The sequence below is a fragment of the Microbacterium sp. NPDC079176 genome, assembly GCF_040686675.1.
Lineage (GTDB): Bacteria > Actinomycetota > Actinomycetes > Actinomycetales > Microbacteriaceae > Microbacterium.
This window is the reverse complement of the sequence record NZ_JBFBLM010000002.1, coordinates 310,674-366,078: the sequence shown is the minus strand read 5'-3', so window position 1 is coordinate 366,078 and position 55,405 is coordinate 310,674. Positions and strand designations below refer to the sequence as shown.

The window sequence follows — 55,405 nt, the reverse complement described above, 5'->3', positions numbered from 1 at the left end:
CGCATGAGGTTACCGGAGTCAGCGTGACGAGACGTGGCGATTCTCGTGCCGATCTCTCCGCTCTCGGATCGTCATCAGGATGCGGCGCCGCCCGTAAGCACGCCCCGTTTTCACACCGAGGATCGCGGCAGCTGGCGGCTACAGGTCGGCGGGCACTCCGAGCTTCTCCCCCGATGACAGCTCATCCGGCTCTGCGACCAGGTACAGCCCGGTCGGGGCATTCGCGGTGAATGCGAGCGCATCGACCCACCGCCGGTTGATCGATGGCTGCCTGCTGCCGAGGAACCGATAGACCAGCGCACTCCCCGGGTGCAGCCAGACGGTGGTGCGGCCTCCCCCGATGCTCTGATCCTCGCGCGAGCTGAAGTTGAAGGGCTCGGCTCGTCGGAGCTTCGCGGTGATAACGAGCTGCAGGTGACTGAGCGCGCGATCCTCGATCTCGATCCTGATCGAGCCCTCATAGATGAATCTGCCCATCATGCACCTCCCTGCGGCGCGTGCATGGTGAGTCGCGACGGCGACGATGTATCGGATTCGTGCGGCCACGTGAGCGTCAGTGGCGCGCCGGTGAGGTCGGACATGGTGCCAGGTTAGGAAGACAGCGGGCGCTATCGCAGGGTATTGACAAGTTCGCCCTCACCCTGCGCGGTGCCCGCGGGTCAGTCAGGCGCCATCGAGCGTCTTCAGCACCTCGGCGACTCCGTGATAGTCGCGGGCGGACAGCTCGTGGATGGCGTCGATGGTCGCGACCTCGAGATGATCGACGACGGCGATCCGCAGCAGATCGTCCTTGGTCGCGGGGTAGTCGATGCTCCGGAGGGTCCGTGCGAGTCTCATGTCGGAGGAGGGGTGGGCGGCAAGCGCATGGGGCGATGGGTTCATGCGGTTCATTCTTCGGACCGCGCGGCCCGAACTTCGCCTCTCTTGACAGCCGACGGGATCCCGATGTAAGTGGTGTGAGCGGCCTACATATCCTCGATCAACAGTTCTCCGTGAGCGTTGAGGCTGTTCATCATCCGTGACACGCGCTCGGCATCCACGTGAATCGGCTCGACGCTGTCGAACGCCAGGACGAGCGGAATGCTCGGATGAATCCATGCGGTCAGTCGGCCGTCGCGGGAATCGTCTCCCGGGATCCAGGACATCATGAAGCTCTCCTGCCGCCTGAGCTTCGTGCCGACGACGATCTTCATGTGCGCGAGCGTCACATCGTCGATGACGATCGGGTCGAGTGTGCTGTCATACCTGAGGCGTCCCATCCGGCGATGCTAGGTGAGCGCCCGCCCGGGTGAAGGGGCGTTGACAACCGGAGGATCGTCGGGTGCTGTCTCAGGCCCGCGGAAGCGCACAGGCGGCCGTGCCGCCGGGAAGACGGTGTCGGAAGCGCGCGATCAGCGAATAGCCCAGCGCAGCGACCCAGGAGAACGGGGGCGTGACGAGGAGCACGCCGGCGAAGCGCAGCAGCCGGGATCGCTGCATGCGGAGCAATCCTGCGAAGGCAGCATGTCCGCGCATCCGACGCGCGCCGACCAGCAGCCACGCGTAGCGGGTGACATCCGCGGAACTCAGTCCGATTTCATCGAGGTCGAGCCATTGCCACGGCTGAGCCTCGGGAAACCTGCCGAGCCAGCGTTCGAGTCGTTGCACCCACGTGGTGCAGAACGCGCAATCGCCGTCATAGACGAGAAGTGGCCGGGCGTGCATGGAATCGACCCTACGCCTCACCGGAGAGCAGTCGCCCACCACATCATCCTTTCGATGACAAGCCCCTGGTCGCCCACGTCACCGGTGGCGGAGCCTGTAGGCATGAGCCACCCAGACGACATCAAGCAACCGCTCGACCATCTGCCTCCTCTCGACGAGCGAGACAAGGCCGTCGAGATCGACGAGCCGCACTATCCGACGTCCGAAGCGGGGCCGACCGGACCCGCACACGTGTCTCCCGATACCGCCGCGGAGCCCGACAAGCCGAACCGGCACGGCGTGGACAAGCTTCCGCCGACCGCACGCTGATCGGTCATCGACGGTCGGACCCGTCGGATTCGCGGTGCCCCGATTCTGCATCGGCATGCTCGCGGATGCGGCGGGCCTCGTCGATGTCCTGCCGCTCCTTCTCTGCGGCCTTGTCGCTCTTGCGTGTGTCCCTCGGAGGAAGGCGGATCTCCCGCTCTGCGGCGATGCCCGCCTGCAGTTGGCGACCTCGCTCGAGTTCGAGGCCAGCGCTCGGGTGAGCCTGCCGACAGCGACGCCGACGATCGCCGCCCCGAGGATGAAGGTTCCGGGCTTGCGTCTCGCATACCGCTTCACCTCCGTGAGCACGGAGGCCGGATCCCGGTCCCCGAGCCAGCTCGCCGCGCCCGACAGTCGCCCGGCGACCTGCTGCACCAGATCGCTCGCGACACCGCTGCCCTCCGAGTTCGCAGCCATCGAACCGAGTTCGTCGCTGACCGACCGAAGCCCACCGGCGAGGCGCTGCTGCTGCGTGTGCGCCTGCTCCTTCAGCTCACGGGTGGTCTGCGCGTACAGGTCCTTCGCCTGCGTCTTGGCCTCGCCGACGACGCTCGCCGCCTCTTCCTTGGCGGTGCCCATCAGGTCCTTCGCCTGAGCGCCGGCCGTGTCGGCAAGACCGGCCGCCTCGTTCTTGGCAGCCTCCGCCTTCCCTGAATCCTGCTCGTGATGCGCGTCCGAGCCGCTCAGGCTCGTCGTGCCATAAGTGTCCGACATCAGTGCTCCTTCGTGCGGGGTCGTCTCGGATCGAACGACTTCGTCGACCGATCCTCTGGATTGGTGAGCACTGGTCTAACGGGGTGAGAAAGCCGTTCCAGCACCCTTGCCGAAATCGAGGTCTCGGGTGTAAAAGGCGTCCGACCGAGACGCCTGCGAACGGCGCAGGAACACTCTCGATCGGTCTGCAAGGGCCTTGCGGGGGGCACCCCACCCCTGTAGGTCTGGGCACAGAAGGAGATCTACGAAGGGACGTCCCATCATGGGCAAGTTCGTCTACGAGGGAAATCAGAAGGTGGAGATCGACGACCGCGCGCTCCATCATCTGCAGGTCGTGATGACGACGAAGCTGCGCCGCGGCGAGCCGTTCCTCTTCACCTGGAGGGAGGACGCCAGCATCGGCGGCGGTCGGAGCTCGGTCTGGATGCACCCCGGCTGCAACCTCGTCTTCAAGTACAGCGGGGGCAAAGTCCCCGAGCTCAATCGGCACTGGATCGAGGCGCTCGCATTCACCGCGAATGCGCCGTCCGGACTGTATCTGGTTCACGAACCCGAGAACGTGGGCGCAGAGCAGGGCCATGCCGTGGGCGTGAGTTGAGGATCGCATCCGAATGCCGTTCGAGGTGATCCGCGACCCGCACTCGCCGAACGACCTGACCGCTGTCTTCCGCCGCCTGGCTGACGCTCTGGATCCGGACTATGACGTCATCGACACCGTGGACCTTCTCGTCGAGGCCGCGACGCACTTCACCCCTGCGGTCGACGCCGGCATCGTCCTGGCCGATGCCGGAGGACAACTCCACGTGCTGGGCTCGACGAGTGAGCGCGCGAGCGATGTGGAGGAGGCAGAGCTCGGCATCGAGCAGGGCCCCTGCCTCGACAGCTTCCGGTCCGGGCGCGTGGTGGAGACACCCGATCTGCGGGCGAGCGCCGATCGCTGGCCCGAGTTCGCTCCTCTCGCGGTGCGACGCGGCCTTCGCGCTGGCTACGCGGTGCCGCTCTCGCTTCGCGATCGGCATCTCGGTGCGCTGAACCTCTTCTTCGACAGGGTCGGCGTGCTCACCGACCAGGATGCGGCCGTCGCTCAGGCACTCGGCGAGTTCGCCACGATCGGTCTGTGCAGCATCGCACGCTCCGCGCGCACGCCGACCGCACCGCGCAGCTTCAGCACGCGCTCGACAGCAGGATCGTGATCGAGCAGGCGAAGGGCGCGCTGTCGTTTCAGCGCAGCGTCTCCATCGACGATGCCTTCACCATCCTTCGACGACACGCGCGCTCTGTCGGTGGGCGACTGCACGATGTCGCGCAGCAGATCGTCGACCGCCGCCTCACCCTGTGAGCGAGTCGGTCACCGCCCTCCGCCTGCGCGTTCCGATTCCCCGCCTTCGGTGGGATCGATGATCTCCGCAGTCAGGCAGACGCCGCCCGTGCTGCTGAGTGTCTGAGAGAGCTCCTCGATCCACCGACGGTTCAGCGTCGGCGCCTCCGTCTCGTCGAACACGAAGCGTAGCGGGATCGATGGATGCAGCCAGATGGTCGATCGACCGGGGGCCTCGCCGTCCTTGTGGATCCACGACAGGGTGAAGCTCTCGTTGCGGCGCAACTTCGTCGTGACGACGATCTTGAGGTGAGCCAACGCTCGGTCCTCGATGAGGATCGGCGGCTGAGCGGCTCCGTAGAAGAGTCTTCCCTCATATCAACGCTACGCGCGTGCGGCGCGAGATGGGAGGTGACTCTTGTCCGCTCGTCTGCCCTCAGATGCGCTGCACGGGCATCGGCTCGTCGGCGAGCCCGCTGAGGAAGTCCGCGGACGGCGCGAAGAAGGTGCTGCCGGTCGTGGCGCGGGAGAAGTCCAGGAGTCGGTCGTAGGCGCCGGGCGGGTCACCGATGAACATGTTCTCGAGCATCTTCTCGATGACCCACAGGTAGCGCGAGTATCCGATGAAGTAGGTGCCGAAGGACGACGAGCCCGGGCTGCCGAAAGGCATGTTGTCACGAAGGATGTCGTGCTCGACACCGTCGACCACGATCGTGGCGAGGGTCTTGTGGGACTTCTGCCCGACGGCCGCATCGTCGAGCTCGACATTGTCGGCCTTCTTGCGGCCGATCACGGCCTCCTGCTGCTCGGTCGTCAGCGCCTGCCACTGACCGAGGTCGTGCAGATATCGCTGGACGACGACGTAGCTGCCCCCGACGTGATCACCGTCCTCTGCGCCCACCAGCGTCGACTCGGCGACGGCGTTCCCCACCGGGTTCGCGGTCCCGTCGACGAAGCCGAGCAGGTCGCGCACGTCGAAATACCGGAATCCCGAGGTCTCGTCGACCACGGTCACGGCGTCGCCCAGCACGTCGAGCAACTGGCGCTCGAACTCGAACACGAGATCCTGGCGGTTCGCACGGATATGGAAGAGGAGATCCCCGGGCGTGCCCGGCGCGGTGTGCACCGGGCCGACGACCGGTGCGAAGGGGTGCAGCTCCGCCGGAACCCGGCGCGCGGTGAGGCGCGGCCACGCCGCGGCTCCGATGCCGACCGTGCACGACAGCATCGCGTCGAGATCACGGAATCCGACGTTCTTCACGAGGTCGTCGATACCGGCGATCGCGTCGCGCGCGGTCGACGCGGCATCCGCTCCGTCAGCGATCTGCAACACGAGGAACGTCGCGCTGGACGTCAGCGGCGCATCGACCTTCTGCGATTCGATCGGGACCCGGCGGGAGGAAGAGGTGCTCACCTCCCCGAACCTAGAGGATGTCGACGAGCACGGCTTCGACGGGTGTCGAAGGAACATGAGGACTCCCGCGGGCACCCTTGAGTACGACACGGAATCCCGACATCATGACCCCGACGGCATACCGACGACAGGAGATGCACCCATGAGCGACGTCAGCGACTTCATCCGGGCGGACGTTCCCCCCTCCGGCCCGGGGTGTCTGGACTGCGAGGCGATCGGCTCGTGGTGGCTACATCTGCGCCGGTGCGCCTACTGCGGGCACATCGGATGCTGCGACGACTCCTTGCACAAGCATGCGACGAACCACGCGCACACGAGCGGCCATCGAGTGATCCAGAGCTTCGAGCCCGGTGAGGACTGGTTCTGGGACTTCGGCACCGAGAGACCCTTCGACGGTCCCGTCCTCGCTCCCCCGCACAGCCATCCGCGGTCGCAGACCACCCCCGGCCCGGCTGAGCGCGTGCCTGCGGACTGGCAGGAGCAGCTCGCAGGCGACGCGTGACCGAGGCACCCGACCAGCGGTCGCCCCTGCGTCTCATCGCCGACGCCGACGGGCCGCAGGCTTTCGCGTTGCGCGACTATCTGACCCGCAGCGAGGTTCCGTTCCTGCCGATCATGGTTCCCCGAGGTGCCGCCGCGGCGGCAGGAATCGACCTGACCGGCAGGCGGCTACCGCTGGTCGTCCTTCCCGAAGGCGCCGTGTTGGAGGACCCGAATCCCGAGCAGGTCGCTGCGGCTCTCGGCTGGGTGAAGCCTCCGGCGCAGTCGACGTACGACCTCATCATCTACGGAGCAGGACCCGCCGGACTCTCGGCCGCCGTCTACGCGGCATCCGAGGGTCTCAGCGTCGCCGTCGTAGAGCGCGACGCCGTCGGCGGGCAGGCCGGTTTCAGCAGCCTCATCGAGAACTACCTCGGTTTCCCCGGGGGGATCTCCGGGGCGGAGCTCGCCGAGCGCGCCCGCCGGCAGGCGCTCTCCTTCGGCGCCGAACTCATCGTCATGAGGTACGGCATCGCCCGCACGTTCAGGGACCACGACGTGCGGGCTCGGCTCGCCGACGGGTCGGAGATCCATGCACGCGCGGCGCTCTGCGCCACCGGCGTGCAGTGGCGCAGACTCGGCCTCGACGGCGAGCAGGGCTTCCGCGGTGCCGGCATCTACTACGGCGCGGGCACCAGCGAAGCCTCCGCCTGCATCGGTCAGCACGTGTACGTCGTCGGCGGCGCCAACTCCGCAGGACAGGCGGCCATGAACCTCGCGGCCCACGCGGCGCACGTCACTGTCGTCGTCCGCGGCCCCTCGCTCTCGTCGACCATGTCGGCCTATCTGCTCGACCGGCTCGCCGCGCAGAGCAACGTCACCATCCTCGTCCACTCCCGCGTCGTCGCGGTCGACGGAGACGAGCATCTGCGAGAGATCACCCTCGACCAGGCTGGCAGGACCACACGCGTGCCCGCGACCCACCTGTTCGTCTGCATCGGCGGGGCTCCCAACACCGAGTGGGCGGCGACGACGGATGTGCAGCTCGACAGTCGCGGGTTCCTGCTCACCGGCGTGGACCTCTCCTCCGACGACCTGCAGAAGTGGCCGCTGGATCGCTCGCCCTACTACCTCGAGACATCCGTGCCCGGGATCTTCGCGGCCGGCGACGTCCGTGCGAACTCCGTCAAGCGCGTCGCATCCGCCGTCGGCGAGGGCGCGATGGCCGTCACCCTCATCCACCGATACCTCGCCGAAGGCGCTCAACGCTGATCGCGCTCGGAGGGCGCTGATCAGCGCAGTGGTGTGATGCCCTGTGCTCCGCGGGGGAACGTCGCCAGCACCGCGGGGTCGATGTTCAGATGGGCGGAGACGAGCTGCGGGGGCACGTGGGAGAGCCAGTTCGCGAGCGAGATCTCCTCGTACTTGTCGGTGCGGAACACCTCGAGGAACTGCAGCACGTCGTCACCGGTGTTCTCGATGTAATGGCCGAGATTCTTCCTGACCACGCCCACGTCGCCGGCGCGGAAGTCGGTCGTGTTCGCGTGCGGGCCGGTGTTGAAGACGGTCATGCGTGCGGAGCCGCGCAGGTAGTACTGCCATTCGTCGGCGTTCGGGTGCCAATGCAGTTCGCGCATCGACCCCGGCTCCACGGTCACCAGCGCGGCGGCGACCGTGTTCGAGTATGCGTAGTTGGTCGAGTCGGCGATCTGGATGGATCCGCCGGTGTTCTCATACAGCGGCTTCGACCGTGACAGCCGGAAGATGACCGGCTCCATGCCCCACTCGACGCCGGCGGCGGCCTGGTCGATGTCGAGCGCGGGTGGTTCTTCGCCGGGGAAGATCCAGAGGTTGTGCAGCGGGATGTCGGAGAAGACCGACTGCGCGACGCCGAAGTTCTTCGCGAGGACCTCGGGCGGGGTGTGTGCGAACCAGTCGGTCAGCAGCAGTGTGTTCGACTCGGACTGGTCGCCGTCATCGAACGCCAGCACGAACTCCGCCCCGTCCGGCCCGAGACCCTGCAGGGAGTGCGGGGTGCCCGCCGGGAAGAACCACAGGTCGCCCTCTTCGACATCCTCCACCGCGGGCAGACCCGACCGGCTGAGAGTCGTCACGCGCGCCTTGCCGCGGGTCATGACCGCCCATTCGGCGGTCTGGTGCCAGTGCAGTTCGCGGATGCCGCCGGGCTCGAGGTACATGTTGACCCCGGCGATCTCGTCGGAGATGTGGAAGTCCTGCTTCGTGAGCTCCCGCGCCCAGCCGCCGCGCTGCACCCGGCGGGGTGAGATGTTGAACGAGGACCAGAAGAACGGCTGCGTGCTGATGTCCGTCGCCGGCGCGTGCATCTGGTTCGGGAACTGCGACTCGATGACCTCGTTCTGCGGACCGGTCATCGTGTTGCTCTGCGGGCGGTCGGCGATGTTCACCTCCCCCTCCTGCGGCAGATCGGGGTCGCCCAGCGACGGGATCTCGGGGTGAGTGGTGGGGTTGTCGTCACGTTCCATGCGGGATGCTCCGTCTCTTGTCGCGGGTGCGGCGCTTCTCGACGCCGCGGTGGTGAGGCAGGGGGATGGCGAGCAGGTGCGTCACCTCGAGCTCCTGGGTGCTCATCGCGCGCGCACGGGCGATCTGCTGGGCGTCGAACTCGGTGGTGCGACCTTCGTGTTGACTCACGTGCTCGCGCCACGAGCCGACGGAGTACGCCTCGATGACCGACCCCGGGTCGTCGGCGTCGACGTACACCTGCCACCCCCGCGCCCCCGTCCGCAGACGGGTCTGCTGCACGCCGGTCATCGTGTCGAGGAACTCCTGTCTCCGCTCGACCGGAATGCGATACCGGATGACCACCAGAACGGGCGCGTCGTCAGCACCGTCCGGGCGGGGCCGGTCCTCGACCCCCGGCACCTCCACGATGCCGCGGCCGATGCCGCTCGTCGCCGGCATGGGCCACACGAGCAGGGAGAGTCCGCCCAGGCCGCAGAGGATCCCGGCCCCGATGACCACGAGCCCGGGATCCCACACGGACGCGAGCACGCCCGCGCCCGCAGACCCGGCGGCCGTGCAGCCGAAGAGGACGAGCTGGTAGAACGACAGGCCGCGCGTACGCACCCAGACGGGCAGGAACGCCTGCACCGTGCCGTTGATGGTCGCGATCACCCCGATCCAGGCGAGACCGGTCGCCACGAGCGCCGGAAAGGTGATCCACAGGGTCGGCGAGGTCACGAGGACCACGAGTCCCGCCCCGAAGACCACGGACGAGGTCAGCACCACACCGTTGACCGCTGCGACGCGCCGCGCCCACGGAAGCACGAACGCACCGACGATCGATCCTGCTCCCAGCGCTGCCAGCAGAAGGCCGTAGCCACTCGCAGAGAACCCGAGCGAGTTCTTGGCGATGGTCGGCAGCAGCGCCCAGAGCGCGTTCGCCGGTATCAGGAAGACGGCGAGCCGCAGCAGGATGCGGCGGACGATCCGCGAGTGGCGGATGTAGCGGATGCCGGCCCGCGTCGCATCGACGAAGGGCTCGGGCCGAGCCACCGGCGGACTGTAGGTCTTCCAGAAGAGCAGCACGCCCAGGAACACCAGGAAGGAGAGCGCATTGAGCAGGAAGACCGCCGCGACGCCGAACTGGGCGACCACGAGGCCGGCGATCGCCGGTCCCACCGCGCGGGCGATGTTCACGCCGATCGAGGAGAGGCTCGCCGCATCGATCAGGAGCTTCGGTGGCACGATGTCCGGCACGAGTGCCTGGAATGCCGGCAGCTGGATGGCCGAGACCGTCCCCAGCACGAACGTCGACGCCAGCAGGATGGTCGTGGTCGTCTGGCCGACCGCGGTCAGATACGTGAGACCCAGCACGACGGCGAGTTGGACCGTCTGCGACCAGAGAAGGACGCGCCGACGGTTGAGGAACTCGCCGATGACGCCGGCCGGGATCGCGAACAGGAGCACGGGCGCTGCCGATGCCGTCTGCACGAGCGCGACGAGCAGCGGCGAGCTGTCGTCCTGCACCAGGAGCCATTGAGCGCCGACGGTCTGCATCCAGCTGCCGATGTTGCTGACGATCGATGCCAGCCACACCAGGCGGAAGATCGGGACGGCGAGCGGCGCGAACCCCGCCGTCCAACCGGGGCGGGGGTCGACAGCATTCCCCTGCTGCTCAGCCACGGGTCTCGATCTCGTCGAGGATGCTGTCGATGAACCGCACGATCTCCGCGGCGTGCGTCTGCGTGACCAGGTGCGGTGCGTCCAGCTCCCTCACCGCTCGACATCCCGCTCGCCGATATCCGAAGCGCTGGAGGTGCGGGCTGATGAGACGGTCGTGAGTCGCCACGACGCCCCAGCTCGGCGTCACGCTCCAGCCCGCGCCGGACGCCCGCTCGGCGAACACGGAGTCGGAGATCGGGCGCTGTGAGACCGCGAGGACTCCCGATTCGTCGGCGGGAAGGCCCTGCGCGAGAAGGCGCGCGAACTGCTCGGGTGCGACGGTCAGCTCCGTTCGCCGTGCGCCGTCTTCACCCGGGAACACGGTGGCCACGAGATGCGCGGATGCCTCTGCCGGCGCGAAGAGGTCTCGCATCTCGGCGATGCTCTCGCCCCGTTCCAGCGCATAGCCCGCGATGAAGAGCAGCCCTGAGACGTTCGCCGCCTCGCCGACGACCGTGATGACGGCCGCGCCATACCCGTGTCCGACGAGCAGCACCTCTCCGTCGACGTGCTCGACGATCGTGCGGATGTAGTCGCAGTCGCCGCGGAAGCTGCGGCCGGTCACCGGAGGAGCGAGCACCCGGTGTCCGCCGTCTAGCAGGCGGAGCACGACCGGCCACCAACCGGATGCGTCGAGGAAGGCTCCGTGCACGAGGACGACCGTGCTGCTGCTCATCATCGTGTCACCTCGTGTCCCTTCGTCCGCTGAATACGAATCTATGAACCGTCAGACTCACGACCATGCGACAGGAGTCGAAGACGGTCGTTCCTCACTTCTGCCTGCTTTCCGCCTGGTGCGGCTGCTCGGAAGACGCTTCTATGGGGCGTACTCGAGTTCGGTGGATGTGACGTCCGCATCCATCGACGCAGAGCGACACGGTGAGCCCATCCCCCGCACAGGAGCGACCCATGACGATCAGCGATACGACGACCCCCGCAGCCTCGACGGCGCTGTCGGAGATCGCCCTCCAACTCGCAGCATCCCTGCACCGCCGAGTGGTCGTGCACGAGTTCGGTCCGGCGGCGTCCGACGGCGGGCTGTCCGCATCACCTCAGGCATCCGCCTCGCTCCTCTCCGTTCCGGTGCATGACGACGGTGTCCCGGTCGCCGTCATCGAGATCGACCTCGGAGATGGGCCGCAGCTCACGGCGAGCGAGTTCGAGGCGATCGATGCGGCCGTCGCCCTCACCCGTATCGCCCTGCGCAGGGCCCCTGGCTCGTCGCGTGTCGATCGAGAGTCGATCCTGGTCGATCTGCTGCACGCCGACGAGTCCGTGCGTCGCGGCGCCTTCGCGCACGCCGCCCAGCAGCGGTGGCTCCGGCCGGGCCCCGGCACGGTCGCTCGAGCCGTCCTCATCGATGCGACGGTGAGCGATGTCGACCGCATCGCCTTCGGACGCCACCTGACGCACCTCCGGCCCGTGCCGGCTCATTTCATCGGGCTGGAGCGCGGTGTCGTCCTGCTCGTGGGACAGCCGTCCGACAACGGCCTCACCGACCTCCTCCTCGACGAGGCGGCGAGACGCGGCATCCGCATTCTCGGAATCGGCACCGCGTCCCCTGCGCAGGGCGCGTCGGACCTGCGCAGCGCCGCCGATGAGGCCGTCATCGCCGCCTCTCTCGCGGCCGCCCTCCCGCAGTTCCACCCCTCGGTCGACTCGAGCGCTCTCGGCGGATGGCGGCTGCTCGCCTCGGCGTCAGCCGATCCGGCAGCACTCCGGATCATCTCGCCCGCCGCGCATGCGCTCTACTCCCAACGAGACGACAGCCAGCGGGTGACCGTCGAGACGTATCTCGACGTGGGTGCGAACGTCGTCGCGGCATGCCGCATCCTGTTCGTCCATCGGACTACGCTCTACTACCGGCTCGAGCGTCTGCCCGAGGTGGTCAGAGAGGCGCTCGACGACGGCGTCGCGCGCAGCACTCTCCATCTTGCGTTGAAGCTCATCAGGCTCTGGGAGTCGACCGGCCGCCTGTGACCGCGGGACCCCGCCGGACGATCACGCTGCATCGCCCTCTGAACCGGGTGCGCGAGACGTGCCGATGAGCGACACCTCCCGGCGCACTCTGTCGAAGATGAACGCCTCGCTGCTCCCCGGCCCCAGCATGGCCAGAGCCTCATCCGCCTCGGCGATCGCAGCCTCGCCGTCGCCCGCGTGGATCAGCGCACGGATGTGTCGGCGCATCATCAGCAGCACACGGGTGTCGTCCTTGAGCGATCGTGCGATCTCGATGCCCAGCGCGCCGACTCGGACCGCGTCCTCGTGTCGTCCGACGGCGACATAGGCGTCGACGAGGTCGAGGCACGCCGCGAACTGCGTGACGATGCTGGTCAGACTGTCCGTGGTCTCGGCGGATCGGACGCGCGCGAGCGTCGCCTCCGTCTCGGGGATCGACTCGAGGTACTTGCCGCGTCGGGCCTTGACCATCGACGAGAGCACCTGCGCGTTCTCCGCCCCTGTCGTCTCCTGAGCCGCGCGAAAGGCGACCATGGCGGCCGCGGCCGCCGCGTCGGCCTCGACGAGACGATCCAGCGTCCAGCTCGCCCACCCGATGTAGTAGTGCGCCCAGCCCTGCTGCGCGGCATCACCCGCGCGGGTGGCCGCCTCCAGCGCGGCATGCCCGGTGAGCACCGCGTGCGCCCGGTCACCGACCTCGACGATCTCCGCCCACGCGACGTACCCCAGCTGCGCGGCTTCTGCTCTCGGGTCGCCCAGCCTCTTCGCCGCCGCAGCCGCGAGAGAGAAGAATCGATGCCAGTGTCCCCACGTGATCCAGATGTCGGAGTACCAGTGCAGCGCATCCGCGACGTCGCAGACCATCGCGTCCTCGCCGAGCTCCGCTGCCTCCGCATACGCCGGCCACCAGTGCTCGACCTCCTCGCGGATCCACACCGCGGCGGCCTCGGCATCGATGAAGCTGCGGCCGTTGCGTGAGACTGCGCTCGCATCCCTTCCCGGTTCGTACCACGCGCCGGCGCGCTCCAGACTCCCCAGCAGCCACGCGCGGATATGGGCGTGGCGCCGTGCGATCTCATCGGATCCGACAGCATCGCGCAGCTTGCCCAGCCCGAAGAGACGCATCAGGTCGTGCAGACGGTAGCGGTCGCCACCACGCGCCTCGAGCATTCCCAGGTCCGTGAGGTCGTCCAGCCGTCGCTCCACCTCGGACACATCTGACGATCGCACGGCAGCCGCGGCGAGATGGGCCCCGAAGGTGCGACCGTCGATGAGCGAGATCCACCGGAACAGCGCGGCAGTGCGCGGGTCCAGCTCCTCGTAGGAGAGAGAGATGGCCGCTTCCACGGCCAGGTCACCGGCGACGAGCATGCGCAGCCTGTCCTCCGACGTGCGCAGGCGGCTCAGGAGATCGGCGACCGTCCATGAGGGGCGACTGGCGATGCGGTTGCCGACCACTCGAAGCGCGAGGGGCACGTCGTCGCACAGGGCCGCGATCTCACTCAGCGCATCCAGATCGGAGGCATCGTCATGCGGGATGAGACGACCGAGAAACGCGATGCTCTCGTCCCGCTGCAGGGGCCCGAGCCGCAGGCGCCGCACCCCTTCGAGGCCTGCGAGACTGCGGCGCGACGTCACGACCACGACATCCCCCGCGCAGATCGACAGGATCGGACGGACTTGCGCCTCGTTCGCGACGTTGTCGAGCAGCACCTGGACGGGAGCCTCTGCGACCGCTGCCCGCCATTCCGTTCGCGCCGTCGCCAGATCAGCAGGCGGCTTCTGCTCCGCTCCGGGGAGCTGCCGCAGCATGGCGGTGACCACCTGGAGCGGTGTCAGCGGAGACGAGCTGAAGCCGTCCAGCCCCACGAAGACCAGCGGACGGCGGTCGGCCTCTCCTCCACGCGACAGGATCTCGACGGCGCCGGTCGTCTTGCCGATTCCCGGCGCGCCGCTGATGACCAGCGCCGGTCGCTGCCGATCTGCGGGCGGAGGGCCGTGCAGGATGCGAAGTGCTTCATCGATCTCGGCCTGCCGGCCCGAGAAGTCGAACACCCGGTGCGGGGCTATGGCCCCCGCGGGCTCTGTCGCGACGGCGGCACGGGGCCGGGCACGCGCAGCGCGGAGGAACGCATGCTGATCGGCCACATCGAGTCCGAGTCCGTCGGCGAGCGCATCGACGGTGCGCCTTTGCGGCGAGACGCTCGCTCCGCGTTCGAGGTCGCCGATCGTGCGCACGCTCACCCCGGATCGAGACGCGAGCGCTTCGAGAGTCAGGTTCTGGCCCACGCGCAACGAGCGCAGCATCAGCCCGAAGGGTGAGGGTTGTGTCACGACGTCCGCCTTTCGCTGATCTCAGCTTGGCAGGTCTCGTCGGCGGGTTGATGGCGCGCCGGTTACGGGGCGGTTTCGTCGGGACCGGACACTGCACGTCCGGCCCTCGCGCCGGGCTCCTGACCGACGAGCGCGCGACGCATGACGACCGCCGCCGAGACGGTCGCGACCGACACGATCGAGATGAAGACGAGGAGCACCGTGGTCTGCGATGCGAACGTGAGGATCACTCCGATCGCGAGCACCGGAAGCGCGAGGCCGCAGTAGGCGATGAGGAAGACCAGCGCGAGCGTCTCCCCCCGTCGTCCCGGCTCGGCGAGACCCGCGGCCGTCGCGACCGACGACTTGAACAGCAGCCCGACGCCGACGCCTGCGACGACGCCTCCGAAGAGGAGCACCGCGAGCGACGGCACCAGCGTTCCTGCGGCGACGGCGACGAGCCCGCATGCGCAGCAGACGGCCGCGACCGTCAGCTGGATGCGCAGCGGCACCCGAGCGAGAGCCACCTGGCCGGTTGCCGCGGCAGCGAACACCGAGCACGCGGTGATCCCGGCGAGAAGGTGGTCATGCTCGCCGAACGTGCTGATGAGGATGGTGGGCGCGAGAGAGGTGAACAGGCCGAACAGGGCGAATCCGGCGAATGCTCCGAAGCCCGCGGCGATGAATGCCGCCCTCGATCGCGGCGGTGCGGCTATGCGTTGCGGCCTGTACCGTCTCGGCTCGCCGGGTGGTGTCACCGTCTCCGGGACACCGGACACCGCGATCGCGGCCGCGATGAGCACCGCGAGGAAGACCGCGTGCGGCAGCACCAGCGGCGCGGGCAGGAACTCGGCGAACAGACCGCCGATCAGCGGTCCGAGCGCCAGTCCGCCGAGATTGGCGGCACCCGCCACGGATGCGGCCACGATCGCGTTCTCGCTGGGGCGCGCCTGGGCCCGCAGCTCACCCAGATGCGCGGTGGCGGTGGCGGTGAGGATGCCGACGCTCGCGCCGTTCACCAGCCTCGCGGCGAGCAGTCCCGGCACCTCGTGCCATGCGAGGAACAGGACGGCGCTGAGAGCCGCGATGAGGATCGCGATCACCAGCATCCGCCGTCGCCCCATCCAGTCGCTGACATGCCCGAGCAGGAAGAGGCTGAGCACGACGCCGACGGCGAAGGCCGCGAAGATCAGGGTGATCACCGAGACCGGGAACCCGTCGACCTCCTGGTACAGCGGGTACAGAGGGGTCGGCACGGTCGCGTACGCCATCACGAGCAGGAAGGCGGAGGCGACCACCCAGAATCCCGCCCCGTGCGAGATCCGGGAGTTCGACATGGTCGAGACGCTATCGATGCGGCCTCGACGCCGCACCGGACAGATGTCGAAAACGGCGGGGACGGATTCTGGACAGATGTCGAGCGCGCCGTGAGGCCGGACGGGTTAGCGTGGTCGCGCTCCCACGAAGCTGACGTGGGGCGTTCGACAGTCGTCCGGGATCTCTCTCGGGACGGCGGAAACCTGGAGGCTGATCATGGCGTTCGTGACCACGGATGATGGCGCAGAGATCTACTACAAGGACTGGGGCAGCCCCGACGCGCAGCCCATCATGTTCCACCACGGCTGGCCGCTCTCGTCCGACGACTGGGACGCGCAGATGCTGTTCTTCCTCGACAAGGGCTACCGCGTCATCGCGAGCGACCGCCGGGGCCACGGAAGGTCGTCGCAGATCGGCACCGGCCATGACATGGACCACTACGCCAGCGATGCCTCGGCCGTCGTCGAGCACCTCGACCTCCGCAACGCCATCCACATCGGGCACTCGACGGGCGGCGGCCAGGTCGCGCGCTACGTCGCGCAGTACGGACAGCCGCAGGGCCGCGTCGCCAAGGCGGTGCTCGTCTCGTCGGTGCCGCCGCTGATGGTGCAGACCGACAGCAACCCCGAGGGCACCCCGATCTCGGTCTTCGACGGCTTCCGCGAGGCACTCGCCGCGAATCGCGCCGAGTTCTTCCAGGCTGTCGCCTCCGGGCCCTTCTACGGCTTCAACCGTGATGGTGTCACGCTGTCGCAGCCCGTGGTCGACAACTGGTGGCGACAGGGCATGACGGGCAGCGCCCTCGCTCACTACGAGGGGATCAAGGCCTTCTCCGAGACGGACCAGACCGAAGACCTCACGGCGATCACCGTTCCGGTCCTCGTGATCCAGGGCGACGACGACCAGGTCGTGCCGTACAAGGATGCCGCTCTGAAGCAGGCGGAGCTCCTGAGCGACTCGACCCTGAAGATCTACCCCGGGTTCCCCCACGGCATGCTGACGACGCACGCCGATGTGATCAACCCCGACATCCTCGCCTTCATCCAGCAGTAGCCGCCCACGCGGCACACGATGGCGCATCCGGACCGAGAGTCCGGGTGCGCCATCGCTATGTCCCGGCGAGACCGGCCCCGGCCACGTCGAAGGCCGCGGCGAGCAGTCCGACGGCCATCGCTTCAGGAAGCGGCTCGAGCGGCCGGCACGCCCTCGGGTCCTCGTCGGGGCCGTGGTCAGGACGAGGGTCGCGGTCTCGGCGGCGCGGGACCAGGTGCGCATGCACATGCGGCCCTGCAGCTCCGGAGAGCACGACATCGACCCGATCGGCTCCGGTCGCTCGGCGGATGATGCGAGAGGCGAACTGGATGTCGACCAGGAAGAGCTCGGCGATCTCCGCCGGCGCGTCGGCGATGTCGTCGTAGTGATCGCGGAGGCTCAGGATGCTCCGGCCGGGGAACCGGGCGTCGGAGAGCAGTCCCACACGCGAGACGGTGAGTCGGCCCACCGGATTGGCCACGACGAACCGACACTCTCGACAGATGTCCACGTGGCCTCCTTCCCGGCATCGCCTCGACGTCCGCAAGCCGCTCAGAGTCCACGGAGAACTCTACGAGCGGCGCGACGCCGCAGGAAGAAATCAGCCGACCCTGGCCATTCTCGACCCTGCGGAGTAGAGTTCTGCGCCCCGTCGGAGACACGGGGTGGAGGAGCGTCCGCCTTCAGCAGATGATCGATGCGGTGGGCCCTGCCGGGATCGAACCGACGACATCCACGGTGTAAATGTCACCGATCGGCGGGAGCCCCTGATTTCACACGTTACATCCGTTGCACAGACCTACCGAGATTGCCGCTTTGTCATCCTGGGGGGCCGCTGGGGGGCCGCACTGAGGACCGCATTCATCCGCGCGATTGCCGCCGTGTCCGCGTCACTGCCCATGTAGTGGCTGTATGTGTCAGCGGTGAGCTTTGCAGTGCTGTGCCCCAGCCACGCCTGGACCGTCTTCAGGTCTACGCCACTCTGGAGCCAGAGGGTTGCCGCGGTGTGCCGGAGGTCCTGAACGCGCCGCCCCATACCGTGCGCCGTCCAATGCGCATCGCGCTTCCAGTTGTTCCCCGAGCGGAACGAGCCGGTAGCCGACGGGAACACCAGATCATCCGGCTTCCGCGCCGTTAGCAGCGGAAGGATGATCGCAGCGGCATCGTCGGTGAGCGGCACCGTACGCGGCTTCCCGCCCTTGGTGATGTTGCGCACCGGCTCACCGTCAGGCTTCGACCGTGAGACACGCAGAGCCGGATACGGGAGCTGCTGAACGTCCCGCACCCGGAGTGACACCAGCTCACCCCACCGCATGCCCGTGAGGCCCAGCACCAGTGCAATGTCCGCATTGGCTTTCGTGGTGGTGTCCAGGAGGCGCTCGTGGACCGCGCGCAGCTCCTCCAGCGTGAGGGGGAAGATTTCCCGGCGCTCACGCTGAGCCGTACCGGCGGGGACCTTCGACCCCGTCACCGGGTTCTTGGCAATCAGCTTGTGGTCCACCGCCCAGGCAAAGAACGCGGAGAGCGTCTGCCGGAAGCGCACCACCGTATCTCGCCCTAGCGTCCGCAGCATCGTCATGTAGAGCGCGTTGAGGTCGGTGGTGGTCACGGCGCTCATCGGGCGGCTACGTAGCGTCTGGGCATGTTTCAGGGCATAACCCTCGTTGGTGAACGTGCTGGACGCGATAGAACCCTCACGCCCCGCGTGCCAACGGTCCAGAGCGACCCCCAGCAGTTCCTTTCCCGCACGCGGGTCCACATACTCCCCGAGATCGAGCGCTCGCTTCTGGGACGCCTGCCAGGCTTCGGCATCCCGCTTCAGATCAAACGTACGATCCGCGACCTTTGCACGACCCGACTTCACCCTCACGCGCCACCGTCCGGAGGGCGTCTTCGAAATGGTCATGACCGATTCCCCTCGACCCATTCCGCGAGTTCGTCGATCTGGTAGCGGAACACTCCCAGGAGGTTGACGAACGGTGGGCCACCTTCGGACGACCTCCACCTGCTCAAAGTTGCTTCAGACACACTCAGCACACGGGCTACTTCCGCGCTTGTCATCAATCGTTCCAATCAGTTCACCGATCACCTGTCTCTCTCTGTTCGTCGGCAAGACTGACACACCTCGATCCGCTTGTCCAGCGATTGCAAACACGAATGTAGAATGCAACTAACCACCAGTTCAGAGTACATTTAATTTACCCCGGTGCGGCGCCAACTTTCACCGCACTCCGATGGTCTTTCGAGGAGCACCGGTCAGCGATCCTGAACTCCTGAGGCGCGGAGGACCGCTACTTTACAGCGCGTCAGACTCCGTCTTCGACCGGGCGATTTCAGATGGTCGAGAAAAAACTTGACTTAGCATTATAGAACCCGTATTCTACGCATCGGGCATTTCTGATATCCTGGGCACGAGAACGAAACGCAGGCGGATATCACCCCACACCACAGACTTCAGATTCCACCCCCGTCAGGTTCGCTTGCGCGTTCTCAACCCTGACGGGGGCTTCTGCATCTGAGGTCGGAACCTGAGAACGCAATGTCGACACCACGACTAACAAGCCCAGCACCGGGGGCCCATCCGGTAGCAACCCATCTTCGATCCGAGTGGGCTTCGATCTGCGAAGCCGTCGAACGGATCGAGGCGAACCTTGACGCATGTCTCGGACTGCTAGACCTCATCGAGCACGACCCCGCGCACTTCGAGCCTGTTGGCGGAGGTGCGGACTGTGGTTGAGGTGAACCTGCGCGACATCCTCCCCGAGGAACTGAACTACCCCCGCCCCCGTCTCCCCTTCGGTGAAGTGTGGCGGCGCTATGCCGACGCGGGGCTCTGCCCCGTTCCCGTGCAAGATACGCCCCCGACCGGGTTCCTGAAATGGAGCCGTATGAAGGCGGAGCAGTGGGCGGCGAACTATCGCTGGTCATACGCCCAGACGGCGATCACGCTTCCAGACGGGCTCGTGATTCTCGACGACGACGACGTGGAGCAGGTTTCGGCCCTTGAAGCAGAACTCGGAACCCGCCCGGCTACTCTCTACGGCACGTCTCGCGGCGCTGGAGCGTCACGCCGAAAGAGTCTGTATCGCGTTCCGGACGGCTCTCGATTCGTCGGGGAGTACACCGGAGGTGAAGTCATCGACTCTCGTCACCGGTTTGCATTCGTGTGCCCGACCGTCAACCGGAAGACCGGTGCGATGGAGGAGTGGTATGCCCCTGACGACTCCGCACTCGAGCGATTCCCGACCGCCGAGGACCTCGCTGACATGGTCGCCGAGCTCCCCATTGCATGGGTCGCGCACCTGACGTCTACGGCGCCGCTCCGAAGCGCTACGCGGCCATATGAAGGCCCCGCAACGTTCGAGGGGGGGCAGCCATCGACGCGCGTTATCGAAGTGGCACAGCGGCATCCAGACACGTCCCACTACCCCGATGCGAACAGTGCGCTCATGTCTCTCGCATGGGTCGCGGTGCGCTTCCCCGAGGCCGAGGGTATCGAGACGCTGCGAGCGCAGATCGTCAACGCCTACGTCATGCGGGCAGATGCACCCACAGCTCCGGATGAGCGTCAAGCGAGCATGGATCGCGCGTGGGCGAGCGCTCTCGCGACGCAAGCGGCACAGCACGACGCCGAGTGGGCGGAGATCGAAGCTGAGGTCGGAGCTGGCAGCGCCGCCTGGTACCGCAGCCACGTTCCCCGAGCGCTCGCTGAGCCCGAAGCCTTCTCTGAGATCCTGCCCGACGACGCCTACAAGCGCGTCAGCAAGGGCGACTTCAGTGCGTTCGAACGCGCCGTGATGGGTGATGCATCCGGATACGCCGAAGAGCGCGCTCAGAAGACGTCGGAAGGCGAGCACACGGAGCGCTCTAGCTGGTCTCCGAGAGACCTCACCGACGTTCTCGACCCGGACTACACGCCACCGATGCCGACCGTTTTCCGGCGCACGGATGGACGCGCCCTGTTCTACGCCGGGAAGGTCAACGAGATTCACGGCACGGACGGCGATGGTAAGACGATGGTGGGACTCGCAGCAGTCGCCGAAACGCTGATCGATGGGAGCCGTGTCCTTTACATCGACCACGAAGAGAGCCCGAGCGTCATCGTTTCCCGGCTCCGGCTGTATGGCGTTCCCATAGAGGCCATCCGTCACGGCCTCGACTACGTGCAACCCGAAGGCACCCCTGCGCCTTCGGACCTCTCAGCGCTCGAAGCGGAAGGATACGCACTTGTCGTGATTGACACCGTGAACGAGTCGATCTCCACCCTGACCAGTGGCGACTCGAACAACTCGGACGACGTGACACGCTGGCACTCACTTATCCGCCCGTTCGCCCGCTCCGGCGCATGTGTCCTCGTCATCGACCACATCACCAAGGATGCGGCGAATCCGCTCTACCCCATCGGTTCGCAGGCGAAGCGCGCCGGGTACAAGGGACTCGTGTACCTGCTCGAAGCGCCGAAGTCGGGGGGCCTCGTAGAGGGAGGGCAGGGCCATCTTCGACTGAAGCTCGCGAAGGGCAACAGCGGAGGGCTCGGACTGAAGCGCGGCGCCCTTGCCGCAGAGTTCCACCTCGACAGCAGCGGCACGGTTGCGACGTGGGAGCTCCGAGCACCGGACGATTCGGCGCAGCTTGCCGAGAGCGCCGCCGAGGTCGAGTCCCACCGGCTTGCCATCTGGGAAGCCCTCATCGACAACGGCGGTTCCGTCGAGTCGAAGGCCGAGCTTTGGCGGCTACTGAAAGTCGGTCCGAATGGATCCTGGGCACAGACCGCTCTCTTCGCGATGGTCGCAGATGGAGTTGTGATTGAGACGAAAGGCCGCAACGGCGGGAAATGCTACACGCTCGCTTCGAACAAGGCGCCGACACCGGAGGCTGACGCCGAGCGTGAGCTGTGGGAAAACTACCCCGCCGAAGAGCCCGTCCCGACCAGCACACCATCACCCCTTTCAGTACGGGGTGATGGTGATGGTGGTCAGTCGGAGGCGACAGTCCATCATGACCCTCACCCGGTGACGGTCGGTGATGGTCGTGAAGGTCTCCCACGCAGCCCCTTCACGGGCATCTCCGACGCCGAAATAGACGATCTCCTTGGGGAGACGCACCCGGGATAGAACATGGGCGGAACTGCCCGCCGTCGGATGGATGCATGAACGCTGAGCGGGGCGGCTCTCACCTGACTGGGGGCCGTTCCCGCCTCACCCGCACACCGAGGCCACACTCGGTGTCGCCGCCTGACGCTCTAACGCAAGAATCTCTCTTCTAAAGTGCTCGAAGATCATGGGTCTCAACGGAGCATTATACGTGCCGAGGTGGGACGCTCGATCAGGCCTCCCCGGAAGGGAGGACCATCGTTCGCCCCGTTCGTCCTGAACCGGGAGTCGGAACTTTGGGCTCTGACGACCACGAGCCCGCGGAGAGGATATTCCTTATCCGCGATGACTCCACGCCAGAGTTTCTGCTTCAAAGAGATGCGGACGGCGCTCAGGGGAAACGAAGCGCACTCCTACAAGTCTTTGCGGGCTCTCTGCGCCTCTGGCCAGTCCTGGTCGTACCGGACGGGGATGCCCAACGCATCGGACCGCTGATCGAGCCATTCGAGCATCTTCTCGTCAACTGAGATCCGCGCCATGATCCATGTGACTGCCATCGTCGCGATAGCAAGCGAGGTCATCGTGAAGTGTTCGAAGGGGTCTTCCTCGACCCCGGGATTCAAGCCCACGAAATCGCCATTCCTCTTGAAGTACTGCGTGAGGGATGACGCGCGAACATGGGTCGATTGCGACAGAAGCGCGTAGGCGGACTCGAACACCTTCCCCTCCGGATCGAGCGTACGGAAGACGTCCGCCACGGAGGGCATCGCCTTTGCGGTCTCGGGGATATAGACGTCGTCCACCATCCGCAGATACTCGGGGTCATCGGTCCACTTGGCCATCCGCTCCATCAGCTCGCGCTGGTGGATGGCTGTACCCTTTCGGAGCCGGTCGATGCCATCGACTCGCAGATAGGCGTACTGAGCCGTTGCGGCGTACTCCAGCGCTGACCGAGTCAGTACGCGCACCTCGATGTGGTGGTTGCGCTCATCGAGGATCGCGACTGAGCGGTTGAAGCGAATCACCTGCACGCACGGCCCGTAGAGCGTCAGCATCTGCCGCCTGTTGGTCTGCGGCACACGCATCTTCGGTCGGTCGAAGTAGCGCATGCACTCGTTCATGAAGAGCTTCAGCTCTGCAATCGTCGGCGCGTGCTTGGGCTCGGTGTCCACGGTCCGAGGTTAGTGTCCCGCAGGGTTCAAGGTCGCGGTACCTGAAGCTCCGGCAGGCGAGGGTCGTCCAGCTCGAAGGTAAGGTGCCCCTCCTCCGCGGCGTCGAGGCAGACGACGGCATCGATGCGCCGAATGCATGCGATGTCGAGGAAGTCGATGGCCTCCGCTCTCGTGTAAGAGGTGAAGGAACCGGCTGTGGGATGCGCCCGCAGGCCGACAATCCAGTCCTCGGCGGTCGCGCACTCATCGAGGGTGGCGAGGATCGCGGTCTCGCTCTCGCCGGTCTCCTGCTCTGCGGCGACCATGGCCGCGTCACATGCCGGAGTCGTGCCGGCGTCGGCGCTGCATGCCGTAAGCCCGACTGCGGCCAACACAGCGATGAGCGCGAGGGCACATGTAACTCGTCTCATCTCATCAGTATGGCTGGAGCTTTCGCTACGGTTGCGACAACGGTAGGAGGAAGCATGGCGCTCGCGAAACATATCGAAGCCGAGAAGGCATATGCCGGTCTGCTCATCGACGGTGTGGACGGCACTCCATATGTCGTCGCCACTCTCACGCTCACTCCCAAGAACGGCCTGCTCGTGGAGGTGCCTTACATGATGTCCGGGGGAGGTGAGCAGTTCTCTTCCGCGAAGCGATGGTTTGAGTCAGACGCGCTCCCAGCTGCTCTTCAATTCAAGGGCGATGACCTGGAGGTGACGCTCTACGGTTGCCGAGTGTCCGGGCGCACGCGACACTTCGGGCGGGATCTCGCGGTTGGTCGGTTCATAGCGGCGAGCGTCGTCCTCGGTATGCGAACAATTGATCAGCCGTTCGCTATGGACACCGTTCGCTCGCGTGTTGACGGGCTGCAAGAGTGGACCGGCTTCACCGCGACGAAGATCGAGCGTCACACGAACGACTACGCGATCATCAAAGGCTTGACGATCCGAGTCGAAAGCACTGCTGAAGTCGCATGGGCACAGGGTGATGCCTCAATGTCGATTGGGACCGATTGGGAGGGGCGAGAACCAGATGGGGGCGTCGGGGTTGATGAGTGGGTGACGCTCTCCAGCACCTTCGATCCGCCTCAACCTCCGGCAGTGCACTTGGCGACTCAACGCGTCGTGCGAGACCTTCTTGTCTTGGTGTTCGGAGCGCCACTGAGGTTCCGCCATCACGAGGTGCAGGACAGATCGATGCCCTCTCCGCAATACATCGAGAACGCGCCGGTTCACCTCCCGTTCCGAGATCTTGTCCTGCGTGAAACCACGTGGGATCACTTCCAACCATCGAGAGCCGACGACTCTCGTGAGCGTCCGATTGCGAACGTGGATAGCTTCTCGGCGGATGCTTTGGCGAAGTGGGCAGGGATGCACGAGGAATGGTCGAGAGCCATCCAGCCGCTCGTGTCACTGCTGAATCGAGAGTGGTTTACCCCGGAAGACGTGATCGTCGGCGCGAACATCAGCTTGGAAGCGAGCGGTCACCTCCTCTCCCCTGTCGAAGGTGAGGAAGCCACGTATTGGCGCTCAAAGACCACCACGGCCACGTATGTGCTCCGCGCCCTCAGTGGGCTTCCGACTGACTTGTCGCGTTTTCGGCTGAGCAACGGTGGGCTTGCTCGCCTTGTCGCTGACGCGTACAACTCAATCAAGCACTACAACCGGGCTCGGATCGAGGATGACTCGCACATTCGTCTCCTCGCCGATATCTCTCAACTCGTGGCCAGGTTGGCGATTCTGGGACAGCTGCCCGGTGTGGATGATGCCGTCGCCCGTTACTGTGCCGACTACCCGTTCGAGGAGGTCATGAATGGATTCGAGCAACTTCGCGTTCGAGTGTCAGACGAGGGCAAGCTGGTGCCGTGGAGCGAAGCTGCGGACGAGCCGCTACCGCGTGGGATTGACGGAACTCCGCTCCTCGCGGTTGAAGCTGATCCTGAGGGCAGCCTCTCAGAGTGACGAGATGACGCGGTAGAGGGTCGCCTGAGAGATCCCGGTCATCCGGGCGATGTCGGCCCTGCTGTGGTCTCCACTGTTGACGAGCTTCTTGATGGTGGCCAGCTTCTTGGGGTCCACGACGGAAGGACGACCGCCGACACGACCTTGCGCCTTCGCCGCATCGAGACCGGCGCGGGTGCGCTGCACGATGGTGTCGCGTTCGAGCTGCGCGAACGCCGCCATGATGGTCAACATCGCCTGCCCCATAGGACCGGAGTTGAGATCGATGTTCTCGGTGAGGCTGCGGAAGGTCGCACCTTTGGCCGTGATCCGCTGCACCGCTTCGAGGACGTTCATTGTGTTCCGCCCGATCCTGTCGAACTTCCAGATCACAACCTCGTCGCCCTCTTCGAGACGGTCGATCAGCGCATCCCACTGCGGGCGAGAGGCGAGCGTGCCTGAGACTCCCTCGTCGGCGTACACGCGCTTGATTCCGTCCACCTTCGCGATGGCGTCGCGTTGGAGATCAGCATTCTGATCCTTCGTACTGGTGCGAACGTATCCGAACTTGGTCATGAGTCGAGTCTCTCATAACTCATCTATCATTACAACAGGTAAAGAGAGATACTTTTGAGAGCGTCAGACGCTGCCGAGAGGGTCGGTCTTGGCACTCTCACTCGACCATCGTTTTTGACAGAATCCGTCATGGTTTCTCAGAGGGGTCTTAGAAGCGGCTTCGTAGCCTCCGTTTCGTGACTACAACGATGAGAGCGGCCAGACCATGGGTTCGCCGCGAGATGCTGAGCAAGGTTCCCGAGATCACGCTGTGGTTCTGGATCATCAAGATCCTGTGCACCACTGTGGGCGAGAGTTTCGCCGACTGGATCAACATGTCGCTGGGTGTGGGGCTCGAGAGCACGGCGCTGATCTTCACGGCGGTGTTCGCGGGCGTACTCGGATGGCAACTGCTGCTGCGGAGGTACGTGCCGTTCGTGTACTGGCTCACGGTGGTTGTGGTGAGCGTGACGGGCACCCTCTACACCGACATCCTCACCGACAGCCTCGGGGTTCCGCTCGCGGTGAGCACGGCGGTGTTCGCGGGACTGTTGGCTGTCGTGTTCGGGGTGTGGTGGTTCAGTCAGCGGACGCTGTCGATCCACAGCATCACGACCACGCCGCGGGAGTTGTTCTATTGGCTCGCGATTCTGGTGACGTTCGCCCTCGGCACGGCTGCGGGCGATTGGATCCTGGAACTCACCGGCTGGGGTCCGGGGGTGTCGGTGCTGTTGCCTGCGGGCCTGATCGTCGCCGTCGTCGTGGGATGGCGGATGGGTGGCAATGCGGTCCTGGCGTTCTGGCTTGCCTACATCCTGACGCGGCCGCTGGGTGCGAACCTCGGCGACTGGTTCGGGCTGCCGTCCGACCAGCAGGGGCTCGGTCTGGGCGTCGCGCTCACCAGCGTGATCTTCCTGGTCGCGATCCTCGCGACGGTGATCTATCTCACCCTCACCCGAGCAGACGTCATCGAGACGAGACCGCTGGCGGCTCCCACCACAAAGAAGAGCGAGCGGCGCGTCCTCGGCTTCTACGCCCTCGTGACCCTGCTGACGATTGGGCTGCTCGCCTGGGCATCCGCGCAGCCGCACACGGCAGCGCCCGCCAGCGAAGGCGAAGGCCCGGCAACATCGGTCACCCTGCCTCCAGGAACCTCCGCCACAGCAAAGTTCCCGGCAGCGCCCGTAGCTGAGTTCCGCACCATCACGGCAGACACTCTCTCAATGATCCAGGCAGGGAAGCAGAAGGCCGCCGCTGCAAGGATCACCGATTTGGAGAAGGCATGGGACGACGCCCAATCGACGCTGCAACCTCTCGATGACACGGGATGGACGTACATCGACGGGCAGATCGATACAGCGCTGACGGCGGTGCGAGCGGACGCACCCGACACCATAGACGAGAAGACCGCGCTGTCGGCCCTGCTCGCCACGCTCGAATGACCGAGGCGGCCTGAGCCGCGCCGCACAAGGTGAAGGGGCCGAACGCGATGCACGCCCGGCCCCTCCCCTCAGCGATATCAGTTCCCAGTGGAAGCATCACCATCGTCGTTGGTCTCGACGTCGGTGTCCGCAGCGCCGGGACCGTCATCATCGGTCTCCGCATCCGTTGCAACGGAGGCGTCATCGTTCGTCTCGGCGTCGGTGTCTGCGCCACCGGGGCCGTCATCGTTGGTCTCCCCGTCGTTGTCAGCCGTCGTGGAGTGGGACGACATCGGGGACGTCGGCGTGGCGGCTTGAGCGGGGAGACTCAATGCGAGTCCGCCGACCGCGATGGCTATCGCCGCCGCTCCGATCCCGCTGCCGATCATGAGCTTCTTCTTCGTGAGCATGGCTTCGTTCCTTTCCAGGCAAGGTGCCCGTCGAACCACACACTCCTCCGCCGCCTGTAAGAAACCACCAAGAAAACCGAGTCATCCGAGGGTGCCGATCATTCTGAGAGATTTCTTAGCACCTGCTGAGGAGAGTGAAGCGCATGACCCCTGTACGACGCCTCCCACCGCTTGCACTCTGGCTCATCGCGGGCGCGATGTTTGCCGCGATCGAAGCCCTCGGCCTCATCGTCAGCGGCAACCCGCCCATCACCAACGCCGAGACAAACGCCGTGATCGCGGTCAACGGCTTCCATGCCCCCGCGCTCGATGCGATCGCCCAATTCATCGACGTCGTCTTCGGGCCACGATTCGCGGTTCTCGTGGCTGTGCTGGCGGTCGTGATCGCGGGCATGGTCGGGCGGTCGTGGTGGACCGCGCTGCGTATGGCTCTCCTGATCGCGATCCCGTGGGCTGCCGCTGACGTCATCAAGGTGATCATCCAGCGGCCTCGACCGGACATGTCGCTGCTCGCGCATCCGATTCTCGTGGAGCCCACCTCTTTCAGCTATCCCAGCGGGCATACGGCGTTCGCGACCGCGCTCGGGATGAGCACGGTGGTGATGCTCGCCGGGTGGCGATATCGGGCAGCGGCGATCGTGGTGGCAGCCGTGGTCGCGCTGACGACGGCGTGGTCGCGGATGTACCTTGGAGCGCACTACCCCTCCGACGTACTCGGGTCGCTACTCCTGGCCTCCGTGTGGAGCATGTGCCTCGGGGCGCTCATGAGGAACAGTCGCCTCTTGCACCCGCGGCGGCGAGAAGAGGTGGCTGCTCGGGCCCGTGTGGTGGATTCTGGAATCACAAGAGGAGATTCGTGACCGCGAAGGGAGCAGCGATGCCGTCAGCCAACCGACCGCGTCTCCTGCTCGTGGAGGACGACCCGCAGCTGGGTCCGCTGATCGCCCGGGTGCTCGACGAGGTGTACGACGTCACCCTGTTCATCGACGGAGCCGACGCCCTCACCAATGCTCAGGAACAGCGATACGACGCGATGATCATCGACCGCCGCCTCCCGACGATCGATGGCATCTCCATCGTCGAGACCCTCCGACAGCGCAACAACGCCACCCCCATGCTCATCCTCACAGCCCTCGGCAGCGTGCACGACAAAGTGCGCGGCCTCGACGCCGGAGCCAACGACTACCTGGTCAAGCCGTTCGAATTCGACGAACTCTTCGCACGGCTGCGCGCGATCCGCCGAGTCTCCAACGGTGAGGGCCCGTTCGTCCGAATCGGCGGATGGGAGTTTTACCCGGAATCCCGGGCGATCTACTCCCCCTACGACGGACGAACCATCCTCACTGACCGGGAGACGACACTGCTGACCCTGCTCGCCGCCCACCCCGACCGGACGTTCAGCCGCGAAGACATCCTCGAATCCGTGTTCTCGCCCACCGACACCCCCGGGACCGTAGACACCTACGTGCACTACCTCCGACGAAAGACCGACATCGACATCGTCACCACCGTCCGCGGACGCGGATATCGGCTGGGGCAACTGTGAGCCGCGACCGCGGAACCGCCAACGCGGATACCCGATTGGTCCGAGTTGCCGCGAGACGGGTCGGAATCTGGATCGCCGTCGCAGTCTCGATTCTCGTCATCGGTGTCTTGATCGCCGCGCTGCTCATCGTGTTCAGTCAGATTCCCCCCGACCATCTGTTCTCACCCGGAGGGCAGGAGACCACGATCGACATCGAAGGCGTTGACATCGTGATCGGGGCGATCATCGTCGGCATTGTCGCGATCATTTTCGCCGGTACCATCGCGCTGATCGCCACTCGTCGAGCGGTCTCACCCCTCATCGATGCGCTCCAACGTCAGCGCCGCTTCGTCGCCGACGCCTCGCACGAACTCCGCACACCGCTCGCCATCCTCGACGCCCGCCTCCAGGTCCTCCAGCGCACATCCGGCCCCAACGACCCGAACGCCGACATCATCACCGAACTGCGCGACGATTCAAGGAACCTCAACGCCGTCGTCACGGACCTCCTCGACTCCATCGACATCACGCCTATCGACGGAGACCTCACAGCCTCAGTCAACGACACCATGGCGTCCGCAGCGTCAGCGATGACCGTAATCGCCCAACAGCACGGCATCAGGATCGTCGCGACAGCCACCTCCCCGCACGTCTCCGTCGAGATCCCCGAAGCCAGCCTTCGACGCAGCCTCATCGCTCTCCTCGACAACGCCGTCAAGCATTCACCGCCCGGCATCGTGGAGCTCGTTGCGCAAGCAGACCGCCGGACCGTAGCTATCACCGTGATCGACCACGGACCCGGCATCCAAGGGATCGACCCGCACCGCATCTTCGACCGCTTCGCCCGCTCCTCAGACGCTGTAGACGGCGGGGGTAACGCCCGTACGGGCTTCGGAATCGGCCTCGCACTCGTACAAGACACCATTACCCGACACGGCGGAAAGATCGCCGTCACCTCGACCTCGCCTGACGGCACCGCCCTGACCCTCACCGTGCGGCGAAGCGTCCAGCACACCGACCGAGGATGAACCACAGAAGCGGGTGTCGGTGATGTGATCCCGCTACGGCGCTCCCGCCGACGCACCAACGGTCGTTACTTAGCGCTCCGAGCGTTGGCGAGATGCTTAGGGGGCCGCCGGGGGGCCGCGCATGGATCGCCGCCTGAAGCCAAGTTCGGCAGATCCCAGTGATTCCTAGGTGGGCCCTGCCGGGATCGAACCGACGACATCCACGGTGTAAACGTGGCGCTCTACCAGCTGAGCTAAAGGCCCTGGTGCGTCCCAGTCTACAGATGACCCGATGCGCGCTGATGTCGTGGAAGAGGGATAGGCTGAGGGCGGCACGCGTTGTGCACAGCCGACAAGGCTGCCCGCGTCGCTTCCCGTTTCATTGGCATGACCTGCCAGCTTGACGAAAGGCTCCCCGTGACTGTGCACGACCAGGATCCGTATTCCCAGGGCCCCCTCGACAGCGATCCGGAAGAGACGGGCGAGTGGCAGCAGTCTCTCGACGAGCTCGTCGACGCGAAGGGCCACGGTCGTGGCCGCGAGATCATGCTCAGCCTGCTCAAGCGCTCGAAGGAGCTGCACCTGGGCGTGCCGATGGTCCCGACCACCGACTACATCAACACGATCGCGCCGGAGAACGAGCCCGAGTTCCCGGGTGACGAAGAGATCGAGCGCCGCTACCGTGCGTGGATCCGCTGGAACGCCGCGATCACCGTGCACCGCGCGCAGCGCCCCGGCATCGGCGTCGGCGGCCACATCTCGACGTACGCATCGTCGGCCGCTCTGTACGAGGTCGGCTTCAACCACTTCTTCAAGGGCGCAGACCACCCCGGTGGCGCCGACCAGATCTTCATCCAGGGCCACGCCTCCCCCGGCACCTACGCGCGCTCGTACCTCGAGGGCCGCCTGAGCGAAGACCAGCTCGACGGCTTCCGCCAGGAGAAGTCGCACGCGCCGCACGGCATCCCGTCGTACCCGCACCCGCGTCTGATGCCGGAGTACTGGCAGTTCCCCACCGTCTCCATGGGACTCGGTCCGATCAACGCCATCTACCAGGCGATGTCGAACAAGTACCTCGAGAACCGCGGCATCAAGGACACCTCGCAGTCGCACGTCTGGGCCTTCCTCGGCGACGGTGAGATGGACGAGGTCGAGAGCCGCGGACAGCTGCAGGTCGCAGCCAACGAGGGGCTCGACAACCTGACGTTCATCGTCAACTGCAACCTCCAGCGTCTCGACGGTCCGGTGCGCGGCAACGGGAAGATCGTCCAGGAGCTCGAGTCGTTCTTCCGCGGCGCGGGCTGGAACGTCATCAAGGTCGTCTGGGGTCGTGAATGGGACGACCTGCTCGCCCGCGACACCGAGGGTGCGCTGCTCAACCTGATGAACGTCACCCCCGACGGCGACTACCAGACCTACAAGGCCGAGTCCGGTGCGTACGTCCGCGAGCACTTCTTCGGCCGCGACGAGCGTGCAGCGGCCCTCGTCAAGGACTACTCCGACGACGACATCTGGAACCTGAAGCGCGGTGGCCACGACTACCGCAAGGTCTACGCCGCGTTCAAGGCCGCGACCGAGCACAAGGGCAAGCCCACCGTCATCCTCGCGAAGACCGTCAAGGGCTACGGCCTCGGTCCGCACTTCGAGGGCCGCAACGCGACCCACCAGATGAAGAAGATGACGCTGGACAACCTCAAGACGTTCCGCGACGCGATGCACATCCCGATCACGGATGCGCAGCTCGAGGAGAACCCCTACCTGCCCCCGTACTACAACCCGGGCCCGCAGGACGAGACGATCCAGTACATGCTCGAGCGTCGCCAGGCTCTCGGCGGTTACCTGCCCGAGCGCCGTTCCACTCACGTGGGACTCTCGCTTCCCGACGACACGGCCTATGCGCTTCCGAAGAAGGGCTCCGGCACGCAGGAGATCGCCACGACCATGGCGTTCGTCCGTCTGCTGAAGGACCTGCTGCGCTCGAAGGACTTCGGGCACCGCATCGTCCCGATCATCCCGGACGAGGCCCGCACGTTCGGCATGGACGCGTACTTCCCCTCGGCGAAGATCTACAACCCGAACGGCCAGCACTACACCTCGGTCGACCGCGAGCTCCTCCTCGCCTACAAGGAGAGCCCTCAGGGACAGATCGTGCACGTCGGCATCAACGAGGCGGGCGCCCTCGCGGCGTTCACCGCGGCCGGGACGTCGTACGCCACGCACGGCGAGCCGCTGATCCCGATCTACCTCTTCTACTCGATGTTCGGCTTCCAGCGCACCGGTGACGCCCAGTGGGCCGCCGGTGATCAGATGGCGCGCGGCTTCATCATGGGGGCGACGGCCGGCCGCACCACCCTCACGGGTGAAGGCCTGCAGCACGCCGACGGCCACTCGCACCTGCTCGCCGCCACCAACCCGGCGACGGTCTCGTACGACCCGGCCTACGGCTATGAGATCGCGCACATCATGCGCTCCGGTCTCGAGCGCATGTACGGCGGCAACCACGAAGACCCGAACGTCATGTACTACATCACGCTCTACAACGAGCCGATGGTGATGCCGGCCGAGCCGGAGAACGTGGACGTCGACGGCATCGTGCGCGGCATCCACCGCATCTCCGTCGGCGAGGGCGAGGGCCCGCGTGCCCAGCTCTTCGCCTCGGGCGTAGGACTCCCCTGGGCTCTCGAAGCACAGGAGCTGTTGAAGAACGACTGGGGCGTGATCGCCGATGTCTGGTCGGTCACCTCGTGGACCGAGCTGCGCCGCGACGGCCTCGCCGCCGACGAGCACAACTTCCTGCACCCCGAAGAAGAGCCCCGCACCGCGTACCTCACGCAGAAGCTGCAGGGTGCCGAGGGTCCCGTCGTCGCCGTGAGCGACTACATGCACGCCGTGCAGGACCAGATCCGTCCCTGGGTCCCGCAGCGTTTTGCGACGCTCGGTGCCGACGGCTTCGGCTTCTCCGACACGCGTGCGGCCGCTCGTCGCTTCTTCAAGATCGACGGTCCGTCGATCGTCGTCCGCACGCTGCAGTCGCTCGCCGAAGACGGGGTCGTCGACCGCTCTCTCGCCGCGCAGGCCATCCAGAAGTACAGCCTGCTCGACGTGAACGCCGGCACCAGCGGCAACGCGGGCGGCGAAAGCTGAGTCATCGGTGACGGGTTCCTCTTCGCGCGGCATGGACAAGTCCGCCACGCTCACCTGGCTGCGCCGGATCTCCGGTGACATCGCCTCGGTGACGATCAAGCGCCTCGAGGACACCCTCCCGTGGTACGCCGACATGCCACCAGCCCGCCGCTCTGCGGTCGGGCTGGTGGCCCAGGCGGGCATCACCTCGTTCATCCAGTGGTACGAGGACCCGACGTCGACGCCGTGGATCGCCGCCGACATCTTCGCGGCGGCACCGCGCGAGCTGCTCCGCAGCGTCAGCCTGCAGCAGACGCTCCAGTTGATCCGCGTCACCGTCGAGGTGACGGAAGAGAGGGTCGCCGGTCGGGGTGCAGATCTCCGCGAGGCGATCCTCCTCTACTCTCGCGACGTGGCCTTCGCCGCGGCCGACGTCTACGCACGCGCGGCTGAGGCCCGCGGCCTCTGGGATGCCAGGCTCGAGGCGCTCGTCGTCGACTCGATCCTGACCGGCGAAGCCGACGAAGAGCTGCCCAGTCGCATCGCCGCTCTGGGCTGGCACGGACACGGCGAGGTCGCGGTGCTGGTGGGCACGACTCCCCCGCAGTTCGATGTCGATCTGGTGCGTCGCACGGCGCGCAAGCTCGCGGTCGATGTGCTGATCGGCGTGCAGGGCTCGCGCCTCGTTCTCGTCATCGGGCGGGCACGCGTCGCCGGCCAGGAGCTCGCGGAGGGCGAAGAGGAGGAACTCGGCTTCGAAGAGATCGCGACGCGCCTCGAGCCCTCCTTCGGTCCGGGCTACGTCGTGCTCGGCCCCGCGGTCGCCGCGCTCGTCGACGCGAGCCAGAGCGCCCGAGCCGCCCTCGCCGGGTTCGCCGTGGCGCGGGCGTGGCGGAGCGCTCCGCGGCCCGTCGACGCCGACGACCTGCTTCCCGAGCGTGCCCTCGCCGGTGATCCGCTCGCCAAGCAGACGCTGATCGAGCGCATCTACCGACCGCTGCAGGCGCATTCGACCGACCTGGTGACGACGCTGTGGAGCTACCTCGACAACGGTCGCTCGCTCGAGGCGACCGCCCGCGAGCTGTTCGTGCACCCGAACACCGTGCGCTATCGCCTGAAGCGCGTCAGCGAGGTCATCGGTTGGGACGCCACGGGCCCACGTGAGGCTCTGATCCTGCAGACGGCGCTCATCCTCGGTTCGATCGGCGCCGCCGAGCAGGTGCGACGTCGCCCTCCGCTGCGGCGTCCCTCACGCTGATCGCCGCACCAGACGCCCTTCAGCTGTACGCCACACACAAGGGTTCTTCGGAATCTTGTGATGGATCATCCACCACTTCTGTCAGATCGTTGGCAGACTGGGGTGGTGATTGTCGTCGTATGCCCTGGACAGGGCTCGCAGACCCCCGGTTTCCTCTCCCCCTGGCTCGAGCTGGACGGCGTGACGGAGACTCTCGCCTCGTACTCCGAGGCCTCCGAGGTCGACCTCCGGCAGCACGGAACGGTGTCGGATGCTGACACGATCCGCGACACGCGCATCGCCCAGCCGTTGATCGTCGCCGCGTCCCTCATCGCCGCCGCCGCACTCACCGCTCGCGCGGGACGCCGAGCAGACGGCGTCGCCGGACACTCCGTCGGCGAGATCGCCGCACTCGTCGGCAGCGGAGTGATCGATGCCGAGACCGGCATGCGCATCGTCGGCATCCGCGGCCGCGCGATGGCCGATGCCGCCGCCCAGACTCCGACCGGCATGAGCGCCGTGCTCGGCGGAGACGAGGAGGCCATCCTCACCCGTCTGAGCGAGCTCGGCCTCTCCCCCGCCAACTACAACGGCGGCGGCCAGCTCGTCGTGGCCGGTGAGCTCGCCGGGCTCGACGCTCTCGCCACCGAGCCCGTCAAGGGCACCCGCGTCATCCCTCTGCAGGTGGCGGGCGCGTTCCACACCTCGTTCATGGGGTCGGCCGTCGCCGCGCTGCGTGACGCCGTGTCGACCGTGACTCCCGCAGATCCCGACATCACACTGTGGACCAACCGCGACGGCTCGGTCGTCAGTGACGGTTCGCAGGCGTTGACCTATCTCGTCGACCAGGTCTCCTCGCCAGTGCGCTGGGACCTGTGCATGGCCTCGTTCGCCGACCAGGGCATCACCGGCCTGATCGAGCTCGCCCCGGCGGGCGCGCTGACCGGTCTCGCCAAGCGCGGCCTGCGCGGCGTGCCGACCGTCGCCGTGAAGACCCCCGATGATCTCGATGCGGCCGTCGCGCTGCTGAACGGAGAAGCCGCATGAGCCCCACCCTGAACCAGATCACCGGTCCCGCCTACACCCGCATCTACTCCTTCGGCGCTGCCCGGGGCGAGAACGCCGTGCCGAACGAGGACCTCATCGGACCGATCGACTCGAGCGACGAGTGGATCCGCCAGCGGACCGGCATCGTCACGCGTGTCCGCGCGGACAAGGGCACGGACGCGATCGATCTCGCCGCGATCGCCGGCGCTGAGGCCATCGAGAAGTCGGGCATCCCCGCTGACCAGGTCGACCTCGTGATCGTCGCCACCATCAGCAACCCCAAGCAGTCGCCGTCGGTGTCCGCGATCGTCGCCGACCGGGTCGGTGCGAACCCCGCCGCGGCCTACGACGTGAACGCCGCCTGTGCCGGCTATGCCTACGCGATCACCCAGGCGGACGCGCTGATCAGGTCCGGCGCCGCCCGCTACGCGCTCGTGATCGGAACCGAGAAGCTGTCCGACGTCGTCGATCCGACCGACCGCAGCATCTCGTTCCTGCTGGGCGACGGTGCCGGAGCCGCGCTCATCGGCCCGAGCGACACGCCGGGCATCGCGCCCGCAGTGTGGGGATCGGACGGGTCGAAGGCCGACGCTGTCGGCATGAATGCGACGCTCACCGAGTTCCGCGACGGCGAGGTGCCGTGGCCCACCCTTCGTCAGGAGGGCCAGACGGTCTTCCGCTGGGCGGTCTGGGAGATGGCGAAGGTCGCGCGCGAGGCGCTCGACCGGGCCGGCGTCGAGCCGACGGACATCGCCGCGTTCATCCCGCACCAGGCGAACATGCGCATCATCGACGAGTTCGCGAAGCAGCTCAAGCTTCCGGAGAGCACCGTGATCGCCCGCGACATCGAGACCACCGGCAACACGTCGGCGGCCTCCATCCCGCTCGCGAGTCACCGTCTGATGGCCGAGCACCCCGAGCTCTCGGGCGGCCTCGCACTGCAGATCGGCTTCGGCGCGGGTCTCGTGTTCGCCGCTCAGGTCGTCGTCCTTCCCTGACAACGCGCCGACTTTCCCTAGACTGTTCCACGGTTCCGAATACAACCCGTAAGAAAGAGGAAGACCACATGGCTTTCACCAACGATGAGGTCCTCGCTGGCCTCGCAGAGCTGATCACCGACGAGACCGGCATCAACGCCTCCGAGGTCGCCCTCGAGAAGTCGTTCACCGACGACCTCGACATCGACTCGATCTCGATGATGACGATCGTCGTCAACGCCGAGGAGAAGTTCGGCGTCACCATCCCCGACGACGAGGTCAAGAACCTCAAGACCGTCGGCGACGCCGTCAACTTCATCGTCGCAGGCCAGGAGTAATCCACGCAGGATGCCACCCCCGCATCTGCGGGGCGTGGCATCCTCCGCCTTGCCCGCCCTCTGCTCGACCCGCCTGACAAGGAACCACACATGACCAAGCGCATCGTCGTCACCGGCATCGGCGCCACGTCCGCCATCGGCGGGACAGCTCCCGAGAACTGGACGAACCTGCTCGCAGGCCAGTCCGGCACCCGCACTCTCGAGCACGACTGGGTGCAGCAGTACGAACTCCCCGTGACCTTCGCCGCTGAGGCGATCGTCCGCCCCGAAGAGGTCCTTCCCCGCCACGAGGCGAAGCGTCTCGACCCGTCGTCGCAGTTCGCGCTCATCGCGGCGCGCGAGGCCTGGGCGGATGCCGGCTCGCCCGAGGTCGCACCCGAGCGCCTCGGTGTCGACTTCGCCACCGGCATCGGCGGCCTCTGGACCCTCCTCGACGCCTGGGACACCCTGCGCGAGAAGGGACCGCGCCGGGTGATGCCCCTGACCGTTCCGATGCTGATGCCGAACGCCGCTGCCGGCAACCTGTCGCTGCAGTTCCAGGCTCGCGCCTACGCGCAGACCGTCGTGAGTGCCTGCGCATCGAGCACCGAGTCGATCATCCACGCCTTCCACCACCTGCAGGACGGTCTCGCCGACGTCGTGATCGCGGGTGGCACCGAATCCGCCATCCACCCGATCACGATGGCGTCCTTCGCCTCGGCTCAGGCCCTGTCGCGGCGCAATGACGACCCGGCGACCGCCTCGCGCCCCGGCGCGATCGACCGTGACGGCTTCGTGATGGGAGAGGGCGCTGCGGCGCTGATCCTCGAGACCGAGGAGCACGCCCGGGCGCGCGGCGCCAAGATCTACGGCTACGTGCTCGGCGGTGGCGTCACGGCAGACGCCTATCACATCACGGGCAATGACCCCGAGGGCAACGGTGCGGCCCGCGCCGTCACCCAGGCTCTCGACGAGGCCGGCATCAGCGCCGACCAGGTGGCCCACATCAACGCCCACGCGACGTCGACCCCGGTCGGCGACCCCAACGAGTACGTCGCACTCAAGAAGGTCTTCGGCGACCGGATCGATGAGATCCCCGTGTCGGCCACGAAGGCGTCGACGGGGCACCTGCTCGGCGGCACCGGAGCCCTCGAGGCGATCTTCTCGCTGCTCGCCCTGCGGGACCGCGTCGCTCCGCCGACCATCAACATGACCGAGCCCGACCCGGCTGTGCCGTTCAAGCTCTCAGGTGAACCGCAGCCCCTCGGCGACGGTCAGCTCTACGCGATCAGCAACTCGTTCGGCTTCGGCGGGCACAACGCCGTTGCCGTGTTCGCAAGCGCCGACTGACTGAGGTGGAAGAGAGAACGGCCCCCGGGTGATCCCGGGGGCCGTTGTCGTCGACAGCGGTGGGACTACGCGCGGGCGAGCTGTCGTGAGCGAGCCGCCCGCACCCTCGTCGTCCAGGGCAGGAACCACCCGATCAGCGGCCCCACTCCGAACGCGAAGAGCACGGTTCCCACACCCACAGGTCCGCCGAGCAGGAACCCGATCAGCAGCACGCTGCCCTCGATCAGAGTGCGGACGAGCCAGACCGGCCAGCCCGTTCGCCCGACGAGACCCGTCATGAGGCCGTCGCGCGGGCCGGGACCGAAGTCCGCGGCGATGTAGAGCCCGGTGGCGAACGCGAGGAGCAGCAGCCCCGCCACGAACATCGGGGCACCCACCCACACCGACGGGGGCACGGGGAGGAGGGAGAGTGCGAGATCTGCACTCGGTCCGACGAGCAGTGCATTGAGCAGCGTGCCGAGACCGACGCGCTGCCGCAGGGGGATCCACAGGAGCAGCACCAGCACGGAGACGAGCACCGTCACCACCCCGTAGCCGATGCCTGCGTTTCCGGCGATGCCGAGAGCGAGGACATCCCAGGGCGCGACACCGATGCCTCCGCGCACCATCAGACCGAGTGCCACACCGTAGAGGAACAGCCCGACGAGCAACTGGACGATGCGCTCGACGACGTCACGACGACTGGTGGCTGCGATGGGGAGGAAGACGGAACGGAGCTGCATCCCTCCATCGTGCACCCGCCGCGGATGCGCGCCAGACGTCCACTCGACGAGAAGTGGCCTGCTTTCCTCAGGCCACTTTGCGGCATGCTGGACAGATGACCTCACGACTCGTCCAGCAGCTCGGCGCACAGAACGTCGCCGGCGGTACAGCGAAGGCCCTGGCCGAACAGATCCGTGCGCTGATCCTCGACGGTCGACTGACGGTGGGCGAGCGTCTGCCGTCCGAGCGAGCGCTCGCCCTCGAGCTGCGACGGTCCCGCTCCACCACGACCCGCGTGTACGGGCTCCTCGAGGTCGACGGCTACGTCTCGCGTCGGCACGGAGGCAGCACCCGTGTCACACTTCCGCACACCGCAGCACGTGTCGGTCCTGTGGCTGACGCCTCGGCGATCGATCTGTCGATCGCCTCGATGGATTCGACGCCGGGGCTGTACGACGCGACGGTACGATCGCTCCCCCGTCTGGCCGCGCTGCGCGGCACGAGCGGATACTCGCTGCAGGGCCTCCCCGAGCTGCGTGACGCAGTCGCCGAGCGCTTCACGCAGCGGGGGCTCCCGACGGATGCCGACGAGATCATGATCACGTCCGGCGCTCTCCACGCGTTCAACCTGGTGCTCGCGACGATCGGCCGACGCGGAGAGCGTGCACTCGTCGAGCAGCCGACCTTCCCGCACGCTCTCGAGGCGCTCCACCGCCATGGCTACCGACTGGTGCCGACTCCGGTGGATGTCACCGGGTGGGATGAGCGCCACATCGCCGACACGCTTCTTCGCAGTCGCCCCCACCTGGCGTATCTGATCCCCGACTTCCACAATCCCACCGGCGCGACGCTGCCCGACACGGCCCGGTCACGCATAGCGGCGACGGCGCAGAGCGTCGGGACGCATCTCGTCGTCGACGAGACGACCGCGGAGCTCGACATCGATCGAGGCTGGACTCCACGTCCTCTCGCGGCGTTCGGCCCGCGCGTCATCACCGTCGGCTCGATGTCGAAGATCGCCTGGGGCGGCATGCGCATCGGCTGGATCCGTGCCGACCGCGCGATGATCACCCGCCTGCTCGCCGTCCGCCCCTCGTTCGAGCTCGGCACGGCGCTGCTCGAGCAGTGCATCGCCGTCGAGCTGCTGCGCGAGATGCCCGCTCTCACCGCGCACGTCGCGTCACGCCTGCACGCGGGTCGGGATGCCGTGGCGGCGGGACTCGAATCGATCGAGAGCCTCTCGATGCCTCAGACGAACGGCGGACTGTCCGCCTGGCTCGATCTCGGCGCTCCCGTCTCGACGGAGTTGTCGCTGGCCGCACGTGATCACGGACTGATCCTCCCGCCCGGACCTCGCTTCTCCACGGGTGGCGTGCTCGAGCGGCGCCTGCGCATCCCGATCACGCTGCCCCCGGAGCGCACCGCCGAGGCGATGCAGCGACTGCGGCTCGCGTGGGACGACGTGATGTCCGGCGGAACCACCGCCCGCACCGACATGGCCCGGTCAGCCGTCATCTGACGGACGAGGACCCCGTCCCTGTTGTCCAGGGGCGGGGTCCTCGTCATGTATGGAAAGGGAATTCGCCTTCTCAGCGTCCGGGATCGCTCACCGGCATCCGATACTCGCGCCTTCCCCTTCCAGGTCTGTGGGCGGCTGCCTAGCCGACCTTGTGCAGCCACACGACACGCGCGTCATCGCTCGCATGGCGGAACGGCTCCAGCTCCTCGTCCCAGGCCGAGCCGAGTGCGATGTCGAGTTCACGCTGCAGCTCGGTCGCGCTCCCGGCCGCGATCTCCATCGCGTAGCGGATGCGGTCCTCGCCGATGACGATGTTGCCGGCCGCATCCGTCTGGGCGTAGTGGATCCCGAGGTCGGGAGTGTGCAGCCAGCGCCCGCCGTCACTGCGAGGAGTCGGATCCTCGGTCACCTCGAAGCGGAGATGCTCCCAGCCGCGGATCGCGGTCGCGAGAGCAGCACCCGTGCCGACCGGACCATCCCAGTAGAACTCGGCGCGGCGTGCGCCGTCGAGCACGGGCTGGTCGCTCCAGTCGAAGTTCACCGCACGACCGATGGCGCGTCCTACCGCCCATTCCAGGTGCGGGCAGAGCGCGCGAGGTGCAGAGTGGATGAACACCACTCCGCGTGCGTAAGCCGTCGCCATGATCTCTCCGTTTCATCAGGTGCGTCTTCCCCAACGACCTGAAACACCGAGAACTGGCGTGAATATGCGGTTATGGGGCTATTCTCGCCCAGACCAGGCGAAATCACAAGCATGTGATTCCACGAAGAAGGCCCCGGTCACGAGGACCGGGGCCTTCGGACCGTCGCCGGTCCTGATTCGGATGAGGCTCAGGCCTCGCTCATGGCCTGCTTGACCTGCTGCCCCTTGGCGGCGTAGTACGCGGCACGGGCGGCGTCACGGCGAGCCTGCTCGGCGTACCCGGCCTCGAGGACCTCCTGCGGGACCTCGACGTTCGGCACGTCCTGGGTGCCGTGGTACTTCTCGATGTAGGCGTCGAGCTCAGGGCCGGACGTCCACGACGTGATGAGGCAGTAGCGGGGCTCGGTGCCCACGTGCGTCGCGGCGTGCCACAGACGCTGCGTGTCGACGATGAGCTGTGCACCGGCGGGCAGGGCGATGCGGTACTCGATGCTCGGGTCCGTGCGGTTCTCGCGCAGGACGAAGAAGCTGTCCTTGTCGTCGCTGAGGTTGAAGAATCCGCGCACGACCCATCCGGTGCCGTCGGGGTTCAGACGGTTGTTGTCGTCCTGGTGGAGGTTGTACAGGCACTCGCCGTACGGGGTCGGCTGCAGCTCGATGACGCGGCAGCGACCGACGTTCGCGCCGGGCTCCTGTGCACGACGCGTGAGGTTCGGAGCCTTCGCCGTCTGCGAGTCGATCCAGACGCCGTCCTTGTCGGTGCGCGGCGGCTTGTGGTTCCAGAAGCCGTTGCACTCGATCTCGCCCTTGGCGCTGGCGAGCGGCGCGAAGCGGGTGTCGCCCGACGACTTCCAGTCGTTGTACTCGATGTCGAGCCACTCCTTGGGGTCGAGCTCCTGGTCGTAGCTGTCGAGCACGACGAAGCCCTTGTCTTCGAGCGCCTTCGATTTGATGTATCCCATGATCTAGGTCATGTCCCTTCATCGGGGGCCAGCACGTTTTAACAGGCCCTGATAAGGCAAGCCTAACAGGGCACCTCTGGAGCGCCGCCGAGGGCCGCCGTGAATAAGCGAATAGACTGAATCGGGCGCCTGGCGACTCCTCGGCGCCGGGCGTTACGGGAGGACGAGACACCAGCATGAGCACTGCGACCAACGTCGAGGCGACAGCTGTCAACACGATCGAGTGGCTCGCAGAGGACTCCACGACCATCGTCGTGCCGGTGTACCAGCGCCAGTACCGGTGGGACATCGGCGGGTGCGAGCAGCTTCTCTCGGACGTCCGTGCGGTCGCCCGCGAGGACTCATCCCACCGCCACTTCATCGGGTCGATCCTGTCGGCTTCCGACGACAGCGATGCCGACACCGACCTCGTCCTGATCGACGGGCAGCAGCGCATCACCACGCTGATGCTGCTGGTCGCGGCCCTTCGGCATGCGGTCCAGGACTCCGACCCCCGGCTCGCCGCCGATCTCGACCGCGTGCTCGTGCGCCCCGACGACCCCACCCGCACGAAGCTGCGTCCGCACGACGCGTGGGCCGAGCTCTACGAATCCGTGGTGCTCGAACGCGACGGTCACGCCGACCGCGAGTCGCGGTTCGATGACAACTACGCGTTCTTCCGCAGCCAGGTGCACGCCGATGAAGCCCCGCTCATCTGGGCGGGCCTGCAGAAGCTCGAGCACGTGTCGATCACGCTCGGTGCCGACGCGAACGCCCAGCAGATCTTCGCAAGCCTGAACTCGACGGGCGAGCCGCTGCGCGACCACGAGCTCATCCACAACTACATGCTCATGGGCCTGACCCACACGGAGCAGCTCGACGTCGAGGAGCGGTTCTGGCTTCCGATCGAACGGCACACCGGAGAGGCGATCGGAGCCTTCTGGCGGCACTATCTGGTGATGACGACGGGACGGGAGGTCGCCGCCAACGGCGAGCACGGCGTCTACAGCGCGTTCCGGCAGTCGTTCCCTCGCGTCGACCTGGACCATCTGCAGGCGGATGCCGAGGTCTGGCGCCACTACGCCGAGATCTACGGCATCCTGCTCGATCCTTCGCGCGAGCAGGACCCGGAGATCGCCCGGCAATTGCGCTACGTCAACACCTTCGGCCGGGCGTCCTACCCTCTCGTCCTCAGCGTCTACAGCGAGCACGCCCGAGGTCTGATCGAGCGGGATGAGCTCGTCGAGACTCTCGAGTGGATCCAGGCGATGTACCTGCGGCGGACGCTCGTCAATCTTCCGAACGAGCGCCTGGTCGCCCGTCTCTGCCGCGCACGTGCGCATGGGCGCGACGCCCTGGCTCGCGCCTTCGCCCGCATCACCCCGTCTGACGAACGGGTGAGTGCGGTGGTGAAGTACAGCGAGCTCGCGCACCCGGCATACGTGCTGGGCCGCATCGAGGGAGTCGATGACCCGATCGACTTCGATGTCGAGCACATCGTGCCCACGGTGCCCAGCGACAGCTGGTCCGGCGACGGCGTGCGCCAGTGGATCGAGTACTCGGACGACGAACGCAACGCGCATCGTGCTCTCGCACCCACGCTCGGCAACCTCACGCTTCTCGAGCAGCGTCTTTCGGAGCGGGTCTTCGGAGAGTCCTATTCCGTCAAGCGCGACTCCGCGTACGCCCGCAGCACGATCGCCGAGACGAAGGCGCTCGCGGCCACCGACACCTGGGGCACCGCGGCCATCTCGCAGCGCACGATCCGCCTGACCGCCGACCTGCTGCGGATCTGGGCCCGCCCCGCACTGCCGGAGATCGATGACGACGGCCTCACTCCCATCCTCGATGCCGTCCGCCGCCGTGGGTGGCCCGCCGGGTGGGAACGCGAGTTCGAGTACGTCGAATACCGCGGAGAGCGCTGGGAGGTCTTCGACGTCAAGCACCTCTTCAACCGCGTCTTCCGCCGCGCCTGGACCGACACCCGCGCGGCCGCCGTGTCGTACTGCGCCGCTCACGGCGGTCCGATCTACGACACCATGGCCTGGAAGGGTCAGTGGGACCAGCTGGACGAGGCGCACCACCTCTACATGGGGTGGGATTCGAACTACATGATGAACGCAGTGCAGGGCGTGCTCCACGAGGCCGACATCGCCTCGGAGGTCTTCGTCAAGTACTCCTACATCGGGAATGTGATGTGACATGACCACCACCATCCACCGCCTCTTCGACCTCACGATCGAGGAGCACACGCTGACCGTGCCGCTCGTCTGGGGCGACGCCGCAGACACCCGCACGATCGACATCTTCGCCCGCGTCGTCACCCGCGAGGGAGGCGAGCGACTCCCCTTCCTCGTCTACCTGCAGGGCGGCCCCGGTCACGAAGCGCCGCGACCCTTCCACGCCTCATCCTCCCCCGCCTGGCTCGACGAGGCCCTCGCGCACTACCGCGTCGTGATGCTCGACCAGCGCGGCACCGGCCTGTCCACGCCCGTGGGCGACGGCGACCTCGCACGAGGCTCCGAGGCAGTGGCCGAGTACCTGACCCATCTCCGCGCGGACTCGATCGTCCGGGACTGCGAGGCGATGCGCGAGCACCTCAGCGCTGAGACGTGGAGCGTGCTCGGCCAGTCGTTCGGCGGGTTCACGACCTTGGCCTATCTCTCCACCGATGCGGACTCGCTGGCGGACGTCTTCATCACGGGCGGCCTGAGCGCCGTCGATCGTCATCCTGACGAGGTGTACGCGCTCTGCTATGACAAGATGCGCGCGGCCTCCGAGCAGTACTACCGGCGATTCCCGCAGCATCGCGACGTCATGCGGGGTCTGGTCGACCGGGCAGCGGCCGGCGACATCGTGCTCCCCGACGGCGAGGTGGTCTCGCCGTCTCGACTGCGCTCTGTGGGTTCGGCGCTCGGCACGAACGAGGGCTGGCAGACCCTGTGGTCGCTCCTGGAGCGAGATGCCGCATCGAACGCGTTCCGCCACGACCTCATGCACGCGCTGCCCTACAGCGGGCGCAACCCGCTCTACTTCGTCTTCCACGAGTCGAGCTACGCCAGCGGACACGCGACCCGCTGGTCCGCCGAGCGCACGGAGCCCCAGGACTTCCGGGACGACCTCACGCTGTTCACCGGAGAGCACATCCGCCGCGACTGGACCGAGACCGTGCCGGCCTTCCGGCCGTGGCGCGATGTGACGCTCGCGCTCGCCGAGTTCGAGTGGCCGCGCATCTACGACGAGGTCGCGATCGCCACCTCGGGTGCGACGGGCGCGGCCGCCGTGTACGTGAACGACGTCTACGTGCCGCTGGAGTACTCCCTCGAGACCGCGCGCCTGCTGCCGGGCGTGAAGCTCTGGGTGACGAGCGAACACGAGCACAACGGCCTGCGGTCGGGTCCCGTGCTGACGCATCTCATCGATCTCGCCCAGGGCCGACGCATCCGCTGAGGATCCTCCTGCAGACGGATGCCGATCGGCGCCGTCCCGCCTAGCCTGGAGTCATGGCCGACATTCTCGGGACCCTGCTGACGATCGCGATCCTCGTCGCCGCGACCGCGGTCGTGGTGGTGATCGTGGCGGTCTACTCCCGTACTCCGCTCGAGAAGAAGTACGAGAGCGCGGGCGGCGGCCTGGGCGGATCGTTCGACGCGGTGTGGATGCCGTCGGCGCACGAAGCCGGTGCCGAGCGAGACCGTCAGACTCAGCGCACCGCCCCCGCACCGGCCCCTGGCGACCCGCTGGGCCGCATCGACGGAGAGCGCATCGTCATCGACGTCTGACGACTCGCGCGCGATCCGACCGCAGAAGACGAACCCACTGCAGACGACGAAGGCCCCGTGTTCCGAGGAACACGGGGCCTTCGATCGCGGGGGTCGTTACTTGGACGATCCGCCGAAGCCCTTGAAGCGCTGGTTGAACTTCTCGACGCGACCGGCCGAGTCCATGATGCGCTGCTTGCCCGTGTAGAACGGGTGCGATGCCGAGGAGATCTCGACGTCGATCACCGGGTACTCGACGCCGTCGAGCTCGATGGTCTTGTCGCTCGAGACAGTCGAACGGGTGAGGAACGTCTCGCCCGAGCCGAGGTCGCGGAACACGACAGCCTTGTACACGGGGTGAATGTCAGTCTTCATGGGATTCCTTAGTTGCTGCCCTGGATTGTGCCAGGGACGAGGGAAGTCTGCGGTGCAGAGAGCACCAAGGATCGATTCTATCAGATGCGCATCAGGATGCCGCGCGGGCCGCATATCGACCCTCTTCGCTGCTGAGGACGATCGGCATGCCGAACGTCTCGGTCAGAGCCTCGGCCGTCAGAGTCTCGGCGACGGGCCCGGCGGCGACGATGCGCCCCTCGCGCATCAGCAGCACATGAGTGAATCCGACCGGGATCTCCTCGACGTGGTGCGTGACCATCAGCATCGCCGGCGTCGTCGGCGACGACGCATAGCCGCTCAGGAGCGCAAGGAGCTCCTCACGAGAGCCGAGGTCGAGAGACGCAGTCGGCTCGTCGAGCAGCAGCAGCTCGGGATCGGTCATCACGGCGCGGGCGATCTGCACGCGCTTCTGCTCGCCGTCGCTCAGAGTGCCGAAGGTCCGGTCGGCGAGGTGGTCGAGTCGCCAGTCGCCGAGGACGCGCAGCGCACGACGTTCGTCGATGTCCTCATAGCTCTCGTTCCATCGCCCGAGCACGGAGTATGCCGCAGTGAGCACCGTGTTCAGAACCGTCTCTTCGCGCGGCACGCGCTTCGCCATCGCGGAGGACGCGAAGCCGATGCGCGGGCGCAGCTCGAACACATCCGTGCGTCCGAGGGTCTCTCCCAGCACCGTGACGGTTCCGTACGTCGGGTGCATCAGCGTGTCCGCCAGCTGGAGCAGCGTCGTCTTGCCTGCGCCGTTGGGTCCGAGGATCACCCACCGCTGATCATCGTCGACCTGCCAGGTCACGTGATCGATGATGTTGCGCCCCTCGCGGCGCACGACGACGTCGGTGAATTCCAGAGCGCTCGACATGCCTCCAGCCTATCGGCTCAGGCGGTCAGCTCCGCGTACAGCGCACGCGTGGTGTCGGCGATCGCGCCCCAGCTGAACTCGTCGCGAGCCCGCTCCCGGCCGGCCGCGCCATAGGCACGGGCTCGCTCGGGATCGGACGTCACCTCGGTGAGCACGTCAGCGAGGTCGGCGACGTAGCGCTCCGGATCGACCGGCGTCCCCGTGCCGTCCTGGAGCTGCTCGATCGGCACCAGGCGGCCGGTGACCCCGTCGTCGACGACTTCGGGGATGCCGCCGGTCGCCGTGCCGACGACGGCAGCGCCGCAGGCCATAGCCTCGAGGTTCACGATTCCCAGCGGCTCGTAGACGGACGGGCACACGAATGTCGTCGCCGCGGTGAGGATGGCCGACAGCTCGTCGCGCGGCAGCATCCGATCGATCCAGACGACGCCCTCGCGGGTCTGCTGGAGAAGCCGTACGCCCTCCTGCACCTCCGCCATGATCTCGGGGGTGTCCGGCGCGCCGGCGCAGAGGATGAGCTGCACCTCCGGGGGCAGCAGACGAGCGGCCTGAAGGAGGTACGGCAGGCCCTTCTGCCGGGTGATCCGGCCGACGAACACGACGGACGGCCTGGTCGGATCCATACCGACCGACTCGAGGAACGCCGGGTTCTGCACCGGCCGCCAGCGATCCACGTCGATGCCGTTGTGGATCACGCGCACACGGGTCGGGTCGACCGACGGGTAGCTCCGCAGGATGTCCTCGCGCATGCCGGCGCTGACCGCGATCACCGCCGCCGCGTTCTCGTACGCGAGCTTCTCGATTCCGCTCGACACCGCGTATCCCCCGCCGAGCTGTTCGGCCTTCCACGGGCGGAGCGGTTCCAGGCTGTGCGCGGTGAGGACGTGCGGGATGCCGTGAAGCTGCGAGGCGAGGTGCCCGGCGAAGTTCGCGTACCAGGTGTGACTGTGCACGAGATCGGCGTCCGAGATCGCCGCGACGATCTCGAGGTCCGTCCCGAGCGTCTGCAGCGCGGGGTTCGCGGAGGCCAGTCCCGAGGGTGTCCGATAGGCGAAAGTGCTCGCCTCGTCACGAGGAGCTCCGAAGGCCCTGACCTGTACATCGATATTCTGCCGCAGGGCCGTGACGAGCTCGGCGACGTGCACACCGGCACCTCCGTAGATCTCCGGCGGGTATTCCTTCGTGATCATCTCGACGCGCATGTCTAGACGGTAGTGACTCAGTTGTCCAGATGCTAGTTAGCCGAGCCGAATCGCATCTATGGTTGGTGCATGTCCGCACCAAAGAAGATCTTCGGCATCATCCTCGCCGGCGGCGAGGGAAAGCGTCTCATGCCCCTCACGGCCGATCGGGCCAAACCTGCAGTGCCTTTCGGCGGACAGTACCGATTGATCGATTTCGCGATCTCGAACCTCATCAACTCGGGTCTGCGCCAGATCGTCGTGCTCACGCAGTACAAGTCGCACAGCCTCGATCGCCACATCTCGCAGACGTGGCGCATGTCGGCTCTCCTCGACTCGTACGTGACCTCGGTGCCCGCGCAGCAGCGTCTCGGAAAGCGCTGGTTCTCGGGCTCGGCCGATGCGATCCTGCAGAGCCTGAACCTCATCAACGACGAGAAGCCCGACATCGTCGTCGTGATCGGCGCCGACCACGTCTACCGCATGGACTTCCGACAGATGCTCGACGCCCACATCGAGTCCGGCGCGAAGGCCACCGTCGCGGGCATCCGCCAACCGCTCGCCATGGCGTCCCAGTTCGGGGTCATCGACGCCGACACCGAGTCCGGCCGCATCAAGCAGTTCCTCGAGAAGCCGACCGACATCGCCGGCCTCGAGGACTCGCCCCACGAAGTGCTCGCTTCGATGGGCAACTACATCTTCGACGCGGATGCGCTGATCGCCGCGGTCGAGGCAGACGGCGAATCTCCGACCTCCGGGCACGACATGGGCGGCGACATCGTGCCGTATTTCGTCGATCGAGGCGAGGCCGGCTACTACGACATGAAGCGGAACGACGTCCCGGGCTCATCGCCGCGCGACCGCTCGTACTGGCGCGACGTGGGTACGATCGACTCCTTCTTCGACGCGCACATGGACCTGATCTCCACGCTTCCGATCTTCAACCTCTACAACATGGAGTGGCCGATCCACTCGCAGGCCGTGAACTCGCCGCCCGCGAAGTTCGTGCGCGACTCCGTCGGGCGCATCGGCAATGCGATCGACTCGATCGTGTCGCTCGGATCCGTGCTCTCGGGCACTCATCTGGAGCGCAGCGTCGTGGGTCCGTGGACACTCGCCGGAGGAGGATCCACCATCACCGACTCCGTCGTCTTCGACGGGGTGCGGGTGGGAGCGGGATCCAGAGTCCATCGAGCCATCCTCGACAAGAACGTGGTCCTGGCGGACGGTGCGACCGTCGGCGTCGACCGCGAGCGAGATCTGGCTCGCGGGTTCACCGTGACCGAGTCGGGCATCACCGTGGTGGGCAAGGGCCTGTTCATCGAGAGGTGACGGTGTCGCCGCGATACGCGGCTGCACAGCGGGCCGTTCTGCTGTCGATAGGCTCGAAGGCGTGACTGCCGCGCGTTTCCTCGTCGTCCTCGATGCCGATTCCACCCTCATCCGCAACGAGGTGATCGAACTGATCGCCGATGAGGTCGGGCGTGGCCCTGAGGTGCAGGCGGCCACCGAAGCCGCGATGCGCGGCGAGATCGACTTCGCCACGAGCCTGCGCTCCCGCGTCGCTGCGCTCGAAGGCGTGCCGGTGTCGGGTTTCGCGCGCGTGCTGGCGCGCATAGAGCCGACCCCTGGGGTGCGCGAGCTCACTGCGGCCGTCCATGAGCGCGGTGGTGTCGTGGGAGTCGTGTCCGGGGGGTTCCACGAGATCCTCGACGACGTCGCGCCCGGGCTCGGCGTCGACCGGTGGCGCGCCAACCGCCTCGAGATCGTGGACGGCGCCCTGGCCGGCCGCGTCGATGGCGAGATCGTGGATGCCGCGGTGAAGGCCGCCTCACTGCAGCAATGGGCCGACGAGCTCGGGGTGGCCCGTCACGCCACCATCGCGATCGGAGACGGAGCCAACGACCTGCAGATGATGGCCGTCGCCGGTCTCGGACTGGCGTTCAATGCGAAGCCTGCCGTACGCGCGGCGGCGAGTCTCGTGATCGGCCCGCAGGACCTCTCCGAGGTCATCGCGCTGCTGCCCTAGCGGATGTCCGAGGCCCCGTCTAGCGTCGGGGCATGGACATCATCCTCATCCCCGGTCTCTGGCTCGACGCGTCCAGTTGGAGCGAGGTGACCGCCGACCTCGAACGCGCGGGGCACTCGGTGCATCCCCTGACGATGCCCGGCGTCGGTCTCCCCGCCGCCGCTTCCTCCGACATCGGAATCGCCGAGTGGGTCGATGCCGCCGTGGCCGCGGTCGACGACATCGGGGCACCCGTGGCCGTCGTCGGTCACAGCGGCGGCGGCAACGTCGCCTGGGGCGTCGCCGACGCACGGCCCGACCTCGTCTCGCGGGTCGTCTTCGTCGACACGGTGCCGCCGCCCTCCGGGTTCGGCATCAGCGAATTCGAGGTCGTCGACGGCGTCGTCCCCTTCCCGGGGTGGGACTACTTCCCCGCCGAAGACGTCGACGACCTCGACGACTCGACCCGCGCCCGCACCGCTCCGCTGGCTCGGAGCGTTCCCGCGCGGGTGCCCACCGATCCGATCGAGCTGCGCTCGGAGCAGCGCCACGGGGTCCCCGTGACACTGCTGATGGGCGCGATGGATCAGGAGACTCTCGAGTCGGAGCTCGAGCAATGGGGCCCGTACGCGGATGAATTCCGAGCGATCGGCGATGCCGAGGTCATCCGCATCGGCTCAGGTCACTGGCCGCAGTTCTCGGTTCCGGGCCGCTTGGCCGAGCTCATAGACGCGGCGGTCTCCCGTCGGTGACGACAGGGCGTCGGTCTCGGCTCAGTGCCCCATCCCGAGGCCGCCGTCGACGGGGATGACCGCGCCCGAGATGTAGCCGGCGTCGTCGCCCGCGAGCCAGGTGACCACACCCGCGACCTCGTCAGGAGTGGCGAAGCGTCCGGCGGGAATGTTCGCCTTGTACTGCTTCTGAGTCTCCTCGGGCAGCTCTGCGGTCATGTCGGTCTCGATGAAGCCCGGCGCGACGACGTTCGCGGTGATGCCGCGTCCGCCGAGTTCGCGGGTCAGCGATCGCGCGAAGCCCACCAGTGCGCTCTTCGATGCGGAGTAGTTCACCTGCCCCGCCGAGCCGTACAGGCCCACGACGCTCGAGATGAGGATGACGCGTCCGAAACGAGCCCGCAGCATGCCCTTGGACGCGCGCTTGACGACACGGAACGTTCCGCCGAGGTTGGTGGCGACGACGCTGTCGAAATCGTCCTCGCTCATGCGAAGGAGGAGAGTGTCCTTGGTGATCCCCGCGTTGGCGACCACGATCTCCACCGGCCCGAGCTGCTGCTCGACCTCGGTGAATGCCGCGTCGAGAGCCGCGGCGTCCGTGACGTCCGCGCGCACCGTCAACGTGCCGTCGGGGCCTTCCCCGCTCCGCGCCGTCACTGCGACGCGGTATCCGTCACGGACGAATCGCTCTGCGATGGCGCGGCCGATGCCGCGGTTGCCGCCGGTGACGAGGACGACGCGAGAACTCATTTCCACTCCTGATCTGGCCGCTGGGGTCGGGGCCTGGTCGTCCTCGATCCTACCGAGGATGCCGCCGTCCGACCGGCGTCGTTTGACAGACGGACGCCGCGACTGGAACGCTGAACCCGACGAAAGGCGCCACCGTGAGCGACAACAGCATCCCCACCCCTTCGGGGGGACCGCAGCCGACTCCCCCGCCGCCCGCAGCGCCGGCACCACCCGCACAGCCTTACCAGGCAGCTTCTCCGGCGGCGCAGCCGCCGTCGTACCCGACTGCCCCTCCGGCGTCGCCCACCCAGGCGTACCCGGGCGCCGCGCCTTCCTTCGCGCCGAGCCCGCCTGTCCACGGCGGCGGATCGATGCACCCCTACGGCTCAGCGTCTGCAGCGTCGCCCTACCCGACGTCCGCTCCCGGCCAACCCGCCACCGGATACCCGAACTACGCGGCACCGAACTACGCAGCACCGAACTATCCCGCACCTCGCCCGGCGAGCGGACTCGCGGTCACGTCGCTGATCTGCGGAATCGCCGGAGTCGTGCTCTTCTGGGCTGTGGTGCCTCTGCTCGCCTCGATCGTCGCCGTGATCACCGGCCACATGGCGCTCCGACAGACGAAGGCGAACCCCTCGATCGGCGGACGCGGCATGGCCTTCGCCGGCCTCATCATGGGGTACATCATGGTCGCGGTGCTCGTCATCGGCATCGTCATGACGGTCATCGGGTTCCTGTTCTTCGGCGCCTTCACTCTGCCCTTCCTCTTCTCGACCTGAGCGGCAGACGGGCGCGCCGTGGTGCCCGCACCGGCGTAGGCTGGACTCATCGTGAAGAGCAAGCCACTGGTCCCTGCTGTCACCTCGCTTCCGCAGTCGCCGAAAGACGAGGCGGACCACCGCGTGCGCCGATACGCGCTCACCATGACGATCCGCATCGTCTGCTTCGCGCTCATGATGTTCGTGCAGCCCTACGGCTGGTACACATGGGTCTTCGCGCTCGCGGCCGCGCTCCTTCCCTACATCGCGGTGGTGTTCGCGAACGCAGGAAGCGACAGCACCGAGACGACGGCGGAATCTCCCGTGCAGCAGCTGGAGGCACCTGCCCCGGCCCCGACGCTTCCGGTCGAACAGGATCCGCCGCCTCACGTCATCACCATCCACGAAAGCCGCCAGGATCGCGAGTGAGTGGACTGGAGTGCTCGCGTGCCGGATGCCGGAGCGCGGCGACCACGCAGGTGGTGTGGCGCAATCCGCGTATCCATGCCGCCGACCGTGAGAAGATCTGGCTCGCGTGCGACGAGCATGTCGCGTTCCTCCACGACTACCTGGCTGCCAGAGACTTCCCCGTGACAGTGAGAGATGGTATGCCCTCGTGAGTGCCCGGATGGGTCGATGGACCGTGTACGTGCTGATCGCGATCGGCTTCGCGGTCGGGTGCGCCTTCCTGTCGAATTGGCAGTTCGAGCGCAACGAGACGCGATCCGAGCAGATCGCTCTCGTCGAGAAGAACTATGACGCGGATCCCGTCCCGCTCTCCGACCTCATCGGCGCCGACGGAGCGCTCGAGCCCGGCGACGTCTGGCATCCCGTCGTCCTGAACGGCGAGTACATCGCCGATGACCAGCTCCTCGTGCGCAATCGGCCCCATGGCGGCACGAGTGCGTTCGAGGTTCTGGTGCCGTTCCGCGATGTCGACGGACGTGTGTTCATCGTCGACCGCGGATGGGTGCCGCCCGGCGACGGTGATTCCCCGGATGCCGTTCCTGCGCCTCCGAGCGGAGAGGTCGAGGTCATCGTGCGTCTGCGTCCCGGAGAGCAGCTGCCGGCCTCGGGACGCGGCGCTCCCGAGGGCCAGGTGCCGACGATCAACCTCCCCTCGATCGCCGAGCTGGTCGACGGAGACGTGATCACGAGCGCGTACGGGCAGATCGTGAGCGAGGAACCGGCGGGCGAAGGCACCCTGGGCCGCTTCGACTCCCCCACCGACGACCCCGGCCCGCATCTGTCGTATGCGATCCAGTGGATCCTGTTCGCGCTGATGGGCTTCGTGTTCATCGGCTACATCATCCGCACCGAGATCGTGAAGCACCGCGAAGAGGTGGAGGGGATGCCGGCACCCGTCAAGAAGTCCCGGCGCCGTGACAGCGATGCCGACGTCGAAGACGAGCTCCTCGATGCTCGCTGAGACGCGTCAGCCCCAGGCCCGCACGTCCACGACGAGGGCGGACTTGGGGTAGCGGCCCGAGGGCGTCCCGATCTCGAAGAGATCGATCAGGAGCATCAGCGGATAGTCGGGCGACTGCGGGATCCGCCGCAGCACCCTCCCCTCGCAGCCGATCACCGTCTCGCCGTCACCCCAGACGACTGTCCAGGTGTGCTGCTCGCTCGCGTCGAACGGAAGCACCACCTCGGCCATGTCGGTCTGCAGACGCGGATCACCGTGCGCCTTGATGCCGGTCCGCGCTCGAGTCGTATTCGAGACCGCATCCGCGTCGATCTCGAAGATGCAGATCTCGCCGGCATCCCTCTCCGAGAGGTGTTCGATCCCGACGAGCCAGGCGGCGAGCATGCATCCTTCGTCGGTGCTCGCGGCGACGGTCACATCGATGCGTCCGCGGGCGGGAGCGAACAGCAAGTGCAGAGGCGTCTCCGTTCGCACCTCCAGACCGTCCGAACGATGTCGGTGCGTGCCGCGCGCCGACCCGACGGATCCGGAGAACACCGCGGTCTGCACATTCGACACACGGAGCGGGGCATCCTCCTTCCGCCAATCGAGCTGATCGCTGTCGATACGCAGGCGCAGCCCCGAGTTGACGATCTCATATCGCGCCGCCGACCTCTCGGGAACCGTCCAATGCGGGAGGTAGTGGGCGACCCATTTCTCGTCGTCGAGCCCCGTCGAGAAGTCGTCGGCGAAGCTCGGGGCCTCTGACGGCGGAGGCGGGAGAACCTCGCTCATCGTTCAGTCGGTCCAGGGCAGCGGCCGGTCAGGCAGGCGCGCACTGTCATCGGGAAGATGCGGCAGCTCCTGGCCTCCGGCCCGGATGCACAGCCAGCAGAGCTCCCCCGCACTGCCAGGGTGAGACCGCCAGGTGCGGGCGACCCCCTGACCGACTCTGATCACGGTGCCGGGGCCGACCTCGACGATCTCGTCGTCGAGACCCATCTGCCCGCGCCCCTCGAGGAAGACGTAGAGCTCCTCGATGCGTGAATGAACGTGCCAGTACCCCGCCTCCTCACCCGGAGCGAGGGCGTTCGCGGTGAGTCCGATGAACTGCATCGTCAGCTCGTGGTCGACGACGCGGCGACCGTCGCGGGAGCGCGCGGCATCGAAGCCGCCGTGGTGCTCACGCCACTCGTCCAGCGCACCGATCTCGATGACCTGGAAGTCGCTCATGCGCGAGCCTCCTCCTCGATGCGGTCAGCGGCGCGACCGGAGAGCGCCCGGCTCCAGCCGTCCGCGGATGCCTCGTACACGAGACGGGTGTGGTTCCGATCGGTCTCCCCCTGCCAGAACTCGATGCGGCTCGGGACGATGCGCCAGAGCACCCAGTCCCCGTCGGCGATGCCTGCCTGTGCGGCCGCCGAGCGAGCAGCGAGGTCGGCGGCGCTCTCCTCGGGCGTCGCCTCCTCCACGCGGCCGCGCACGCGGACTGCACGGACCTGCGACTGCCACCAGAAGTTCAGGGCCGCTGCCGGCACTGCGCCGAGCTGCGCCCCCTTACGGGACGACCGCGTGCTCGCGAAGGCCCACCCTCGTTCGTCGATCCTCTTCAGGATGAGCGTGCGCGCATCGGGGATCCCGTCCTCGTCGACCGTCGCCAGCGTCACCGTGTGCGGTTCCGCCACCCCGGCTGCGGCGGCGGCGCGCAACCACTCGGCGAACAGGACCGCCGGGTCATCCGGCAGGTCGCGGATGTCCCAGTCCGGAGCGACGCCGGTGAGAGCGTGGCGTCCTCTGAGCCAGTCGTTGAGCGGATCGAGGGCGAGGTCGGAGTCGTCATGGGTCAC

Annotated in this window: 59 protein-coding genes and 1 tRNA gene; 30 read left to right on the top strand and 30 right to left on the bottom strand. The window is 66.9% G+C overall.

Translation table 11 applies throughout. The features are described 5' to 3' along the window. Positions 1-138: 138 nt before the first annotated feature. From AB0P11_RS05815 to AB0P11_RS05795, 5 genes are all read right to left on the bottom strand, one after another. Positions 139-477 carry an ATP-dependent DNA ligase gene (locus tag AB0P11_RS05815; protein ID WP_363520519.1) on the bottom strand — a complete coding sequence of 113 codons (339 nt, stop codon included), beginning with the start codon at positions 475-477 and terminating at the stop codon, positions 139-141. Between the two features lie 186 nt (positions 478-663). Beyond that, complete coding sequence (locus tag AB0P11_RS05810) at positions 664-882, bottom strand: DUF2795 domain-containing protein (RefSeq protein WP_162253854.1); 219 nt, start codon at positions 880-882, stop codon at positions 664-666. A gap of 83 nt (positions 883-965) precedes the next feature. Further along, the gene (locus AB0P11_RS05805; protein WP_056278853.1) at positions 966-1,259 is read right to left on the bottom strand and encodes a hypothetical protein; all 294 of its coding nucleotides are present in this window, start codon (positions 1,257-1,259) and stop codon (positions 966-968) included. A 70-nt stretch (positions 1,260-1,329) separates the two neighbouring features. Further along, positions 1,330-1,704, bottom strand: a complete 375-nt coding sequence (locus tag AB0P11_RS05800) for a DCC1-like thiol-disulfide oxidoreductase family protein (RefSeq protein WP_056278854.1) — start codon at positions 1,702-1,704, stop codon at positions 1,330-1,332. Positions 1,705-1,782: 78 nt separating this feature from the next. Then, the gene (locus AB0P11_RS05795; protein WP_363520514.1) at positions 1,783-2,724 is read right to left on the bottom strand and encodes a hypothetical protein; all 942 of its coding nucleotides are present in this window, start codon (positions 2,722-2,724) and stop codon (positions 1,783-1,785) included. Between the two features lie 262 nt (positions 2,725-2,986). Between AB0P11_RS05795 and AB0P11_RS05790 the strand changes: the two genes are divergently transcribed. Genes AB0P11_RS05790 through AB0P11_RS05780 form a run of 3 tightly spaced genes read left to right on the top strand, consistent with a single transcriptional unit; the run spans position 2,987 to position 4,063 of the window. Then, a complete protein-coding gene (locus tag AB0P11_RS05790) occupies positions 2,987-3,322 on the top strand; it encodes an ATP-dependent DNA ligase (RefSeq protein WP_320488468.1) in 336 nt (111 codons plus the stop codon). A gap of 13 nt (positions 3,323-3,335) precedes the next feature. Further along, positions 3,336-3,917 carry a GAF domain-containing protein gene (locus AB0P11_RS05785; protein WP_363520511.1) on the top strand — a complete coding sequence of 194 codons (582 nt, stop codon included), beginning with the start codon at positions 3,336-3,338 and terminating at the stop codon, positions 3,915-3,917. Beyond that, on the top strand, positions 3,914-4,063 hold the full coding sequence (locus tag AB0P11_RS05780) for an ANTAR domain-containing protein (RefSeq protein WP_363520508.1): 150 nt from the start codon (positions 3,914-3,916) through the stop codon (positions 4,061-4,063). Before AB0P11_RS05785 ends, AB0P11_RS05780 begins: the two co-directional genes overlap by 4 nt. Before the next feature lie 9 nt (positions 4,064-4,072). Here AB0P11_RS05780 and AB0P11_RS05775 read toward each other — a convergent pair whose 3' ends face one another. Further along, positions 4,073-4,360 carry a hypothetical protein gene (locus tag AB0P11_RS05775; RefSeq protein ID WP_363520505.1) on the bottom strand — a complete coding sequence of 96 codons (288 nt, stop codon included), beginning with the start codon at positions 4,358-4,360 and terminating at the stop codon, positions 4,073-4,075. Positions 4,361-4,478: 118 nt separating this feature from the next. Then, a complete protein-coding gene (locus AB0P11_RS05770) occupies positions 4,479-5,456 on the bottom strand; it encodes a Dyp-type peroxidase (RefSeq protein ID WP_053096378.1) in 978 nt (325 codons plus the stop codon). A gap of 142 nt (positions 5,457-5,598) precedes the next feature. Here AB0P11_RS05770 and AB0P11_RS05765 point away from each other — a divergent pair, with 142 nt between their 5' ends. After that, positions 5,599-5,958, top strand: coding sequence for a UBP-type zinc finger domain-containing protein (locus tag AB0P11_RS05765; protein ID WP_363520501.1), 360 nt, complete (start codon positions 5,599-5,601; stop codon positions 5,956-5,958). Then, positions 5,955-7,208: an FAD-dependent oxidoreductase gene (locus AB0P11_RS05760; RefSeq protein WP_198032314.1), complete on the top strand. Its 1,254-nt coding sequence runs from the start codon at positions 5,955-5,957 to the stop codon at positions 7,206-7,208. Before AB0P11_RS05765 ends, AB0P11_RS05760 begins: the two co-directional genes overlap by 4 nt. A gap of 20 nt (positions 7,209-7,228) precedes the next feature. Here AB0P11_RS05760 and AB0P11_RS05755 read toward each other — a convergent pair whose 3' ends face one another. From AB0P11_RS05755 to AB0P11_RS05745, 3 genes are read right to left on the bottom strand one after another with little or no spacing between them, the layout of a single operon-like run. Continuing rightward, complete coding sequence (locus AB0P11_RS05755) at positions 7,229-8,440, bottom strand: cupin domain-containing protein (protein ID WP_363520498.1); 1,212 nt, start codon at positions 8,438-8,440, stop codon at positions 7,229-7,231. Further along, positions 8,430-10,103 (bottom strand): MFS transporter, encoded by a 1,674-nt coding sequence (locus AB0P11_RS05750; RefSeq protein WP_056278859.1) that lies wholly within the window; start codon positions 10,101-10,103, stop codon positions 8,430-8,432. Before AB0P11_RS05750 ends, AB0P11_RS05755 begins: the two co-directional genes overlap by 11 nt. Beyond that, positions 10,096-10,818 (bottom strand): alpha/beta hydrolase, encoded by a 723-nt coding sequence (locus AB0P11_RS05745; RefSeq protein ID WP_363520494.1) that lies wholly within the window; start codon positions 10,816-10,818, stop codon positions 10,096-10,098. Before AB0P11_RS05745 ends, AB0P11_RS05750 begins: the two co-directional genes overlap by 8 nt. 233 nt (positions 10,819-11,051) lie before the next feature. Between AB0P11_RS05745 and AB0P11_RS05740 the strand changes: the two genes are divergently transcribed. Beyond that, the gene (locus tag AB0P11_RS05740; RefSeq protein ID WP_363520491.1) at positions 11,052-12,122 is read left to right on the top strand and encodes a helix-turn-helix domain-containing protein; all 1,071 of its coding nucleotides are present in this window, start codon (positions 11,052-11,054) and stop codon (positions 12,120-12,122) included. A gap of 21 nt (positions 12,123-12,143) precedes the next feature. On the opposite strand, the gene AB0P11_RS05735 is transcribed toward AB0P11_RS05740, so the two are convergent. After that, complete coding sequence (locus tag AB0P11_RS05735; RefSeq protein ID WP_363520488.1) at positions 12,144-14,435, bottom strand: helix-turn-helix transcriptional regulator; 2,292 nt, start codon at positions 14,433-14,435, stop codon at positions 12,144-12,146. 62 nt (positions 14,436-14,497) lie between these two features. Further along, positions 14,498-15,751: an MFS transporter gene (locus AB0P11_RS05730; RefSeq protein ID WP_363520485.1), complete on the bottom strand. Its 1,254-nt coding sequence runs from the start codon at positions 15,749-15,751 to the stop codon at positions 14,498-14,500. 196 nt (positions 15,752-15,947) lie between these two features. Here AB0P11_RS05730 and AB0P11_RS05725 point away from each other — a divergent pair, with 196 nt between their 5' ends. Beyond that, positions 15,948-16,784 carry an alpha/beta hydrolase gene (locus AB0P11_RS05725; protein WP_072591362.1) on the top strand — a complete coding sequence of 279 codons (837 nt, stop codon included), beginning with the start codon at positions 15,948-15,950 and terminating at the stop codon, positions 16,782-16,784. Between the two features lie 55 nt (positions 16,785-16,839). Here AB0P11_RS05725 and AB0P11_RS05720 read toward each other — a convergent pair whose 3' ends face one another. From AB0P11_RS05720 to AB0P11_RS05710, 3 genes are all read right to left on the bottom strand, one after another. After that, positions 16,840-17,244 (bottom strand): hypothetical protein, encoded by a 405-nt coding sequence (locus AB0P11_RS05720; RefSeq protein ID WP_295103555.1) that lies wholly within the window; start codon positions 17,242-17,244, stop codon positions 16,840-16,842. Between the two features lie 318 nt (positions 17,245-17,562). Further along, entirely contained in the window at positions 17,563-18,669 is a 1,107-nt protein-coding gene (locus AB0P11_RS05715) for a site-specific integrase (RefSeq protein WP_363520480.1), read from the bottom strand. After that, on the bottom strand, positions 18,666-18,824 hold the full coding sequence (locus AB0P11_RS05710; RefSeq protein ID WP_081603918.1) for a helix-turn-helix domain-containing protein: 159 nt from the start codon (positions 18,822-18,824) through the stop codon (positions 18,666-18,668). Before AB0P11_RS05710 ends, AB0P11_RS05715 begins: the two co-directional genes overlap by 4 nt. Before the next feature lie 668 nt (positions 18,825-19,492). Here AB0P11_RS05710 and AB0P11_RS05705 point away from each other — a divergent pair. After that, on the top strand, positions 19,493-21,877 hold the full coding sequence (locus AB0P11_RS05705) for an AAA family ATPase (RefSeq protein WP_363520476.1): 2,385 nt from the start codon (positions 19,493-19,495) through the stop codon (positions 21,875-21,877). Between the two features lie 392 nt (positions 21,878-22,269). Here AB0P11_RS05705 and AB0P11_RS05700 read toward each other — a convergent pair whose 3' ends face one another. Together AB0P11_RS05700 and AB0P11_RS05695 are read right to left on the bottom strand one after the other, a co-directional pair. Beyond that, positions 22,270-23,028: a DUF5677 domain-containing protein gene (locus tag AB0P11_RS05700; RefSeq protein ID WP_363520473.1), complete on the bottom strand. Its 759-nt coding sequence runs from the start codon at positions 23,026-23,028 to the stop codon at positions 22,270-22,272. A gap of 26 nt (positions 23,029-23,054) precedes the next feature. Then, the gene (locus AB0P11_RS05695) at positions 23,055-23,438 is read right to left on the bottom strand and encodes a hypothetical protein (RefSeq protein ID WP_363520470.1); all 384 of its coding nucleotides are present in this window, start codon (positions 23,436-23,438) and stop codon (positions 23,055-23,057) included. Positions 23,439-23,492: 54 nt separating this feature from the next. Here AB0P11_RS05695 and AB0P11_RS05690 point away from each other — a divergent pair, with 54 nt between their 5' ends. Further along, positions 23,493-24,974, top strand: a complete 1,482-nt coding sequence (locus tag AB0P11_RS05690; protein WP_363520467.1) for a hypothetical protein — start codon at positions 23,493-23,495, stop codon at positions 24,972-24,974. Here AB0P11_RS05690 and AB0P11_RS05685 read toward each other — a convergent pair. Further along, positions 24,966-25,529, bottom strand: coding sequence for a recombinase family protein (locus AB0P11_RS05685; protein WP_363520464.1), 564 nt, complete (start codon positions 25,527-25,529; stop codon positions 24,966-24,968). The genes AB0P11_RS05690 and AB0P11_RS05685 overlap by 9 nt on opposite strands. Positions 25,530-25,705: 176 nt before the next feature. On the opposite strand from AB0P11_RS05685, the gene AB0P11_RS05680 reads away from it, so the two are divergent. Then, positions 25,706-26,950: a hypothetical protein gene (locus AB0P11_RS05680; protein WP_363520461.1), complete on the top strand. Its 1,245-nt coding sequence runs from the start codon at positions 25,706-25,708 to the stop codon at positions 26,948-26,950. A 77-nt stretch (positions 26,951-27,027) separates the two neighbouring features. Here the strand turns inward: AB0P11_RS05680 and AB0P11_RS05675 are convergent, their stop codons facing one another. Further along, on the bottom strand, positions 27,028-27,339 hold the full coding sequence (locus tag AB0P11_RS05675) for a hypothetical protein (protein WP_363520458.1): 312 nt from the start codon (positions 27,337-27,339) through the stop codon (positions 27,028-27,030). A 143-nt stretch (positions 27,340-27,482) separates the two neighbouring features. Between AB0P11_RS05675 and AB0P11_RS05670 the strand changes: the two genes are divergently transcribed. The 3 genes from AB0P11_RS05670 to AB0P11_RS05660 are packed head-to-tail and all read left to right on the top strand — an operon-like array spanning position 27,483 to position 29,892. After that, a complete protein-coding gene (locus AB0P11_RS05670; protein ID WP_363520455.1) occupies positions 27,483-28,199 on the top strand; it encodes a phosphatase PAP2 family protein in 717 nt (238 codons plus the stop codon). 17 nt (positions 28,200-28,216) lie between these two features. Continuing rightward, complete coding sequence (locus AB0P11_RS05665) at positions 28,217-28,885, top strand: response regulator transcription factor (protein ID WP_363520856.1); 669 nt, start codon at positions 28,217-28,219, stop codon at positions 28,883-28,885. Between the two features lie 35 nt (positions 28,886-28,920). Beyond that, positions 28,921-29,892 carry a HAMP domain-containing sensor histidine kinase gene (locus AB0P11_RS05660; protein ID WP_363520452.1) on the top strand — a complete coding sequence of 324 codons (972 nt, stop codon included), beginning with the start codon at positions 28,921-28,923 and terminating at the stop codon, positions 29,890-29,892. Positions 29,893-30,062: 170 nt separating this feature from the next. On the opposite strand, the gene AB0P11_RS05655 is transcribed toward AB0P11_RS05660, so the two are convergent. Beyond that, a tRNA-Val gene (locus AB0P11_RS05655) sits at positions 30,063-30,135 on the bottom strand. 153 nt (positions 30,136-30,288) lie between these two features. Between AB0P11_RS05655 and aceE the strand changes: the two genes are divergently transcribed. From aceE to AB0P11_RS05625, 6 genes are all read left to right on the top strand, one after another. Continuing rightward, positions 30,289-33,015, top strand: a complete 2,727-nt coding sequence (gene aceE, locus AB0P11_RS05650; protein ID WP_053096386.1) for a pyruvate dehydrogenase (acetyl-transferring), homodimeric type — start codon at positions 30,289-30,291, stop codon at positions 33,013-33,015. A 31-nt stretch (positions 33,016-33,046) separates the two neighbouring features. Continuing rightward, on the top strand, positions 33,047-34,252 hold the full coding sequence (locus AB0P11_RS05645; protein WP_056278864.1) for a PucR family transcriptional regulator: 1,206 nt from the start codon (positions 33,047-33,049) through the stop codon (positions 34,250-34,252). Between the two features lie 105 nt (positions 34,253-34,357). Continuing rightward, complete coding sequence (locus AB0P11_RS05640; RefSeq protein ID WP_363520448.1) at positions 34,358-35,278, top strand: ACP S-malonyltransferase; 921 nt, start codon at positions 34,358-34,360, stop codon at positions 35,276-35,278. Continuing rightward, positions 35,275-36,276, top strand: a complete 1,002-nt coding sequence (locus AB0P11_RS05635) for a beta-ketoacyl-ACP synthase III (RefSeq protein WP_072591364.1) — start codon at positions 35,275-35,277, stop codon at positions 36,274-36,276. Before AB0P11_RS05640 ends, AB0P11_RS05635 begins: the two co-directional genes overlap by 4 nt. A gap of 68 nt (positions 36,277-36,344) precedes the next feature. Beyond that, on the top strand, positions 36,345-36,593 hold the full coding sequence (locus AB0P11_RS05630; RefSeq protein WP_017202249.1) for an acyl carrier protein: 249 nt from the start codon (positions 36,345-36,347) through the stop codon (positions 36,591-36,593). Between the two features lie 90 nt (positions 36,594-36,683). After that, positions 36,684-37,922 (top strand): beta-ketoacyl-[acyl-carrier-protein] synthase family protein, encoded by a 1,239-nt coding sequence (locus AB0P11_RS05625; protein ID WP_053096389.1) that lies wholly within the window; start codon positions 36,684-36,686, stop codon positions 37,920-37,922. A gap of 65 nt (positions 37,923-37,987) precedes the next feature. On the opposite strand, the gene AB0P11_RS05620 is transcribed toward AB0P11_RS05625, so the two are convergent. Next, entirely contained in the window at positions 37,988-38,644 is a 657-nt protein-coding gene (locus AB0P11_RS05620; protein WP_363520443.1) for a hypothetical protein, read from the bottom strand. A 95-nt stretch (positions 38,645-38,739) separates the two neighbouring features. On the opposite strand from AB0P11_RS05620, the gene AB0P11_RS05615 reads away from it, so the two are divergent. Continuing rightward, positions 38,740-40,143 carry a PLP-dependent aminotransferase family protein gene (locus tag AB0P11_RS05615; protein ID WP_320488512.1) on the top strand — a complete coding sequence of 468 codons (1,404 nt, stop codon included), beginning with the start codon at positions 38,740-38,742 and terminating at the stop codon, positions 40,141-40,143. A gap of 139 nt (positions 40,144-40,282) precedes the next feature. On the opposite strand, the gene AB0P11_RS05610 is transcribed toward AB0P11_RS05615, so the two are convergent. Together AB0P11_RS05610 and AB0P11_RS05605 are read right to left on the bottom strand one after the other, a co-directional pair. Continuing rightward, on the bottom strand, positions 40,283-40,786 hold the full coding sequence (locus AB0P11_RS05610; protein WP_053096393.1) for a DUF3145 domain-containing protein: 504 nt from the start codon (positions 40,784-40,786) through the stop codon (positions 40,283-40,285). Between the two features lie 188 nt (positions 40,787-40,974). Next, a complete protein-coding gene (locus AB0P11_RS05605; RefSeq protein WP_053096395.1) occupies positions 40,975-41,748 on the bottom strand; it encodes a hypothetical protein in 774 nt (257 codons plus the stop codon). Positions 41,749-41,924: 176 nt separating this feature from the next. Between AB0P11_RS05605 and AB0P11_RS05600 the strand changes: the two genes are divergently transcribed. From AB0P11_RS05600 to AB0P11_RS05590, 3 genes are read left to right on the top strand one after another with little or no spacing between them, the layout of a single operon-like run. Beyond that, positions 41,925-43,928: a DUF262 domain-containing protein gene (locus tag AB0P11_RS05600; protein ID WP_363520439.1), complete on the top strand. Its 2,004-nt coding sequence runs from the start codon at positions 41,925-41,927 to the stop codon at positions 43,926-43,928. A 1-nt stretch (position 43,929) separates the two neighbouring features. After that, a complete protein-coding gene (locus AB0P11_RS05595; RefSeq protein ID WP_363520436.1) occupies positions 43,930-45,177 on the top strand; it encodes an alpha/beta fold hydrolase in 1,248 nt (415 codons plus the stop codon). Positions 45,178-45,230: 53 nt separating this feature from the next. Beyond that, positions 45,231-45,509, top strand: coding sequence for a hypothetical protein (locus AB0P11_RS05590; RefSeq protein WP_363520433.1), 279 nt, complete (start codon positions 45,231-45,233; stop codon positions 45,507-45,509). Between the two features lie 96 nt (positions 45,510-45,605). On the opposite strand, the gene AB0P11_RS05585 is transcribed toward AB0P11_RS05590, so the two are convergent. From AB0P11_RS05585 to glgA, 3 genes are all read right to left on the bottom strand, one after another. After that, positions 45,606-45,863 (bottom strand): type B 50S ribosomal protein L31, encoded by a 258-nt coding sequence (locus AB0P11_RS05585; protein WP_042537536.1) that lies wholly within the window; start codon positions 45,861-45,863, stop codon positions 45,606-45,608. A gap of 91 nt (positions 45,864-45,954) precedes the next feature. Beyond that, entirely contained in the window at positions 45,955-46,740 is a 786-nt protein-coding gene (locus AB0P11_RS05580; RefSeq protein WP_363520429.1) for an ABC transporter ATP-binding protein, read from the bottom strand. 17 nt (positions 46,741-46,757) lie between these two features. Beyond that, the gene (glgA, locus tag AB0P11_RS05575; RefSeq protein ID WP_363520426.1) at positions 46,758-47,942 is read right to left on the bottom strand and encodes a glycogen synthase; all 1,185 of its coding nucleotides are present in this window, start codon (positions 47,940-47,942) and stop codon (positions 46,758-46,760) included. Between the two features lie 69 nt (positions 47,943-48,011). Between glgA and glgC the strand changes: the two genes are divergently transcribed. The 3 genes from glgC (at position 48,012) to AB0P11_RS05560 (ending at position 50,681) form a co-directional block, all read left to right on the top strand. Beyond that, on the top strand, positions 48,012-49,253 hold the full coding sequence (gene glgC, locus AB0P11_RS05570) for a glucose-1-phosphate adenylyltransferase (RefSeq protein WP_053096406.1): 1,242 nt from the start codon (positions 48,012-48,014) through the stop codon (positions 49,251-49,253). 61 nt (positions 49,254-49,314) lie between these two features. Beyond that, positions 49,315-49,950 carry a phosphoserine phosphatase SerB gene (serB, locus tag AB0P11_RS05565; RefSeq protein ID WP_056278872.1) on the top strand — a complete coding sequence of 212 codons (636 nt, stop codon included), beginning with the start codon at positions 49,315-49,317 and terminating at the stop codon, positions 49,948-49,950. Between the two features lie 32 nt (positions 49,951-49,982). After that, positions 49,983-50,681, top strand: a complete 699-nt coding sequence (locus AB0P11_RS05560) for an alpha/beta hydrolase (protein WP_056278873.1) — start codon at positions 49,983-49,985, stop codon at positions 50,679-50,681. 21 nt (positions 50,682-50,702) lie between these two features. Here AB0P11_RS05560 and AB0P11_RS05555 read toward each other — a convergent pair whose 3' ends face one another. Then, positions 50,703-51,410 (bottom strand): beta-ketoacyl-ACP reductase, encoded by a 708-nt coding sequence (locus tag AB0P11_RS05555; protein WP_053096412.1) that lies wholly within the window; start codon positions 51,408-51,410, stop codon positions 50,703-50,705. 134 nt (positions 51,411-51,544) lie between these two features. Between AB0P11_RS05555 and AB0P11_RS05550 the strand changes: the two genes are divergently transcribed. Genes AB0P11_RS05550 through AB0P11_RS05535 form a run of 4 tightly spaced genes read left to right on the top strand, consistent with a single transcriptional unit; the run spans position 51,545 to position 53,579 of the window. Beyond that, positions 51,545-52,171, top strand: a complete 627-nt coding sequence (locus AB0P11_RS05550; protein ID WP_082586602.1) for a DUF4190 domain-containing protein — start codon at positions 51,545-51,547, stop codon at positions 52,169-52,171. 51 nt (positions 52,172-52,222) lie between these two features. Next, a complete protein-coding gene (locus tag AB0P11_RS05545) occupies positions 52,223-52,579 on the top strand; it encodes a DUF3099 domain-containing protein (RefSeq protein ID WP_072591374.1) in 357 nt (118 codons plus the stop codon). After that, positions 52,576-52,770 (top strand): hypothetical protein, encoded by a 195-nt coding sequence (locus AB0P11_RS05540; RefSeq protein ID WP_320488524.1) that lies wholly within the window; start codon positions 52,576-52,578, stop codon positions 52,768-52,770. The genes AB0P11_RS05545 and AB0P11_RS05540 overlap by 4 nt, the downstream gene beginning before the upstream one ends. Positions 52,771-52,778: 8 nt before the next feature. Then, positions 52,779-53,579: an SURF1 family protein gene (locus AB0P11_RS05535; RefSeq protein WP_053096422.1), complete on the top strand. Its 801-nt coding sequence runs from the start codon at positions 52,779-52,781 to the stop codon at positions 53,577-53,579. Positions 53,580-53,585: 6 nt separating this feature from the next. Here AB0P11_RS05535 and AB0P11_RS05530 read toward each other — a convergent pair whose 3' ends face one another. Genes AB0P11_RS05530 through AB0P11_RS05520 form a run of 3 tightly spaced genes read right to left on the bottom strand, consistent with a single transcriptional unit; the run spans position 53,586 to position 55,405 of the window. Then, positions 53,586-54,353, bottom strand: a complete 768-nt coding sequence (locus AB0P11_RS05530; RefSeq protein WP_363520419.1) for a hypothetical protein — start codon at positions 54,351-54,353, stop codon at positions 53,586-53,588. 3 nt (positions 54,354-54,356) lie between these two features. Further along, the gene (locus AB0P11_RS05525) at positions 54,357-54,791 is read right to left on the bottom strand and encodes a cupin domain-containing protein (protein WP_363520416.1); all 435 of its coding nucleotides are present in this window, start codon (positions 54,789-54,791) and stop codon (positions 54,357-54,359) included. Further along, complete coding sequence (locus AB0P11_RS05520) at positions 54,788-55,405, bottom strand: pyridoxamine 5'-phosphate oxidase family protein (protein WP_363520413.1); 618 nt, start codon at positions 55,403-55,405, stop codon at positions 54,788-54,790. Before AB0P11_RS05520 ends, AB0P11_RS05525 begins: the two co-directional genes overlap by 4 nt.

Bases quoted from the DNA above. Each gene is read 5' to 3' on its own strand.
- AB0P11_RS05630 (WP_017202249.1), top strand. From the start codon at position 36,345: ATGGCTTTCACCAACGATGAGGTCCTCGCTGGCCTCGCAGAGCTGATC.
- AB0P11_RS05670 (WP_363520455.1), top strand. From the start codon at position 27,483: ATGACCCCTGTACGACGCCTCCCACCGCTTGCACTCTGGCTCATCGCG.
- AB0P11_RS05580 (WP_363520429.1), bottom strand. From the start codon at position 46,740: ATGTCGAGCGCTCTGGAATTCACCGACGTCGTCGTGCGCCGCGAGGGG.
- AB0P11_RS05595 (WP_363520436.1), top strand. From the start codon at position 43,930: ATGACCACCACCATCCACCGCCTCTTCGACCTCACGATCGAGGAGCAC.
- AB0P11_RS05665 (WP_363520856.1), top strand. From the start codon at position 28,217: ATGCCGTCAGCCAACCGACCGCGTCTCCTGCTCGTGGAGGACGACCCG.
- AB0P11_RS05645 (WP_056278864.1), top strand. From the start codon at position 33,047: ATGGACAAGTCCGCCACGCTCACCTGGCTGCGCCGGATCTCCGGTGAC.
- AB0P11_RS05610 (WP_053096393.1), bottom strand. From the start codon at position 40,786: ATGGCGACGGCTTACGCACGCGGAGTGGTGTTCATCCACTCTGCACCT.
- AB0P11_RS05815 (WP_363520519.1), bottom strand. From the start codon at position 477: ATGGGCAGATTCATCTATGAGGGCTCGATCAGGATCGAGATCGAGGAT.
- AB0P11_RS05785 (WP_363520511.1), top strand. From the start codon at position 3,336: ATGCCGTTCGAGGTGATCCGCGACCCGCACTCGCCGAACGACCTGACC.
- AB0P11_RS05790 (WP_320488468.1), top strand. From the start codon at position 2,987: ATGGGCAAGTTCGTCTACGAGGGAAATCAGAAGGTGGAGATCGACGAC.
- AB0P11_RS05795 (WP_363520514.1), bottom strand. From the start codon at position 2,724: ATGTCGGACACTTATGGCACGACGAGCCTGAGCGGCTCGGACGCGCAT.
- AB0P11_RS05695 (WP_363520470.1), bottom strand. From the start codon at position 23,438: ATGAGACGAGTTACATGTGCCCTCGCGCTCATCGCTGTGTTGGCCGCA.
- AB0P11_RS05605 (WP_053096395.1), bottom strand. From the start codon at position 41,748: ATGGGATACATCAAATCGAAGGCGCTCGAAGACAAGGGCTTCGTCGTG.
- AB0P11_RS05800 (WP_056278854.1), bottom strand. From the start codon at position 1,704: ATGCACGCCCGGCCACTTCTCGTCTATGACGGCGATTGCGCGTTCTGC.
- AB0P11_RS05615 (WP_320488512.1), top strand. From the start codon at position 38,740: ATGACCTCACGACTCGTCCAGCAGCTCGGCGCACAGAACGTCGCCGGC.
- AB0P11_RS05805 (WP_056278853.1), bottom strand. From the start codon at position 1,259: ATGGGACGCCTCAGGTATGACAGCACACTCGACCCGATCGTCATCGAC.
- AB0P11_RS05755 (WP_363520498.1), bottom strand. From the start codon at position 8,440: ATGGAACGTGACGACAACCCCACCACTCACCCCGAGATCCCGTCGCTG.
- AB0P11_RS05625 (WP_053096389.1), top strand. From the start codon at position 36,684: ATGACCAAGCGCATCGTCGTCACCGGCATCGGCGCCACGTCCGCCATC.
- AB0P11_RS05745 (WP_363520494.1), bottom strand. From the start codon at position 10,818: ATGAGCAGCAGCACGGTCGTCCTCGTGCACGGAGCCTTCCTCGACGCA.
- AB0P11_RS05560 (WP_056278873.1), top strand. From the start codon at position 49,983: ATGGACATCATCCTCATCCCCGGTCTCTGGCTCGACGCGTCCAGTTGG.
- glgA (WP_363520426.1), bottom strand. From the start codon at position 47,942: ATGCGCGTCGAGATGATCACGAAGGAATACCCGCCGGAGATCTACGGA.
- AB0P11_RS05710 (WP_081603918.1), bottom strand. From the start codon at position 18,824: ATGACAAGCGCGGAAGTAGCCCGTGTGCTGAGTGTGTCTGAAGCAACT.
- AB0P11_RS05635 (WP_072591364.1), top strand. From the start codon at position 35,275: ATGAGCCCCACCCTGAACCAGATCACCGGTCCCGCCTACACCCGCATC.
- AB0P11_RS05715 (WP_363520480.1), bottom strand. From the start codon at position 18,669: ATGACCATTTCGAAGACGCCCTCCGGACGGTGGCGCGTGAGGGTGAAG.
- AB0P11_RS05730 (WP_363520485.1), bottom strand. From the start codon at position 15,751: ATGTCGAACTCCCGGATCTCGCACGGGGCGGGATTCTGGGTGGTCGCC.
- AB0P11_RS05555 (WP_053096412.1), bottom strand. From the start codon at position 51,410: ATGAGTTCTCGCGTCGTCCTCGTCACCGGCGGCAACCGCGGCATCGGC.
- AB0P11_RS05530 (WP_363520419.1), bottom strand. From the start codon at position 54,353: ATGAGCGAGGTTCTCCCGCCTCCGCCGTCAGAGGCCCCGAGCTTCGCC.
- AB0P11_RS05620 (WP_363520443.1), bottom strand. From the start codon at position 38,644: ATGCAGCTCCGTTCCGTCTTCCTCCCCATCGCAGCCACCAGTCGTCGT.
- AB0P11_RS05810 (WP_162253854.1), bottom strand. From the start codon at position 882: ATGAACCCATCGCCCCATGCGCTTGCCGCCCACCCCTCCTCCGACATG.
- AB0P11_RS05690 (WP_363520467.1), top strand. From the start codon at position 23,493: ATGGCGCTCGCGAAACATATCGAAGCCGAGAAGGCATATGCCGGTCTG.
- AB0P11_RS05590 (WP_363520433.1), top strand. From the start codon at position 45,231: ATGGCCGACATTCTCGGGACCCTGCTGACGATCGCGATCCTCGTCGCC.
- AB0P11_RS05765 (WP_363520501.1), top strand. From the start codon at position 5,599: ATGAGCGACGTCAGCGACTTCATCCGGGCGGACGTTCCCCCCTCCGGC.
- AB0P11_RS05685 (WP_363520464.1), bottom strand. From the start codon at position 25,529: ATGACCAAGTTCGGATACGTTCGCACCAGTACGAAGGATCAGAATGCT.
- AB0P11_RS05675 (WP_363520458.1), bottom strand. From the start codon at position 27,339: ATGCTCACGAAGAAGAAGCTCATGATCGGCAGCGGGATCGGAGCGGCG.
- AB0P11_RS05725 (WP_072591362.1), top strand. From the start codon at position 15,948: ATGGCGTTCGTGACCACGGATGATGGCGCAGAGATCTACTACAAGGAC.
- glgC (WP_053096406.1), top strand. From the start codon at position 48,012: ATGTCCGCACCAAAGAAGATCTTCGGCATCATCCTCGCCGGCGGCGAG.
- AB0P11_RS05600 (WP_363520439.1), top strand. From the start codon at position 41,925: ATGAGCACTGCGACCAACGTCGAGGCGACAGCTGTCAACACGATCGAG.
- AB0P11_RS05740 (WP_363520491.1), top strand. From the start codon at position 11,052: ATGACGATCAGCGATACGACGACCCCCGCAGCCTCGACGGCGCTGTCG.
- AB0P11_RS05535 (WP_053096422.1), top strand. From the start codon at position 52,779: ATGGGTCGATGGACCGTGTACGTGCTGATCGCGATCGGCTTCGCGGTC.
- AB0P11_RS05585 (WP_042537536.1), bottom strand. From the start codon at position 45,863: ATGAAGACTGACATTCACCCCGTGTACAAGGCTGTCGTGTTCCGCGAC.
- AB0P11_RS05525 (WP_363520416.1), bottom strand. From the start codon at position 54,791: ATGAGCGACTTCCAGGTCATCGAGATCGGTGCGCTGGACGAGTGGCGT.